Origin of the sequence: Limnohabitans sp. MMS-10A-192 (assembly GCF_003063335.1) — a bacterium.
GTDB lineage: Bacteria > Pseudomonadota > Gammaproteobacteria > Burkholderiales > Burkholderiaceae_C > Limnohabitans_A.
This window is the reverse complement of the sequence record NZ_NERX01000006.1, coordinates 1-56,366: the sequence shown is the minus strand read 5'-3', so window position 1 is coordinate 56,366 and position 56,366 is coordinate 1. Positions and strand designations below refer to the sequence as shown.

The following is a 56,366-nucleotide window of genomic DNA, read 5'->3' as shown; positions in this document are numbered from 1 at the left end:
GTGTGCTGGTCGCGTCGTAGCCTTGCAGCTTGAACAGCTGCGCCGCCGCCGAGATCAGCGCCTGACGGCGGTTGCCATCGTCGCGCTCATGCTCGGTTTTACGCGGCCGACCACGGGCACGCTTGGGCGCAACAAGGGTAGGGGCGCTGATCATTTTTGAGGTGTCATGCCGGACTTGATCCGGCATCCATGTGCGTTGGGGGATGGACCCCGGGTCAAGCCCGGGGTGACAGCTGAAGGGTGTGGCACGGGGTAGTGGCTCAGCGCCCCGCCAAACCCATGCTGCGTGAGATCACTTCTTTCATGATCTCGTTGGTGCCGCCGTAGATGCGTTGCACGCGGGCGTCCGCATAGGCGCGGGTGATGGGGTATTCCCACATGTAGCCGTAGCCGCCGTGCAGCTGCACGCATTCGTCCATCACCTTGCATTGCAAATCCGAGCACCAGTACTTGGCCATGCTGGCTGTGGCCGTGTCGAGTTTGTCTTGCAGCAACAGTTCAGAGCACTTGTCCACAAACACACGGGCAACTTGTACCTCGGTTTGCAGCTCGGCCAAGGTGTAGCGGGTGTTTTGGTAGTTGCCCACGGCCTGGCCAAACACCTTGCGGTCTTTCACGTATTGCACCGTCCAGTCGATGGCCGCTTGCGCTGCGGCAATGCCGCCAATCGCGATCTGCAGGCGCTCCCAAGGCAGTTGCTCCATCAGGCAAATGAAGCCCTTGCCCTGCATGGCTGCGCCGCCCAGCAGCTGGTCGGCACTGACCTTGACGTTGTCAAAGAACAGCTCAGACGTGTCTTGCGCTTTCAGGCCCAGCTTCTTCAAGCGCTTGCCTTTTTCAAACCCTGGCGTGCCACGCTCGATGAGAAACAAGCTGGTGCCTTTGGCCCCGGCAGCCGGGTCAGTCTTGGCCACCAAAATCACCAAGTCGGCATGCCAGCCGTTGGTGATGAAAGTCTTGCTGCCGTTGATGAGGTAAGTGCCATCGGGCTGCAAGAGCGCGGTGGTTTTGACGCCTTGCAGGTCGGAGCCCGCAGCGGGCTCGCTCATGGCAATCGCGCCTACCATCTCGCCAGTGGCCAGCTTGGGCAGGTACTTTTGCTTTTGTGCTTCGGTGCCGTAATGCAGGATGTAGGGGGCCACGATCTCGCTGTGCAGGCCGTAGCCAATGCCACTGAAACCGGCGCGGGAGAGTTCCTCCATCTGCACCACCGAATACAGCTTATCGGCATCCGAGCCGCCATAGGCTTCGGGCAGCGTCATGCACAAAAAGCCGTTTTCTCCGGCCTTGTCCCACACGGCGCGGTCCACATAGCCTTGCTCTTCCCAGGCCTCGTGGTGGGGGGCGATTTCCTTGTCCATGAAGCGGCGAAAGCTGTCGCGAAAGGCTTCGTGGTCGGCGTTGAAAAGTGTGCGTTCAATCATGGTGTCACCTATAAGACTTCAGAGTTGGTATTTATACAAAGCGTTTGCTTGGTAAAAGTCTATACTGATTGACGCATCCCGCAAACACCGGGCAAACACCTTGATGACCCCCAGGAGACAGCATGAGCGAAGCATTTGTTTATGACGCCATACGCACACCGCGTGGCAAAGGCAAAAAAGACGGCAGCCTGCACGAAGTCAAGCCCATCAGCTTGCTGTCGGGCGTGTTGCGCGAGCTGCAAAGCCGCAACCAGTTCGACACTGCAGCGGTGGACGACGTGGTCATGGGCGTGGTCTCGCCGATTGGCGAACAGGGCTCGGTGATCCCCAAAGTGGCTGCGCTGGCGGCAGGCTGGGACTGGCGCTGCTCGGGCGTGCAGCTCAACCGCTTTTGCGCCTCGGGCTTGGAAGCGGTCAACATGGCCGCCATGAAAGTGCGCAGCGGTTGGGAAGACCTGGTCGTGGCTGGCGGCCTGGAAAGCATGAGCCGCGTGCCGATTGGCTCGGACGGTGGTGCCTGGGCGCAAGACCCCGAGACCAACAGCGCCACGCTGTTTGTGCCGCAAGGCATTGGCGCTGACCTGATCGCCACCATGAGCGGCTTCAGCCGCCACGATGTCGACGCCTTCGCGGTTGAGTCGCAAAAGCGCGCCACGGCTGCGCGTGCGGCGGGCTATTTCGATGGCTCGGTCGTTCCGGTCAAAGACAAGCTGGGTCAGGTCATCCTAGCGCAAGACGAATTCATCAAGCCGAGCACCACGGTGGAAACACTGGGCGGCCTCAAAGCCTCGTTTGAGCAACTGGGCGCGATGGGCTTTGACGCGGTGGCTTTGCAGCGCTACCCGCAGGTCGAGCGCATCCACCATGTGCACCACGCAGGCAACTCGTCGGGCATCGTGGACGGCGCAGCGGCTGTGCTGATCGGCTCAGAGGCCGCAGGTAAAACCCACGGCCTCACGCCGCGTGCGCGCATCGTGTCGGTGGCCTTGTCGGGCGCTGATCCGACCATCATGCTGACGGGCCCCATGCCCGCAGCGCGGAAGGCGCTGGCCAAGGCGGGCCTCACGATTGACCAGATCGATTTGTTCGAGATCAACGAGGCGTTTGCCGCCGTGCCCATGAAGTTCATGCAAGAGATGGGCGTGCCGCACGACAAGGTGAACGTGAATGGTGGCGCGATTGCCATGGGTCACCCCCTGGGGGCCACGGGCGCGATGATCATGGGCATCTTGATCGACGAGCTGCACCGCCGCAAGCTGCGTTACGGCATGGCCACTTTGTGTGTGGGCGGCGGCATGGGCATCGCCACCATCGTTGAACGCGTTTGATCGGGGAAAGAGCACCATGAGCAACATCATTTTGAAAACACTGCGCTACGAACTGGCGGACGGCATCGCCACCATCACCTTTGACGAGCAGGGCTCGCCGGTCAACACCATGTGCCTGCAATGGCAGGCCGACTTGACTCAGGCGGCTGAGCAGGTTGCCAAAGACAAGGCGTCTTTAAAAGGAATCATCTTGGCCTCGGCCAAGTCCACCTTCTTTGCAGGGGCCGACCTCAAAGGCGTGATGCGCTCGCAAGCCTCGGACGGCCCGCGTGTCTTTGCCGAGATCGAAGGCATCAAGAAAGCTTTTCGCACCATCGAGACGTTGGGCGTGCCCGTGGTCAGTTGCCTCAACGGCACGGCGCTGGGCGGTGGCTGGGAAGTGGCACTGATCGGCCACCACCGCATCGCCACGGCCAACCCCAAAACACAATTTGGTCTGCCCGAAGTCACGCTGGGCTTGATTCCCGGTGGTGGTGGCATCACCAAAATGACGCGCCAACTGGGCCTGATGGCCGCGCAGCCCTATGTGCTGGAGAGCAAACTCTTTGGCCCCGAAGAAGCCCAAAAGCTGGGCCTGGTGCACGAGATCGTGGCCACTGACGACCAACTGCGCCCCCGCGCTTTGGCGCACATCGCGGCAAGCCAGGGCCAGCCCGAAGCGGCCCAGCACCTGTGGGACCGCAAGGACTACAAAATGCCCGGTGGCACGCCGAGCAACCCCAAGATTGCGGGCATGCTGAGCGTGGCCCCGGCCGTACTCAAGCAAAAAACACGCGGCCTTTACCCTGCCCCAGAAGCGGCGCTGGCCGCCATGGTCGAAGGTGCGATGGTGGACTTTGACACCGCCATGCGCATCGAAAGCCGTTACCTCGCCGGTCTCATGACCAGCCAGGTGGCGCGCAACATGATCAACACCTTCTTCTTCAACATGAACAGCATCAAGGGTGGCCAAAGCCGCCCCAAGGCTGCGCCGCGCTACAAGCCGCAAAAGGTGGGCATTTTGGGCGCGGGCATGATGGGCTCGGGCATTGCGTATTCACAAGCCAGCCGGGGCATCGCCACCGTGCTCAAAGACGTGAGCGTTGAAGCCGCAGAAAAAGGCAAGGCCTACAGCCACAAGCTCACACAAAAGCGCGTGGACAAAGGCCGCATGACGGCGGACAAACAAGCGGCCTTGTTGTCATTGATCCAACCCACCGCCAGCGCCGCAGACCTGAAGGGCTGCGACCTGATCATCGAGGCTGTGTTTGAAAATCGCGAACTCAAAGCCAAGGTCACGCAAGAGGCCGAGCCCATGCTGGCCGAAGGCGGCTTCTTTGCCAGCAACACCTCCACCTTGCCCATCAGCGGCTTGGCCACGGCCAGCGCCAACGCCAACAAATTCGTCGGCATCCACTTCTTCAGCCCTGTGGACAAGATGCAGTTGGTGGAGATCATTCGCGGCGCACAGACCGACGACGAAACCATCGCCCGTGCGTACGACTATGTGCAGGCGCTGGGCAAGCTGCCCATCGTGGTGAACGACTCGCGCGGCTTTTACACCAGCCGCACCTTTGGCACCTTTGTGATGGAAGGCGCGGCCATGCTGGGCGAGGGCATTCCCGCCCCCGTGATCGAAAACCTGGCCATGCAAGTGGGCATGCCGGTCGGCCCCTTGGCCGTGCTGGACGAAACCGCGCTGTCGCTGTCGGTGCATGTGCTGGACCAAACCCGTGAAGACTTTGCCAAAGAAGGCAAAACCCACACCGCCACGCCCGGCGAGTTGTTCGTCGAGCGCATGGTCAAAGAACTCAATCGCCCCGGCCGCGCCGCAGGCGGTGGTTTTTACGACTACCCCGCTGGCCAAAAGAAAGTGCTGTGGCCCGAGCTGAAAACCCGCTTTGAAAAAGCCGACGTGGTCTACAGCCAGCAAGACATCAAAGACCGCCTGCTGTACCGCCAAGCCGTGGAGACGGCACGCTGCCTGCAAGAAGGCGTGCTGACCTCGGTGCACGACGGCAACATCGGCTCGATCTTCGGCATCGGCTTTCCGGCCTGGACGGGTGGTGCGCTGCAGTTCATCTATGGCCAAGGTGTGGATGCGTTCGCCAAGCGCTGTGCTGAATTGGCGGCGTTGTATGGCGCGGGGTTTGTGCTGACGGCGGAAGTCATCAACAGCTTGAAGCAGCATCAGCCGGTGTATTGAGTTGATCCCATGCAGAGGCGTTCATGCCTTTGCATGGGATTGGTCATGCGATACGCGTTGGTTTGTCCACAGCTTTTTGAAGGGCTTTGCCCAGCGCGCGGAAATATTCCTCAGCGATCGGGGTCAGCACCAGATACTTGGTTCGGTGGTCGTTGTCGCGGTTTTCAGTCGTCAACAATGCCATGCTCTTGAGACGGCTCAGTTTCTTGTGCAAGGTAGATGGCGAGGCCAAGTGTGACAGTTCAATGGCTTCACTGACGGTCATGGGTTGGTGCGCTTGTTGCTTCAGCACTATTTCCTCGAGCAAAAGCGCTTCAACCGGACTCAGCGCCACACCGGCTGGCAAGGTGTTCACCGATTGGCGCAATTTCAAGAATCGGTAATACAAGGTTTCAGTCGCTGCGGCGTTCATCGGGACGGCCCTGATCGTGATTGTGGGGGCGTCCAGCGTTTTCCCGATGGGCACAGGGTTGTCATGGTTTCTGTCCTCATGTTTCAGGGGCGCTCGGCCAGCAGGTCGGCCACGCTGACGTTCAGATAGTTGGCCAGCTTCAGAAGGGTTTCCAGGCTGGGGTTGGTTTTGGCTCTTTCGATCTTGCTCATCATGGTTCGGTCAATGCCCGCTTCCCAAGCGCCGCGCTCTTGAGACACCGGCTTGGCGGGTGGAATGGCTTTGAGGGCGCGGTAATGCCGCACATTGGCCGCGAGATCGTCGCGGAGACTTTGGGTGGTTTTGCTGCGAACAACTGGCATGGTGCAAGTGTTCTTTTTAGTAGGCTTGAAAGCTACAGTCCATCCACCCACGGATATAAAAGCCACGGCATTTGATCTGTATCTTGTGATTCACCGGTTCAAAAGCTTCAAGATTCATGAGGCACCTGATCGCATCTGGCGCAGGGTTCGGCTGCACCCCCCTCCGCGATGAAAGCTCAACGATCTGCGGCCTTGACGCGCACCCCAGCGATCACGCCCGCCACCAGCAGCGCAATCCCGGCCAGCGTGAGGGGCGCTGGCCACTGCCCGCGCAGCATGAAGGCGTAGGCCAATGCGGCCAGCGTTTCAAACACGATGAGTTGCCCCGCCAGTGCGGTGGGCAGGCGCTGGCTGGCGGCGTTCCAGCACAGGGTGCCCAGCCATGAGGCGAACAGGCCGATGGCCATCATGAGGCCGATGAATTCGAGCGGGCGCGGACCCAGGGGCATGGGGAACGACGCTTCGGTCAGCCCTTGCCACATCCAGAACAGCCCATAACCCATGAGCGCCAAGGGCAGGGTGGCCAAGCCCTGTGCGGTGGCCCACACGCGGGGGTTGCGCTCGGGGTGGCCGCGCAGCCAGTCGGCGTTTTTGAGCGGGTACCAAGTCCAGCAGGCCACGGCCCCGACCGCCAGCACAGCGCCTGTGATGTAGCGGCCCGTGTCGGCCTGCGGGTTTTGCAGCAGAGCGGTCCATTCGACATGGTTGACACAGGCAATGCCCAGCAAAATCAGCGCCAACGGCGGACCCAGTTTCAGCCACGGAAAGCGTCCGTCGCGTTGGTGGTTGAGCAGGTTGGCCGAGACCGCAATCACCACCGGCAGCGTGCCGATGACCATGGTGGTCAGCGCGCCGCCTGCGCGTTGGATGGCGCTGGACAGGAACAGGTAATACAGCACGTTGCCAATGGCCGCCAGGCGCAAAGCGGCCAGCCAGTCGGCGCGCGTCAGGCGTCGCAACTCGGTGCGGTCAAGAAAAGCCAGGGGCAGTGCGATCACGCCAAACGCGAGGTAACGGCCAAAGGTGTGCAAGGCCGCTGGGTAGTCGGGCAGCATCAGCGGGCCCACGAACACCAGGCCCCACATCATGCCGGCGGCCAGAGAAAAGAAGACGCCTGCCCACATGGGTGATATCAGGTGCGCCAGGCCGGCAGTCGCCAGTTGCGCCAGACGGCCAGCACGCGCAAGCCCACCGTCACGGTCAGGCAGGCCAGCAGGGCCAGCCAGCCCGGCGCGTCGAATTGCCAGAGCGCCACATAGACCCAGCCCCCGGCAAAAGCGCAGACCGCATAAGGGCGGTGGTCCTTGAAGGCGGTGGGGATTTCGTTGCACACCATGTCGCGCAGCACGCCGCCAAACACACCGGTGATCAAACCCATCAGCACCGCCACCACGCCCGGCATGAGCGCTTGCAGGGCGTGGTGCACGCCCGTGGCGGTGAACAGGCCCAGGCCCAAGGCATCGGGCCAGAGGATGGCTTTTTCGGTCACTTCAAAATGGCGTTGGCGCATGAACAGCATGGCCAGCACGCACAGCAGCATGACGCTCCACAGCACTTCGACGTGTTGCACCCAAAAGAAGGGGCGCTGGTCCAGCAGCAAGTCGCGCAAGGTGCCGCCACCAAAGGCGGCCAAAAAAGCCACCACGCACACGCCGACCGCATCGAGCCGTTTGCGCGCAGCCTCCATCAGGCCCGACAGCGCAAAGGCGGCGGTGGCCGACAGTTCGACCAGCAAGCGCAGGGTCTCGCCCCAGTGTTGAATGCCATTCATGTGGCCAATTATCGACCAGAGGCTGGGTGCAGACCTGACGGTAGAGGCGATTTGACCCTTGGGTCAATGGCGCGCGGTGGGGTCTGTTCCTAGCATGGAGGGGTGAAACACCTTGCCCTTGATACTGCCGCGCCCTTGCCCCATTGGCCCGGTCCGGGTCTGGACCGCTGGACGCATGCCCAGCTGTCGCCTTGGACGCTGGGGGTCTCGACCGCATCGCTGCGCATGGCCTTTGACGATTGGCTCACGCACTTGGCCTTCAACCCGGCCGAGCAACTCGATCTGGCGCAAAAAGCGCTGCAAGGCGCGCAGCAGATCGCCGATTACGCCACGCGGGCGCACCAAACGGATTGCGCGCCCTGCATCGAGCCCATGGTGCATGACACACGCTTTGTGCACCCGAGCTGGCAAACCTGGCCTTTCAACCTGATGAGCCAAAGCTTCTTGCTCACGCAGCAATGGTGGCAGTGCGCCAGCACCGGCGTGCGCGGGGTCGAGCCGCACCACGAGTCGGTGGTCACCTTCACCCTGCGGCAAATCTTGGACACGGTGTCGCCCGCCAACTTTGTGCTGAGCAACCCGGAGGTGCTGGAGCGCACCGCCAAAACCGCAGGCGCCAATTTGCGTCAGGGTTTTCAAAACTGGCTGGAAGACCTGCAGGCCCTGCGCACCAACAGCCCACCCAAGGGCGCTGAGGCCTACCGCGTCGGGCGCGATGTGGCGGTCACCCCCGGTCAGGTGATTTACCGTAACCATTTGATCGAGCTGATCCAGTACACCCCCACCACCGCGCAGGTGCGGCCCGAGCCGGTGCTGGTGGTGCCGTCCTGGATCATGAAGTACTACGTGCTGGACTTGTCGCCGCACAACTCGCTGATCAAACACCTGGTCGATCAGGGCCACATCGTGTTCGCCATGTCCTGGGCCAACCCGCAGTCCGAAGACCGTGACCTGGACATGGACGACTACCTGCACATGGGGGTGATGGACGCGCTGGAGGTGATCAGCACCGTGCTGCCGCAAGCCCGTGTGCACGCCTTGGGCTATTGCCTGGGTGGCACCTTGCTCACGATTGCCGCTGCCGCCATGGCGCGCGATGGCGATGACCGCCTGGCCACCGTGAGCTTGCTGGCGGCGCAAACCGATTTCACCGAACCGGGTGAGCTGCAGCTGTTCATCGACGACAGCCAGGTCGCGCACCTGGAAGACACCATGTGGGACAAGGGCTATCTGGACAGCCGTCAGATGGCCGGGGCCTTCCAGCTGATGAACTCCACCGACCTGATTTGGTCGCGTTTGCTCAAAGACTATTTGCTGGGCGAGCGGGCACCCATCAGCGATTTGATGGCTTGGAACGCCGACGGCACGCGCCTGCCTTACAGCATGCACACCGAGTATTTGCGCCGCATGTTTTTGCACAACGACTTGGCCAATGGGCGTTATCCGGTGCGCGGCAAGCCGGTGGCCTTGACCGCGATCCAGTGCCCCATCTATGCCGTGGGCACCGTGCGCGACCACGTGGCCCCTTGGCGCTCGGTGCACAAGCTGCATTTGCTGACCCATGTGGACACCACCTTTGTGCTGACATCCGGTGGGCACAACGTGGGCATCGTCAACCCGCCCGGTGTGGCCGGACGCAGCTTTCAGGCCCTGACGCGCCCGCACGATGGCCCTTACCTCGATCCGGAGGCTTGGTTGCAGACAGCCCCTCACCACGAAGGGTCTTGGTGGCCGCATTGGGTGCAGTGGCTGCAAGCCCATTCGGGCCCCAAGCGTGCGCCACCGCCCATGGGGGCGCCCGATGCGGGCTTGGTGCCTCTGTGCGATGCGCCCGGGACCTATGTCCTGCAAACATGAAGGACGTCAGATGGACCAGCCCAACCACCCCTTTCACGAGCTGTTTGCTCAGCTGGGCTTGCCTTGCGATGCAGCGGGCATTGCCGGGTTCTTGAAAACCCACCGGCCCTTGGCGGGGCACATTGCCTTGCCCGATGCGCCGTTTTGGACAGCTGCACAAGCGGCATTCCTGCGCGAGACCTTGTTGCAGGACACCGACTGGTCGCAGCGCGTGGACCAGCTCAGCCAGGCGCTGCGTGGCCAGTGACCGTGCGGACCGACACATTCGCAAATTAGAATGACACGGTGCACCAAAACGTTTTCATCGCCAGCATTCGCCAAGGGGTCGTGATCGTCCTCATGGCTTTGCTCGCCTTGGCGCCTTTTCTGCATGGGCACCTTGGGGCCTCGCATGTGAGTGGTTTTCATGTCGACGGCCTTGACTTGAGCCACAGCGCGCAAGGCGCCGAAGCACTGGCCGAAGCACCGGCGCTGGTGTCGGCCCATGCCGCATCGGAAGAAGAATCACCGGCGCTCGGGGTGTCGGTCTCTTTGCCGCAGACGGGCGATGACGTGCAGCTGGCCACGGCCATTGTCGGTTTTTTGCTGTGGGTTTGGCTGGCCGAAAAAGTGCTCGCCCACCGTGTGCGCCGCATGCCCCCATGGCCCGCATCTGCGCCAAGCACTTACCCGCCCGGCTGGCCACCGCCCGCTTTGGCGCCCCCGCTTTGATCCTTGTCTGAACCGTCGGCCTGTGCGCCGATGCGGCGCACCGCTGGGCGGTGATTTTCCTTCTTGCTTTTTCTCAGGAGAGTCGGTCATGACAGGACTGCTCAAAACCATTTTGTTCGTGGGTGCGGTGGGCTCGGCTGCGGCCTGGGCGCAAGTGCCTGCCGAGTTGTTGCTCGACGCGCAGCAAAAAGCGGCGCTGGGTGTGCGCGTGGCGCCCGTGCAGGCGGCGCAAGCGGGCGCCTTGCTGGCTTCGGCCACGGTGTCGGTGCCGCCAGGCCGCGAGGTGACGGTGGCCGCGCCCTATGCGGGCGTCATCACCCGCATCGATGTGGGGCTGGGCGATGCCGTCAAAGCCGGATCGGCCCTGGCCCAGTGGAGCAGTCCGCAACTGGCCGATACACGGCGTCAGATGCGCGAGGCGCAGCTGGATGTGCAAAACGCCCAGGCCGCGCTGACGCGTGACCAGTCCATGCTGGCCGACGGCATCATCCCGGCGGCGCGGCTGCAGATCAGCCAGAACAAATTCCATGCTGCGCAAGCCGCGCTGCAAGCCAAGCAAGCCGAGCTGCGCTCATCGGGCGCGGGCGTGGGCGGCGCCGATTACGCCGGGGCCAGTTTGACCGCGCCATTGGACGGCAGGCTGGTGCAGTCGCTGGTCACGGTGGGGCAGCGGGTGGACGCGGGCATGCCTTTGTTCAAAGTGGCTGACACGCGTCAACTGCAATTGGACTTGGTGCTCTCGCCCGAGAAGGCGGCCCAGCTCAAAGTGGGCGACGCGGTGAGCGTGCCTTCGCGCCAGGCCAAAGCGGTGCTGGTGGGCGTGAGCCGCGCGGTGGACGCCACGCAGCAAGCGCAGGCGCGTGCCCGGGTGACCGAGGCGGGCAGCCTGAACGCAGGCGAAGTGCTGCCCGTGCAATTGCACCCGGCCCGCACCAGCACACAAGCGGCCTGGCAATTGCCCGCGCGCGCCGTGATCAGTCACCAGGCGCAAAGCTGGGTGTTTGTGGCCAGCGCCAAGGGCTTTGTGCCCACGCCGGTCAAAGTCTTGTCGAGCAACGACGAGCAAACGGTGGTGAGCGGTGCCTTGAGCGAGAAGAACCAAGTGGCCGTGACGGGCCTGGCTTCCTTGCGCGCCTTGCTGCAAAAGGATGAATGAGCATGGACGCCATGATCCGCTGGGCGCTGCGTTACCGCCTACTCACCCTTTTGCTGGCTGTCATCCTGACTTTGGCGGGCCTGCAGGCCTGGCAACAACTGCCGATTGACGCTTTCCCCGACATCTCGCCGACCCAGGCCAAGATCATCCTGAAGATCCCGGGCATGACGCCCGAAGAGGTCGAGCAGCGTGTGGTCAAGCCGATCGAGCAAGAGCTGCTCAGCATCCCGAAAAAGCGCATGGTGCGCTCGGTCTCCAAATACGGCATCGCCGACATCACACTCGACTTTGACGAAGGCGTGGACATTTACTGGGCGCGCCAACAGGTGTCTGAACGGCTGAACGGCGTCATGGGCGACTTGCCTGCTGGCGTGAGCGGGGGCTTGGCACCCATCACCACGCCGCTGTCCGAGCTGTACATGTTCACGGTGGAGGGCGAGAACTTTTCGCTGGCCGACAAGCGCCGTGCGCTGGACTGGACCATACGCCCCGAACTGCGCACGATTGCGGGCGTGGCCGAAGTCAACGCCCTGGGCGGCGAGGTGCAGACCTTTGAAGTGCTGCCCAAAACCGAACGCATGGCCGCCTTGGGTGTGAGCATGGCCAGCCTGCGCGAGGCCCTGGCCGACAACAACAGCAACGACGGCGCAGGCCGCATGACGGCGGGCGAAGAGTCGCTGGTGGTGCGCGTCGAAGGCGCGGTCAAAACCCTGGACGATCTGCGCGCCATCCGCATTGAGCAGCCGCGCTCGGGCCAGAAAATTTTGCTCGACGATGTGGCCGTGGTGCGCCACGGTGCGCTCACCCGCTATGGCGCGGTGACGCAAGACGGGCGCGGCGAAGCGGTCGAGGGCCTGGTGCTGGGCTTGCGCGGCGTGAATGCCCGTGAGTTGGTCGATGCGATTGACCTGAAGATTCGCGATGTGCAAAAGCGCTTGCCCGAGGGCATGACGGTCAAGACCTTTTACAACCGGGGCGAGCTGGTCACGCGCGCGGCCAACACCGTGATCAAAGCCTTGGCCGAAGCGGCGGTGCTGGTCTGCGTGGTGCTCTACGTTTTCTTGGGCGGCCTGCGGCCCGCGCTGGTGGTGGCGGTGTCGCTGCCGCTGTCTTTGCTGGCCACTTTTTTGCTCATGCGCTACACCGGTATCACCGCCAACCTGATGAGCCTGGGCGGTCTGGCGATCGCGCTGGGCATGCTGGTCGATGCCTCGGTGGTGGTGGTGGAAAACGTGGAAACCCAGCTGGCCCATGCGCCGCCGGGCCACGATGTGAGCATGACCGATCGCGTGCTGCACGCGGTGCGCGAAGTGCTCAAGCCGGTGGGGGCGGGCGTGCTCATCATTTGCGTGGTGTTCCTGCCCCTGCTGACCTTGCAGGGGCTGGAGGGCAAGCTGTTCGCCCCCGTTGCCGTGACCATCATCATGGCCTTGTCGGCTTCGCTGGTGCTGGCGTTCACGGTGGTGCCTGCGCTGGCGTCGTTGGTGCTCAAGCCGCAAACCGCGCACGAGCCTTGGGTGATGGTCAAGCTGCTGCGCACCTATGTGAAATGGCGCGACGCCAGCTGGCGGCACCCACGCTGGTTGGTGGGTGTGGCGCTGGCTTCGCTGGTGCTGGCAGGCGGTCTGTACACGCAAATTGGCAAGACCTTCATGCCCACCTTGGACGAAGGCGACATCCTGGTGCAGCTGCAAAAAATCCCGTCCATCTCGCTCGAAGCCTCGCTCGAGATCGACACCCGTGTGCAGCAAGCCATCTTGGCCAAGGTGCCCGAGGTGCAGGCCGTGATCGCGCGCGCAGGTGCGGACGAGTTGGGCCTGGACCCGATGGGCCTGAACGAGACCGACAGCTTTTTGGTGCTCAAACCCAAGAGCGCCTGGCGCGGCAGCAAGGAGGACATCATCGCCTCCCTGCGCGAAGTGCTCGAAGGGTTTCCGGGCCTGGTGTATGGCTTCACGCAGCCGATTGAGATGCGCATCTCGGAAATGCTCACGGGCACGCGTGGCGATGTGGCGATCAAGCTGTTTGGTGTGGACTTGGCGCAGCTGGGCAAGTCCGCCCAGCAAGTGGCCGAGGCCGTGCGCAAGATCGACGGCGCTGCCGAAGTGATCGCGCCCAAGGCTGAAGGCATGCAGTACCTGAGCGTGGCCGTGAACCGCCACACGGTGGGCCAGTCGGGCATGAGCGTGGCCTCGGTGCAGCAGGCTTTGCGCCAACAGCTCGAAGGCGAAACCGTGGGCCATGTGCTGGACCGGGGCATCCGCACCGCGCTCACTTTGCGGGGCAACGACGTGGTGCGCAACAGCCCCGAGGCCTTTCGCAACCTGCCGATCACCGCGCCCGATGGCCGTGCTTGGCCAGCCAGCGCTTTGGCCGACATCCGCGTGGTGGACGGCCCGATCCGCATCGACCACGAACTGAGCCAGCGGCTGACCACGATCCAGGTCTCGGTCGAAGGGCGCGACTTGACCGGCTTTGTGGCCGATGCCCAGCAAGCGGTGGCTGCGCTGGGACTGCCCAAAGACATCCAGATCGTTTGGGGCGGCCAGTTTGAAAACCAGCAACGTGCCGCTGCGCGCCTGAGCGTGGTGATCCCGGCGGCGATGGGCCTGATCTTTTTGATCCTCACCTTCACTTTCGGCTCGGTGGTGCAGGCGGGCATCATCTTTTTGAACATCCCGTTTGCGCTGGTGGGGGGCGTGGTGGCGCTGGCCATCTCGGGGCAATACCTGTCGGTGCCGGCCTCGGTGGGCTTCATCGCCTTGCTGGGCATTGCGGTGCTCAACGGCGTGGTGATGGTCACGCATTTCAACGAGCGCCTGCAAACCGGCGAAGCGCTGGCACAAGTGGTGCGCTTGGGCGCGGAGCGTCGCTTGCGGCCAGTGCTGATGACGGCGCTCATCACGGCGTTGGGCATGATCCCGCTGCTGTTTGCCACGGGCCCGGGCTCCGAGATCCAAAAGCCCCTGGCCATTGTGGTCACGGGCGGGTTGGTCAGCGCGACCTTGTTGACCTTGCTGTTGTTGCCTTTGATTTTTGAACGTTGGGGCGCTTTGAACAGCCTGGCCGATGTGTGGGCGCAAATCCGTGGGCGTCAGCCTCAGTCCAAAGACAGGAGCACCTCATGAAAACCAAACGCTGGATCGCGTTGATCGCAGGCACGCTGTGCATCACTGCACAGGCGCAAGAAGCGCTGGCGGTGTGGCTGCCCCCGGCCGATCAGGTGCAGGCCATCGTCAAAGCCAGCTACGGCATTTTGGCGGCGCAGTCGCAGCAAGCCGCGCAGCTGCAAAGGGCGCGTGCCACCGAGGTGGGGCCGGGTGAGTTCAACCTGCGCATGAGCCAGCAAAGCCGCCGGGCGATCGACCCGGGTGGCCGCTTCAACGAGCAGCTGCTCAGCCTGGAGCGGCCGGTGCGCCTGTGGGGCAAGGCCGGGCTGGATGCCCAGCTGGCCGAGCAAAGCCGCAAAGCGGCCAGCATCGGTTATGCCGACGCGCTGCACGAAGCCAGCCGTGAGCTGATGCGCCAATGGTTTGAACTGCACAAGCTGGCGCTGGCACGCGAGGGCGCCGCAGCGCAGGCCGCTTTGTCGCAAGCGCTGAACCGACAGGCCCAGCTGCGCTTGAAGCAAGGCGACATCTCGCAACTGGACGCCAGCCTGGCGCAAGCCGAGCTGCAACGTGCGCAGTCGGCCGTGGCGGTCTCGCAAGCGCAGTGGGCAGCGGCTTGGGCCCAGGTGCAAAAGCGTTACCCCGGCTTGCCCGAACCGGCTTGGCCGACAGCGCAGGGCGATGTCCCCGAGTTGCCCGCCATGCAGCCGCTCATGCAGGAATTTTTGCAAAACCACCACGAGCTGAACCTGCGCCGCGCCGAAGTGCAAGGCCTGCGTTTGCAAGCCGAGCGCATGGACCGCGAGCGCTGGCCCGATCCGGTGTTGGGCGTGTATGCCGCGCGAGAGAGGGCCGGTGCCGAAAGCATCGTGGGCGTGTCGGTGGGCGTGGCCTTGAGCGGCTCAGCCCGGCAGGCGCACGCCGCCGCGGCCCTGGCCGAGGCGAACCGCTTGGAAGCGCAAACGCAGCAATTGGCGCTGGACTTGGGCGCCGCCTTTGAGGCCCGTTGGTTGGGTTTGAGCTTGCAAAGACAAGCCGTGACCGGCTTGCAGGCGGCCGCGCAAACGCAGGCCCAAGCGGTGCAGCAATCGCTCAAGGCCTTTGCCATGGGCGAGCACAGCATGACCGAGCTGATCCAGAACCGCCGCCTGGCGCAAGAGAGCCTGCGCGAGAGCCAAAAGCTGCAATTGGAGCTGGCCGAGAGCTGGGCCCTGATGAACCTGGACCTGCACCGGATCTGGGACTTCGACGAGTGAAGCGCCAAGGCCGGTGCGCGTGCACCGGCCGCAGGCTTTCAGACCGACACAGACCCTCTCAGCCCTTTTCGTACCAGCCCTTGCTCTGGTTGACCACGCGCACCACCAGCAGCATCACCGGCACCTCGATGAGCACGCCCACCACCGTGGCCAGCGCCGCACCCGAGTGGAAGCCAAACAGGCTGATGGCCGCAGCCACCGCCAGCTCGAAAAAGTTGGATGCACCGATCAGTGCCGAGGGACAGGCGATCTCGTGCTTTTCGCCCAAGGCACGGTTCAGGCCATAGGCCAGCGCTGAGTTGAACAAGACCTGGATCAAGATGGGCACCGCCAGCAGCGCGATCACCAGGGGTTGCTGCAAGATGGCCTCGCCCTGGAAGGCAAAAAGCAAAACCAGCGTGGCCAGCAAGGCCGCGATGGACCAAGGGCCCATGCGCTGCATGGCCGCCTCAAATGCGGCCTGACCCCGGCGCAGCAGTTGGCGGCGCCACCCTTGCGCCAGCAGCACCGGGATCACGATGTACAGCACGACCGATGTGAGCAAGGTGTCCCACGGCACGGTGATGGCCGACATGCCCAGCAGCAGACCCACCAGCGGTGCAAAAGCGAACACCATGATGCTGTCGTTGAGCGCCACTTGCGACAGGGTGAACAGCGGGTTGCCATTCGTCAGGCGGCTCCACACAAACACCATGGCGGTGCAGGGCGCAGCGGCCAGCAAGATGAGGCCAGCGATGTAGCTGTCCAGCTGGTCAGCGGGCAAGTAGGGCGCGAACAGGTGGCGGATGAAAATCCAGCCCAGCAGCGCCATCGAGAACGGCTTGACCAGCCAGTTGACGAACAAGGTCACGCCAATGCCGCGCACATGCTGGCGCACCTGGCCCAGCGCGGCAAAGTCCACCTTGACCAGCATGGGGATGACCATCACCCAGATCAGCAAGCCCACGGGCAGGTTGACCTTGGCGAACTCCATGCCGCCGACCGCCTGAAAGATCGCTGGGAAAAGTTGGCCGAGCGCGATGCCGACCACGATGCACAGAAAAACCCAGAGGGTGAGAAAGCGTTCAAAGACGTTCATGGCACTTCTTTCAGTTGGCGCAGATGCGCTCGAGTTCAGCCTGCAGTTGGGCCGCGTTCAACGTGTCCATTGGCAATTGCAGCAGCTGCAGCATGCGGTAGCCAATTGCTTGGCGCGTCAGCTCAAAGGCTTGGCGCTTGCCCTCGTCACCGCCCAAGGCGTTGGACGGATCGGGGTAGCCCCAGTGCACTTTGACCGGGCTGCCAGGCCAGTAAGGGCAGGTCTCGGCAGCGGCGCTGTCGCAAACGGTGATGACGATGTGCATCTCGGGTGCGTCAGGCGCGGTGAATTCATCCCAGCTTTTGCTGCGGTAGCCGCTGGTGTCTATGCCCGCATGGCTCAAGGCTTCGAGTGCAAAGGGGTTGAGCCGACCGCTGGGCGCACTGCCTGCGCTGAAAGCGCGGACGTCTTGGCCCAGTTGCCGGGCCCAGTGGTTGAGCATGCCTTCAGACAAGACGCTGCGGGCGGAGTTGTGGGTGCACAAAATGAGGACGTTGGTGGTCATGGTGGTGCTCCTTATTGTTGGCCAATGCGCTGGGCGTGGGTTTGCAAAGAGAGTCGGTCCAGGCTGTCAAATGGCAAGGCCATGAACAACTCGATCCTTCGTTTGAGTGTGTAGGCCGCGTCGCGGAAGTTCTTTTCGACCTCTGCTGTGGACTGTGCGGGCATGTCGCCTGGATCGGCAACACCCCAGTGCGCACTGACGGGCTGTCCGGGCCAGACGGGGCAGACTTCGCCAGCAGCGCGGTCACACACGGTGAATATGAAGTCCAGCACTGGTGCATTGGCTTGGCTGAATTCGGCCCAGCTTTTGCTGCGCACCCCCAGTGTGGGGACTTCCAGGCTGGCGAGAGTGGCCAAGGCTTTTGGGTTGACTGCGCCGTTGGGCATGCTGCCTGCTGAAAAAGCGTGGAAACGGCCTGCGCCCAGATGATTCATCAGACATTCGGCCATCACGGAGCGTACCGAGTTGCCGGTGCAAACGAAAAGAACGTTGTAAACAGGGTGTGTCATGGCGCTTCAGCAGCAAGAGGAAGAAGAGGCGGGGCCGCAGCAGGCCGAGGTGGCTGAGGCGGGTTTGGCCGTTGGTGATGCGCAGCAGGCAGAGCCGGACGCATTGACGGCTTGGTTTTCGTTGAAGACCGGGATATTGCCCAAGGTGTGGAAGTGTTCCCAGGCGATGCCTTGTGGATCGGTGATCCAGTGCTTGTCGCTTTGGGCGTAGCAGCAGGAGGTTTCGCCTTCATCGATCATGCGCATGTCAGCGTTGTTGGCTTGGACTTTCAGCTGCACAAGCTCTTCGGAAGTGTCAGTCTGGAAACCCAGGTGATCCAAGCCAGGTTTCCCGCCGCGCGTCGAGATGGCAAAGTTCACTCGTGGATCGTCAAGCATCCATTTGGCGTAATCGGTTTCTAAGCGAGTGGGTGGGGCCGAGAACAGGCGTTCGTAAAACGCAACGCTTGCGCTCAGGTCCTCGACCCGAATATGGACATGGAATCTTTTCATGGTGGTTCTTTTCAGCAGGGACAAGCGGTGGCTGGCTCGGCAAGGCAAGCCTCACCTTGGCAGCAGTTTTGGGTCAGGTAGGCGAGCAGGCCGTTCATGTGCGCGTATTGCGCGCGGTAAATCAGATGGCGGCCGCTGCGCTCTTGCGAGATCAGATCGGCGTTGAGCAGCTCTTTCAGATGGAAAGACAGGGTGGCCGCAGGCACACCCAGGCCTTCGGCCATGACGGCAGGGGTCAAGCCCTGTGCGCCCGTGACCACCAGCGCGCGAAACAGTTGCAAGCGGTGCGGTTGGGCCAGTGCGGCCAAGGCTTTGATGACTTGTTTTTCTTCCATACTTCGACTTTATTGGAAATGTGTGTCAATTGTATGACTCAAACCCGACGCAGCGGCTGAGATGCCGCATCTCTGTAAATTTGCAGTGAACCTGCCTTTCAACACCGAGCACTTCTTCTATCTGGTCTCTGTGCCAGCGGTGCTGTTGCTGGGCATCAGCAAGAGCGGTCTTGGCGCGGGGCTGGGCTGGGCTCATTGGCTGTGCCAATGATGGCCTTGGCGGTGTCGGTGCCTCGGGCAGCGGCGATCTTGATGCCGGTGCTTTTTGTCATGGATGCGTTGGGCATAGCCGACTTCAGAAAAGACCTAGACAAGCGCTTGCTGCGTTTCATGCTGCCCATTGTCCTGTGCTGCATCTTGATTGGCACCATGCTTTTCAAATACTTGGATGCGCAACTTTGCAAGCTCTTTGGTGCTCTTGCCCTTGGCTCCCTTGCGGGTGTGGATGGGCATGCGTATTGAGCCTGCCTTGTTTTATCGGTTGGTGTTTGTCGGCATGTTCTTCACGGGCTGCAAGCTTTTGTTGGCTGGGTTTCATTGATCTGTTGATGTTGTCCCGCAATACAAACCCAAACCGTGCGGGCCTGTTCGTTTATGAATGTTGATGAAAATTTGATGAATTCATATTTTTTAATCCTATAAACAATAGCCGAGAAATTTCACGCATTGGTCATTTTCGTTGTTTCAATCAAGCCACTTCCAATCAGCAAGTTGGAATGAATGCACAGGAATTTGCATGACAAATTTATTTTGACATTCAGCATTTGAAACAACTGGAAATATTCATCATGAAAAAACTCTATTGGCCATGGTTGTTATGGCCGCCACTGCTGCCCTGACCAAAGTTCCGTGCCCCTGTACGGTATCGCTGAAGTGGCTTGCAACAACTCCGTCGTCACCAACAGTGTTGGCGTCAAAACCGAAACCCACGACTTCATCACCAACGGTTTGTCTGCCAGCTGTGTGGGTTTCAAAGGTGAGCGCGAGATTGCAAGCGGTTTGAAAGCCAATTTCGTGATGGAATTTGAAGTCGATCCTTGCACGGAAACTCAAGCCATCAAGATACGTACGGGCATTGTGGGCCTGAGTGGTGGCTGGGGCGACGCGATATTTGGTCGTCGCAATGCCCTGATCAAAGATAGCGAATACACCTTCGACGTCAATATGGCTCCCACAGCTGCAGGTTACTTGGGTAACTATGCCCGTGATTCGCAGGCTTTTTTTTGAATTACGTCAACGGGTCGTTGGCTGTGAAATTTGGTGCAGAAACAGTCAAAAACACCCTCAAAGACATCAAGTTCGGAGGTGTGAGTACCCCAACTCTTTACTCCGTAGCCAAAGCCACCGCTGTTGACGTTTTCAAGAATGATGCACTGGGCGCTTCTTGCGATTTGGGCATGGCAGCGGTGACCTGGCGGTGCAGTACCCCGACGGCCACATCAAGATCAAGGACCGCAGTAAGGACATCATCATTTCGGGCAGCGAGAACTTCTCGTCCATCGAAGTGGAAGACGTGCTGTACCGTCAGCCAGCCGTGCTGGCTGCGGCCGTGATGGCCAAGCCCGATGCGGGCTGGGGCGTGACGCCTTGTGCCTTTGTGGAGCTAAGGCCGATGCCCAGGCCACAGCCGAGCAGATCGTGGCGTACTGTAAGCAACACTTGGCGGGCTTCAAGGTACCGCGTGCGGTGGTGTTTGGTGAGTTGCCTAAGACGAGAACCGACAAAATTCAGAAGTTTGAATTGCGCAAGCAGGCGGGGTCGGCAGAGGCCATCAGCGTTTGAACGAAAAAAAGGAGGCACCTTGCAAGGGCCTCCTTCACCTTGGAGAGCACCGGCCGCCCTGTTGGGCGGTGGTGCGTCAGACCGATCAGAAGTCGTAGCGCATGCCGATGGACACGCCAGAGGTGGTTTTGCCGTTGGTACCAGCGCTAGGTGCGGCCGTACGACCTTCTTTCCAAGGCACCAGCTTCACAGCAGTGCCGTTGTCCAAGCTGGCATAGCTGGCGTAAAAACGCAGGGCCTTGTCATAGCGGTATTCGGCACCCAGGGTGTACATGCTGGCGTCCGAGTTGGCCGCGTTGGCCTTGCGGTCCATGTAGTGACCCTTGAGGGCCACGGTGGGGGTGATCATGTATTCCAAGCCGAGACCGGTCACGTCGGCGCCCACGTCCTTTCCGCCGCTGGTCGTGTCATCTGTTTGGTAGAAGCCCATCACACGCAGCTCAGGTGTCAGCTTGTAGCTGATGGCGGCGCGTGTGGCTTCGCGCTTGCCGGTGGTGGCGGTGCCAGCACCGTAGTTCTCGAAAGCCAGAGTGGCCTCCAGACCGCCGGCTTTGTAGCCCAAAGAGGCGCTTGTCGCGTCTTCTTTGTTTTCCACAGCGCCGGTATTGGTCGCGCTGGTGCCGGAGTGGAAGGAATACGCCACCTTGGCTTGGAAGCCGTTCATCACGGGCGACTGGTACTCGAGCATGTTGTTCAGGCGCTCGTCGAACTTGGCATCACCCACGCGTGTCAGGTTACGCATATCACCCAGCTGCTCACCAAACAGGTTGAAGGGTTCGCGTGCTGTCTTGAAAGGGGTGTCGAACTTGCCTGCGCGCACAGTACCGAAATCGCCCTGCAAGCCAGCAAAGGTGTCGCGTGAGGCCAAGCGGTTGTTCGTGTCATCTTTGCTGTTGCTCAGATTGATTTGAATTTCCTGTTCGATTTGCCAGATACCGGTCAGGTTGCCGATTTTCTTGCTGCCTTTGAAGCCCAGACGCGAAGCGTTGCTGGACAGGTTGTTGCGCTTGTAGTTGGCGCCGTCGTCCAACTGGTCGACCGAGAAGCTGGCGCGACCGTAGATTTCAAGCAGGCCGTCGGCTTTGACTTCGGCTTGTGCCAAGGGGGCCATGGCCAAAAGGGTGGCTGTGGCGATGAAGGTTTTTGAGAATTTCATTGTTCAGACTCCATGTAAAGAACAAACGGAGTTTGGGGTGTCAAGGTGACAAAAAGATGAAATTCAAATGAAGATTTGATGACGCGCTTGGTCGCAGGTCATGTCATGGCCACATCAATCGATGTCGAAAGCACAGGTGGAAAATTGGCCTGTTTTATGGTCGGAAAAATAGCGTTGAAGTGTTTCCTTGACGGTGCGAAAGGCCAACTCGTTCCACGGGATCTCGGCTTCGGAGAACAAACGCGCTTTCATCGTTTCGTGGCTCGGGTCAAATTGGTCGCTGGTCAGGTGAGCCAGGTCGTACAGGCGGACTTGCCCGACGCTGGGCACGCTCATGACGGTGAAAAAGTCTTTCATGATGAACTGTGATCCGGCTTCTTCAATGGTCTTGTGGGCAGCGCCTTGTGAGGCGGACTCGCCCAACTCCATGAAGCCAGTTGGCAAGGTCCATTTGCCTTTACGCGGCTCGATGTTGCGCTTGCACAGCAAGACTTTGTCGCCCAGTTGCGGTACGGTACCGACCACGTTGAGCGGGTTTTCGTAGTGAACCGTGTGGAAGACTGTGCAGATGGCGCGGTCACGGGTGTCGCCGTCATCGGGCTAGCGCCGAGCAACGGGGCGCCGCATTGCCGACTGTGTCCAATGGTGCAGTCAAACATCGTGGGTGCTTTGTGGGTAGGAAGCGATTCGAGTCTAACCATTTCCCTGCAGAAAAAAGCCTCCAGGGTCTTGAACCGTGGAGGCTTTGTTTTTGGTGCGCCCAGCATGGGCGCACACCTGCGGGCGCAAGTCTCGCTGCGAGCTGGTCACAGTGAGCTTGAGTGTTGCGCAACTGCGTGAGGATGACCGAGCGTGGGAAGGAAGAGCAGAGCATAAATTGCGAGTCGATGAATAAGATCCGCATTGAAGGCGCTGTCAAGCAGGGCGAAAGGGCCGATGACCACGAATCTATTGTGACCAAGGCGAAGTGGCGTAGATGCGGCGGAAAGTGCGATGAAGGTGTGCGACCCTTACCTGGGGAGATCTCGCTTTGTTTCTGAAAGGAAGACGGCTTTGCCGGAGCTAGAAGTCAGCAGAGGTCGTAGTAGCTGCAAGCCGGGGCCGCTGAGGCCAAAAGGGCAAAGGCGAAGGACCGAACGTTGTTGTTGTCATTCAGACAATGTGGACGCGCGATGCAATGCCTGATCCGTGAGCCGAACAGCATGGAGTGCTTATGCAGCGAGGAGTTGTTCTTCAGCCGCAAATCTGCGAAGAAGACTTCTGTAAAGAGGGACTTGCCGCAATAAGCCGGTCATCACATTGGTTAGCACATCCATGCGAACTACCAGATTGAATTGCTGAAAAATGATGCCAATGTCAGTACGCAAATTCCGGATGCGCGGGCCCAGATGGCCAGATTTCTGGAGAGTATTGCCGAAGACTTCAAATTCGCTGGTGAGGCCGTCGAGTCGTTCCAGACCACAAGGACTGCCCAAAAGTGTCGATTTTCCAGATCCTGATGCGCCGAGCAGCCTTACGCATTCGCCAGCTTCAATGTTCAGATTGAGGCCATCCAGTGCTTTGCTGGATCTTTTGAATAACTTCGTCGCATTGAAGGCTCGAATACCTGATGGTGTGACATGCATATCCATGATATTGCAGATGCAGTGTGAATCTGGTTTGAAAAATTTATGACACTTCATCCGCTCACCATCATTTGACTGTCACAAAGATTTCGTGCTGGTTGTGCAACATGCACTCATGCATGAAATTCAAGGGACGATTTTGGACTTCTACCCTCAGGGCGTTGATCGACTTTATGTTGGTGAGCCTGTCACGCAGTTGGAACACGCACGGCAATGTGGTCGTCTGGCAGAAAAATCTGGCGCAAGTGCCGCACTGCAGTTGGCCAGTTGGTTGCATGATTTGGGACATTTTTGGGTGAATAGCCCTGAAACTCCAAGCTTGCGTGGAGAGGATGATCGCCATGAAGTAGTGGCAGCGGACATTTTGGCGCCGCTATTTGGACAGGCTGTTGCGGAGCCTGTCCGCTGGCATGTTCAGGCCAAACGGTATTTGGTGACAACGACCCCTTCTAATCCGAATAAGCTTTCAGCGGATTCGATCAGAAGCTTGAATTTGCAAGGGGTTGCTATGTCGGTTCAAGAGTTGGCGGATTTTGAGCGTTTGCCCTATTTCAAGGATGCTTTGAAGTTGCGTGTATGTGACGATCTGGGTAAGAAGAAATCTTGGTTTGAAGACAGTAGCGAGGATGCTTTGATGTGACGACAAAACTTGATGTTTTTGCATCGTCATGAAAATTTCATGAGTCCGACTTTCGGGTGTCACATGCCTATTTGATCATTAGAAAAATGATTAAAAGGAGTGTTCTCATGAAAGAGTTGCCCAGCCCCACCTTCGCGCTGTCCCCCTTGAATTTGCCCAGGGGGTCACTTCATCCGGCGCAGTCCAACTCCGCTGTTGATTTCCTGCCTCGCCGCGCCCAAAGCGGTATTGAGGTCAGTTGGGCAAAGCATCAAGACGAGGTCCGTGAAGCGCAGCGACTGAGGTTTGACATCTTTGGCACCGAAATGGGGGCGCGTCTGTCCACCAAGGTGCCCGGTCATGACATCGACTTGTTCGATGATTACTGCGAACACCTGCTGGTGCGCGAATCAGCCACTGGCCAGGTGATTGGCACCTACCGCGTGCTGACGCCCGAGCAGGCCAAACGCGCCGGCAGCACCTACAGCGACACCGAGTTTGACCTGACCCGTTTGCGCAACCTGCGCAGCCGCATGGTCGAGCTGGGCCGCAGCTGTGTGCATGCCGATCACCGACAAGGCGGCGTGATCATGGCCCTGTGGGGTGCCTTGTTTGAATTCATGGAGCGCAACCGCCTGGATGTGATGATCGGTTGCGCGAGCATTCCGATGCTGCACAACGGCATCGTCACCGGCAACGCAGCAGCCAGTATCTGGCACCAACTGCGCGAAACGCATCTGGCGCCCATTCAATTCCACGTGCGTCCCCGATTGCCATTGCCCGTGGAAGAGTTGGAGCACGACCTGTCGATCGAGCCGCCTGCGCTGATCAAAGGTTATTTGCGCTTGGGTGCGAAAATTTTGGGCGCTCCTGCATGGGACCCAGATTTCAACACGGCCGACTTGCCCATGATGATGCAAACTGCCGATATCCCCGCACGGTATCGCCGCCATTTTTCCGGGAGCGTTTGATGCGCATGCCCGTCGCAGACCTGCAAACAGCCTTGTTGTTTGAGGCGCCGCCGATGGCCACCAGTCCGCTGACTGGCGCTGTGGCCGGTGTACCTGCCCACCTTGTGGCCCTACCAGAAGATGACGAATCGCCCGCAGACCGCCCCCGGTTGCGGGCGATTTTTATTTCTGACCTGCACATCGGAACCCCTGGATTTCAGGCCTATGCTTTGTTGGATTTTTTGAAGCACCACCGGTGTGAAACGCTGTACTTGGTGGGTGACATCGTTGATGGTTGGCAATTGCGTCGCCGTTGGTTTTGGCCTCAAAGTCACAACGATGTGGTGCAGAAGTTACTCCGCCGTGCCCGCAAGGGCTGCCGTGTCATTTATGTGCCAGGCAACCACGACGAGTTTGCGCGGCACTTTGTGGGGCATGCCTTTGGCGGCGTCGAGGTGGTTCATGACACGGTGCACACCACGGCGACAGGCCTCAAATTGTGGGTCATTCACGGTGACCATTTCGATGGTGTGATCCAGTGCGCCAAGTGGCTGGCTTACGTCGGGGACTGGCTGTATGAATTGACCCTGAAGCTCAATCGCTACCTCAACAGTTGGCGTGCCCGCATGGGATTGGGCTATTGGTCTTTGTCGGCCTATTTGAAACTCAAAGTCAAGAAAGCCGTCAACTTCATCAGCGACTTTGAAGTCGCTGTGGCACAAGAAGCCAAGCGCCGTGGCTATGACGGTGCCGTGTGCGGTCACATTCACCACGCCGAGATCCGTGACGTCAATGGGATCTTGTATTGCAACGATGGCGATTGGGTCGAAAGCCGCACAGCGCTGGTCGAGCACATGGATGGCCGTTTGGAGATCATCCATTGGGGCGCAGGCGAGGCTGTGACGGTGCGCGAGATGAACGCTGTGGAGGCTTTGGCATGAAGTTGGCGTTGATCACCGATGCATGGCATCCGCAAGTCAATGGCGTGGTCACCACGCTGCACGAGCTGGTGGCTGCCTTGGCCCCACTGGGTGTGCAAGTCGAGGTGATCCACCCTGGGCTGTTTGAAAACAAACCCTGTCCGGGCTACAAAGGCATCGATTTGGCCGTGCGCCCTGCCAAGCACTTGGCCGAAATGCTTGACCAGATGCAACCCGAAGCGATCCACCTCGCCACCGAAGGGCCGCTGGGCTGGGCCGGACGTCGTTATTGCCTCAAACGCCGCCTGGCATTCACCACGGCGTTTCACACCAAGTTCCCTGAAATCCTGAATGCCGCCTTGCGTGTGCCCTTGTCTTGGGGCTATGCCTTGTTCCGTCACTTTCACCGTCCCTCTTCGGGCGTGATGGTGCCTACCCAAGGCGTGCTGGACATGCTCAAAGCACGAGGCTTTGAACATCTCAAACCCTGGACGCATGGCGTGGACTTGGCTTTGTTTCAATACCACGACAAGCCGCTGGACTTGCCTGCATTGGCGCATTTGCCCAGGCCCCTGTCTTTGTTTGTGGGCCGCGTGTCCTATGAAAAAAACATCGAGGCCTTCTTGTCTATGAAGCTGCCTGGCACCCGCATCGTGTGCGGGGTGGGCCCTTTGGAGGACAGTTTGCGACAACGCTTTCCCGATGTGGTGTGGATGGGCGTTTTGCCCCGCACCGAGTTGGCCCAGATATATGCCGCCAGCGATGTGTTCGTGTTCCCGTCCAAAAACGAGACCTTCGGTTTGGTCATGCTTGAAGCCATGGCTTGCGGCACGCCCGTGGCCGCCTACCCGGTGGATGGCCCCTTGCAGGTCTTGGGGGCAGACGCAGGCGGCGTGATGGGCGGTGTCTTGCACGAAGACCTGAACCAGGCCGTGGCCCAAGCCCTGCGCATCCCGCGTGCCGAGGCCCGTGGCCGGTCCACGCACTTTGACTGGCCTCAGACGGCCAAAAGCTTTGCTGCTCACTTGGTCAATGTGCATCAACGCACCGAGGTCGGACGCGAGGCGTTCACATAATTGTCATCAAAATGACTTGAATGGTTCTTAGGATCAGACTGCATTGAGATGACAAAAAAAATCATGAGTTCTGAATCCTTCAAAAGTCAAAGCAACAAAGCGCCATCGTCCTTGCTGGACCGTGACCTGAGCATTCTGGCTTTCAACGAGCGGGTTCTCGATTGGGCGCACCGCCCCGATGTGCCCTTGTTGGAGCGTTTGCGCTATTTGTGCATCGTCTCGTCCAACTTGGACGAATTTTTCGAGGTCCGGGCTGAACCCCATGTGATGGGCGCCTTGCAAGGCCTGCGCACCGGGCCTTACACACAAAACAGTTTGTCGGCCATCACCGAGCATGCCAATGCCATGGTGGCGCGCCAGTACGCCCTGTACAACGACGATTTGCTGCCCGCTTTGGAACGGCAGGGTTTTCGCATCCTGTCTCATGGTGATCGAAACGCCGAGCAGCGCCGCTGGGTGCGCAGTTATTTCCAGCGCGAAGTCCAGCCCTTGCTGGTCCCGGTGGGGCTCGATCCCGCACACCCCTTCCCGCAGGTGGCCAACAAGTCTTTGAACTTCATCGTTCAGCTCTCGGGCAAAGATGCCTTTGGCCGTTCCAATGAAATTGCCATTGTCAAAGTACCGCGCGTTTTGCCGCGCTTGATACCGCTGCCGGCCAAATTGTGTGGCGGTGCGACGTCGTTTGTGCTCTTGTCCAGCGTGATCCGTGCGCATTTGGCCGAGTTGTTTCCGGGCCGTGGGGTGGGGCAGTTCTCGCAATTCCGTGTGACGCGCCATTCCGATCTGGCGGTGGACGAAGACGATGTCGGCAATCTGCGCACCGCTTTGCGTCAGGGCCTGCAACACCGCAACTACGGCCAAGCCGTTCGCCTGGAGGTGTCGTCGGATTGCTCCTTGCGCTTGGCCGAGTTTTTGCGCAAAGAATTCCAGTTGCCCGAGTTGTCGGTATTCCGTGTCAACGGGCCTGTGAACTTGGTGCGTTTGATGCAACTGATCGATCTGGCGCAGGCGCCCCAATTGCTGTTTCCGCCTTACAAAGCGAGCTTTCCGCAGCAACTGCCTGCGCACGGCTCGATCCTGTCGCGCTTGCGCGAGGGCGATGTGCTCATTCACCAACCCTTTGAGAGCTTTGACGGTGTACTGGCTTTTTTGCGCGAAGCGGTGTCAGACCCGAACGTGCTGGCCATCAAGCAAACCATTTACCGAACGGGCAGCGATCCGGCCATGATCGATCTGCTGCGTGAGGCTGTGCGTCAGGGCAAGGAAGTCACGGCGGTGGTGGAGCTCAAGGCCCGCTTTGACGAAGAGGCCAACATCAACTGGGCCGAACAACTCGAATCGATTGGTGCGCAGGTGGTCTATGGTGTGGTGGGCCTCAAGACCCACGCCAAGATGCTCTTGGTCACCCGTCGCGAAGGTCGCAGCTTGCGCCGTTATGGCCATTTGTCCACAGGCAACTACAACCCGCGCACGGCCAGGCTGTACACCGACATCAGCTACCTGACGGCCGACCCTGCCATCACCCTGGACATGGACCAGCTGTTCGGTCATCTGGCCAGCCAGAGCAGCTTGCCCAAGATGAAGCGCTTGCTGGTGGCACCGTTCACGCTGCATGCCGACATGCTCTCGCGCATCCGCGCCGCAGGCACGGCAGCGGCTGCAGGTCGGGGTGGTCGCATTGTTTTGAAGATGAATTCACTGACCGATGTGCCTTTGGTTGAGGCCCTGATGGCTGCAGGCCAGCAAGGCGCCCAGATCGACTTGATCATTCGCGGGGCCTGCATGTTGCCCGCCGGTGTGCCCGGTGTGAGCGAAAACATCCGGGTGCGATCGGTCATTGGCCGCTTCCTCGAACATTCGCGCGTGTTTTATTTCCGCGCGGGCGAGACGGAGTCTTTGTACCTGTCGAGTGCCGACTGGATGAGCCGCAACATGATGCGCCGCGTCGAGTTGGCCTGGCCTGTGGATGACCCGGTTTTGCTCCAGCGCATCATTGATGAGTGTCTGCTGGCTTATTTGCACGACAGCAAAGACGCTTGGGACCTGGCACCCGATGGTCGTTACCACCGTGTGGGTCTGAATGCCACGGGGCATGGCGCACAAAACGCCTTGATGGCGCGTTACAGCGCCGCCCCCTCGCAGGAGTGAGCATGGACTTGATCTTGTGGCGACATGCGGAAGCCCACGATGCCGAGCCGGGGCAAGACGATATGCAAAGGGCTTTGACCACACGGGGCGAAAAGCATGCTGCTCGGATGGCGGTATGGCTCGATCGTCAGCTGCCCGATGGTGTGAGGATTTTCAGCAGCCCTGCTGTGCGGACCGAACAAACGGTGCGTGCTTTGGGGCGTCGGTACAAAGTGCGCGATGCCCTGTCGCCAGGGGCATCGGTAGAGGATTTGTTGGAAACCGCAGGCTGGCCCCACGCCAAATACCCGGTGGTGTTGGTGGGGCACCAGCCATCGCTGGGTGCGGTGGCTTCCCGACTGCTGCAGATGGTGGACACACCATGCCCTGTTCGCAAGGGGGCCGTCTGGTGGCTGCGCAGCCGCCAGCGCGAGGGCGTCAACCAGACGGTGATCATGTCGGTCACCGTGCCCGATCGGCTCTGAACCTTCAAGCTTTGCTGGGGCGGCCTGTTTTTACCGTAGGGATGGCGGCCAGCGCTTTCTTGAAGCTGGCGTCTGGCAAGCCCGAAATGATTTGCAGCCCGGCGCGGATCAATTCGCTTTTCTTGATCTCGACGCCCAAGGTCATTGCGCGTTTTTTCATGTCGGCGATTTGCGTGAATTCGGTTTTAGGGATGGTGAAGCTGTCGCGCACGACTTTCACTTTTTTCTCTTTGACCGGTTTGGTTTTGGCTGCTTGAGGCTTGGTCACAGCGGGCTTGGCTGGGCTTGGTTTGACTGCAGCTTTGCGTGGTGCTTTGGCAGGTGCTGCCTTGGATGCCGCTTGGGGCGCGCGTGGCGTCGTTGCCAGCTTGGCTTTAGGTGCTGTACGCTGCGCTTTTTTGGCGGGTGCTTTGGCCACAGGTTTGGCGACTGGGTTTGCGGCCTTGCTGGGTGCAGCTGGCTGGTTTGTTGCGGGCGAAGTAGTCATGTGGTTTCCTTTAAAAAAACGGTGCATACAGTTTATACCGTTGGTGAAAGAAAATCAATGACTGCGCAGTCTAAGTCTGTTCGGTCGCGCTTCTTAGAGGACTTGTACCTTGAGTTCCCAGCCAGTTTTGAACCAGGCGACGCTTTCTTCGCTCAGCAAATGAGCCGATTGTGGCCATTGTTCTGCCCATGGCGCGCCGAGCTTGAGCCTGGCGGTTCGCCTTGTCGCGTCCACACTCAGCTCGATCGACGAGGTGTCTGGCTCGCGGCGGGCATGGCACAGGATCACGCTCATGCGCAAGGCCATGAGCTGCTGGACAAACAGGGGGTCTTGCAAGGGCGCATCGAGCTTGCGAAGCTTGCCGCGGTGGCCGAGCACCAGCTGACTCAGGCGGTGCAATTCGTCGATCGTGAAGCCCGGCATGTCGGTGTTGTCCAGAATGTAGGCGCCGTGCTTGTGGTAATCGCTGTGAGCGATGCGCATGCCCACTTCGTGCAACTGCGCTGCCCAATGCACTTTGCGCAAATGGCGCGCTGTTTCCGTGTCATCGCCGTCTTGGCCCAGCATGTTGGTCAACAGGGTTTGTGCCGTGCGCGAGACGCGTTCGGCCTGCATGAGGTCAGAACCAAAACGTTGTGTGAGCCAGTCCACCATGTGCGAGCGCACATCGTCATGTGGGCTTTCGCGGTCAAGCAGGTCGTACAAGGCGCCGTGGCGCAGGGCGCCTTGAGCGGCGACCATCTCGTCAATCTGCAGCAGATCAAAAACGGCACGCAGCACGGCCAGGCCACCACCGATGACCGGTCGACGGTCTTCTTTGATGCCTTCAATTTTGAGGTACTCAGGTTTTTGCGCCTTGAGCAGTTTGTCTTTGAGCCAGTCGAGCCCATCGCGCGTGATCAAGCCTTCAGGCCAGCCCGCCAGGGCCAGCACGTCGGCCACCGCGCCCACGGTGCCGGAGGAGCCGTAACAGGTGTCCCAACTTGAGCGGGAGTAGTGGATCTGCGCCTCGTCCAGAATGGCTTTGGCCGCGATCTCGGCAGCCCTGAAGGCTGAATGGGTCCATTGCCCATCCGGGAAGTACTTCATCGACCAAGCCACGCTGCCCACCCGGTAGGACTCTAGCGTTTTCGCTTGGGCGTTTTGGCCCAGGATCAATTCGGTCGAGCGCCCACCTATGTCCACCACTAGGCGGCGTTCAGCCGACTGGGGCAAGAGGTGTGACACGCCCAGGTAAATCAGGCGCGCTTCTTCGCGTCCAGCGATGACTTCGATCGGGAAACCCAGAATGTCTTTGGCTTTGGCCAGGAAGACCTCACGGTTGCGCGCCTCACGCATGGTCTGGGTGGCCACCGCACGCACTTGGCTGGCTTGAAAGCCTGCGATGCGTTCGGCAAAGCGGGCCAGGCAGTCCCAACCGCGCTGCATGGCGGCTTCGCTCAAGTTGCGCTCGGCATCCAGGCCATTGCCTTGGCGCACGGTTTCCTTGATGTATTCCACGCGCCTGAGGTGTCCCGCCTCCAGTTGACCGATTTCCAGACGGAAACTGTTGGAGCCAAGGTCAATGGCGGCGAAAAGGGACTTGGTTTGCATGGTGCGAATCGGTGACAGCAGTGGCACGGATTATGTGACGGATATTTGAATTTTTGATGACAAGCAGTTTTCACCGTGAAGATTCCAAGAGGCCCATCGATGCGCGCCAAGCGTGAGTCAAGTCGGGACAGTGCCCAGTTCCTTCGATCAGGTTCAACACCATTTGCATGTCCTGCGCACGGCCCCAGGCGATTTGTTTTTTTCTGACGCGCTTGAGCTGTGCTTGCCATTTTTTGTTGGGTTGGCTCGCCAGCAGACTCTCCAGCGCATGCCGCTCTTGTTTGAGCAGAATGCGGCATCGGTGCTGTCGCTCAGGCGTGAAGGGATGCCTTTGGGACTTGATCTTGCGATGCAAACGCCGCAGCCTGTGTTGGGCCCATTTTTCGAAGGATTTGCGCCGAACCTTCAAGGTGACACTGTCCAGGCGTTTCATCCAGGTGCGCAGTTGCTGGAACCTGGCCGTGGTGCGCGGTCTTGCTATTTCCTTGGCCAAATCATGCCGCGCCAGTTGACGATCCTGGTGCAGTTGCTGCACCAGGCCTGCCCACTCGTGGGTGCCCGCATCCGGGTGGGCTTGGCGCCAGGCGGGCAGGGTGCATTCCAGTGCCACATCCAGATTGCGCAGCTGCCCCGTCAGGTGCCACAAAGTTTGAAGCGCATCGTTGTGGCGGTGAGGCGGTTCAGGTAGCAGGGGCCTGTAAAACTTCAAAAGGGATTTTTGACGCCGCCACGCCACCCGTGCCTGGTGCAAGGTTTCTGTTTGCCGGGTCTGCGTCCAGGTCAGGAGCAAAGACCGGGTGTCTTGCAGCGAGGTCCGCAGCAGGTGCTTCACAAACCACCAGGCTTGTTGCTCGGGGTTGGGCAGCAGGTTTTGAACGGCCCGGCTTCTGGCCCTTGTGGTGCGCGGCATGGGTCACCTCATTTTGAAATCGGCCAGGTCCAGCTTCGGTCTGGGCATCACCAAGGACATGCCCTGCAGGGTGTGCACCAGCAGTTCGGCCACCAACAGATCGCGGTAAGGCTTCGAATCGGCGGGCACCACATACCAAGGCGCTTCGTCGCTGCAGGTCGCTTGCATGGCGTTTTCGTACGCGTGCATGTAGGCACGCCAGTGCCGGCGGTCTTCAAAGTCAGAAGCCTGGACTTTCCAGTGTTTCAAAGGGTCGTCCAGCCGGGCTTGCAGGCGCTTTTTCTGTTCGTGTTTGGAGATGTGCAAATAGCATTTGACGACCGCAACGCCACTGTCGTGTAGCAAGGCTTCAAAGTGCCGGATGTGGTGGTGTCTTTTTTCGCACAGGGACCGCTGCAGGGTGCCCTGCACAACGGGCACCAGCACATCTTCGTAATGGCTGCGGTTGAAAATCACCATCTCCCCCAGTGCCGGGGTTTTGGCATGGATGCGCCAAAGGAAATCGTGCTGTTGTTCCAGCGCCAGGGGCACGCCAAAAGCCTCGGCCCGCACGCCCAAGGGGCTGATGTGTGCAAAGACACTGCGGATACAGCCGTCTTTGCCTGCGGTGTCCATGCCTTGCAGCACCAAGAGCAATGCCCGTGTTTTGCAGGCATGAAGCGTGGCTTGCAGCCGGTTGAGCTGGTCTGCCAGTTCGGCCATGCGAACGGGCCACAGTGGCTTTTCGGCCTCCGTGTGCGCGGCGGGCAAAGTGGGTCTGTCGGACAAATTCACAGGGTGTCCGGCGGACACGCGCCAGTCGGACCAGTCGATTTGGCTCATGCGTTTTCTCCTTGTCAAAGTGGTCCGATGGTGCTGGCGAGCCACAGCCTGGCCCATGCGCCCAGCCACACTGCTGCGATCACCAGCAGCAGACCGGGCAGGATCAAGACTGCAAAGGCTTTGCCACCAGCACCGATGGCGACGGCGGACTTGCTCAGGCTGTTGGTGCTGACGGCCAACAAAATGGCCAGCTGTGCTTGGGGCAGTGAGGCGTGACCTTGGTGGACCAAGCTGCTCATGGAGGCCACGCTGGAGTGCGCGTCCACCAGGCCTGCGAGCATGCTGGCGATGAGCACACCGGGTTCGCCCAGCCAGTGGTTCAAGGCGGCGGTCATGACGGTGATGCTGAGCACCGCCAGGCTGAGGATCAGGGTGGTCTTGTGCTCAAAGGCATGCCCCCTCAGGTCCAGATTCGGTGGCATGCATTCCGGTTCATGGGCTTTGTACAGCCACAGCGCATAAAGACCCGCCGTGCAGCAGCCCAGGCCGATGGGCAAAAGCATGTATGGCAACAGGCTGGGCAAAAAGAGGGCCAGCAACAAGCCCAGCTGCACCATGGTCGAGACCGTGGACAGCACCGCGCCCATGGCGGCGGCATGCAGCACGTGTGGCTCGCGTTGGGCGGCCTGGCCCATGGTCAAGATGGTGGCCGTGCTGGAGATGAAACCACCGGCAAAACCGGTCAGGGCCATGCCAGCCCGCATGCCCAATATGCGTTTGGCCATGTAGCCCAAGGCGCTGATGCTCATGACCGCGACCACAAAGCGCGCCAGGTCATGCGGGTTGATGGCTTGAAAAGGGCCCGTGTCATGGTCTGGGCTCAGCGGCAGCAAGATCATGGCCGCTGCCAGGAAAATGATCACGTCTTTGAGTTCTTGTTCGGTGATGACCTGGTGCACAAAGCGGTGCATTTCTTCACGCGCGGCCAAGATGGCCGCCAGGGCGATGCCCATGATGGCAGCCAATTCAGGGGATGCGCCCGACAGTGCGCCCAGCAGACAGGTCAGCAAAATGGCGACTTCCGAGGTCAGGCCCGGATCGTGTTGCCTCGATTGCTGGTAAGCGCTCATGGTCAGGGCGCCCAGGGTCAGCAAAGCCGCGCTCACCAACCACGGCGCGTCCAGACTTTGCGCTGCAAAGCCCAGCATCGCCGCCCCCGTGAAGGTCCGGATGCCAGCGGAACGGCGGTGGGGACCGCTGCCTTTGTGGCGCTCTCTTTCCGTGCCAACCAGCAGACCGATGCCCAATGCCACAGAAAGCGGGATGAGTGCTGCAGGGTCGGCGAGCGTCAGCATGACATGTTTTGAATCCAAAAATACGCAAAGGCTTGGGCCGTGGACCGGGGTGCTCGGCAGATAAGGCCATCATGGCGATGATCGCCCTTGGCTTCCGTGCGCTGAAACACAGCCGTTTTTTGTTTGACACATTCTTGTCACAATCGACCGTTAAATTCGATTCCATGAATGAAAGGGCGGTCAAATTCCTGACCCCCTGACTTTTGATGACCCTGAACCAGGAGTTGATATGTTGAAAATGAAATCCGTGATTGCCGCCGTGGGCTTGAGCGTTTTGGCCGCCACCAGCTGGGCTGCCGACATCACCGGCGCTGGCGCCACCTTCCCCTACCCCATGTACGCCAAATGGGCGGAGGCTTACAAGGCCGCCACGGGCACAGGCTTGAACTACCAATCGATTGGTTCTTCGGGCGGTCTGAAACAAATCCGTGCCAAAACGGTGACATTTGGTGCTTCTGACGCCCCTGTGTCAGGTGCTGATCTGGACAAAGACGGCATGGTGCAGTTCCCAGCCATCATTGGCGGCACGGTGCCTGTGGTCAATCTGGAAGGTTTCAAGCCAGGCGAGCTGCGCATCAGCGGCCCCGTGTTGGCTGAGATTTACTTGGGTGCGATCACCAAATGGAACGATGCCAAGCTGGCAGCTCTGAACCCCGGCAAGAAGTTGCCTGATCAGGCCATCACTGTTGTGCACCGCGCAGACGGCTCCGGCACCACGTTCAACTTCACCGACTACCTGACGTCCATCAGCAAAGACTGGGCCGACAAAGTGGGCAAGGGCGCTGCGGTCAAGTGGCCAGCGGACTCTTCTGTGGGCGGCAAGGGCAACGAAGGTGTGGCCGCCAACGTGAACCGCGTCAAAGGCGCTGTGGGTTACGTGGAATACGCCTACGTCAAGAAAAACAACATGAATTTCTTGCAACTGCTCAATGCCTCCGGCAAATACGTCAGCCCCGATGATGTGACCTTTGCGGCTGCCGCTGCAGGCGCTGACTGGTTCAGCGTGCCTGGCATGGGTGTGTCGATGGTCAACGCCAAGGGCAATGACAGCTGGCCCATCAGCACCGCATCGTTCATCTTGATGTACAAGAAACCCACCGACAAAGCCTCTTCGGATGAAGTTCTGAAGTTCTTTGACTGGGCTTTCAAGAATGGCAAGAAGATGGCCGCTGACCTGGACTATGTGCCACTGCCTGACAGCTTGACTGCTCAGATCCGCAGCAAGGTCTGGACCGAGATCAAGTGATTTTTTGGGGGAGTCGGGCTTCCGACTTCCGGGCCCCTCACCTTCCAGGGTGAGGGGTTTTTGTTCAAATGGGTGTCTACCATGCAGTTGTCACAAGGAATACAAATGGACCCGATCGAAAAGGCCAGCCACGCGCCCGATCACAACATGCTGTCCGTCGTGAAGCGTCAACGCATTCAGGATTTCTTTTTTCACAAGATCACACTGAGCTTTTCGCTGCTGGTCTTGTTTGCCCTGATGGGCATCATCATTTCCTTGCTGATCAATGCCTGGCCGGCATTGGCCAAATTCGGTTTCCAGTTCATCTGGCGTGTCGAGTGGGACATCGTCAATGAAGAGTTTGGCGCCGCGATTGCCATCTTCGGTACTTTGGTCAGCGCATTGATCGCCTTGCTGATTGCCGTGCCCTTGTCATTTGGCATTGCCTTGTTTCTGACCGAGACCTGCCCGACTTATTTGCGCCGCCCCTTGGGCACGGCCATTGAATTGTTGGCGGCTGTGCCTTCCATCATTTACGGCATGTTTGGTTTGTTCATCTTTGCGCCCTTGTTTGCCGAATATGGCCAACCCGCTTTGCAGTCCACCTTGGGCAAGATGCCCATCATCGGCAGCCTGTTTGGCGGGGCCATGAACGGCGTGGGCATTTTGGCTGCGGGCATTGTGCTGGCGTTCATGATCGTGCCCTTCATTGCGGCGGTGATGCGCGACGTGTTTGAGATCGTGCCGCCCATCTTGCGCGAGTCGGCTTATGGCCTGGGTTGCACTACCTGGGAGGTCGTGCGCAGCATCGTCTTGCCTTACACCCAAAAGGGTGTGATCGGCGGTGTCATGTTGGGCTTGGGCCGTGCGTTGGGCGAGACCATGGCAGTGACTTTCGTGATTGGCAATTCGCAGCGCCTGAGCGCTTCCTTGTTTTCGCCCGGTACCACCATCGCGTCGACCTTGGCCAACGAGTTTGGCGAAGCGGCGGACTTTCACTTGTCCACCTTGTTCGCATTGGGCTTCTTGCTGTTCGTGATCACCTTCATCGTCTTGAGCATTGCCAAGATCATGTTGATCCGCGCAGAAAAAGCCAAGGGCACCAAGACTTGATGCCTCGCACTGGAGAAATACGATGGATCTGAAAATTTACAAACGCAGACAAGTGGCCAACCGGATCGGTTTGACTTTGTCTTTGACGGCGATGGGCTTGGGCCTGTTCGTCTTGCTGTGGATCTTGTTTGTGCTGCTGTCCAATGGCTTGGCTGCGCTCGATTGGGCCATGTTCACGCAATCCACGCCGGCCCCCGGTTCCGAAGGCGGTGGCTTGGCCAATGCCATCGTGGGCAGCTTGATGATGGTGCTGGTGACGGCTTTTGTGAGCACACCCATTGGCATCTTCGCCGGAGTGTACCTGGCCGAATATGGTGATCAGAGCAAAACCGCAGAGCTCACCCGCTTTGTGACCGACATCATGTTGTCGGCGCCTTCGATCGTTTTGGGCTTGTTTGTCTATGCGGTTTTGGTGGCGCAGGTGCAGCACTTTTCGGGCTGGGCCGGGTCCTTGGCCTTGTCACTGATCGCTGTGCCTGTGGTGGTGCGCACCACCGAAAACATGCTGCGCCTGGTGCCCGGCAGCTTGCGTGAAGCGGCCTTTGCCTTGGGTGCGCCGCGCTGGAAAGTGGCCACCTTCATCACCTTGCGCGCAGCCAAGTCGGGTGTCATGACGGGTTTGTTGCTGGCGCTGGCCCGCATCAGCGGCGAGACGGCACCGTTGCTGTTCACCGCGCTGAACAACCAATTCTTCTCCACCAACATGAATGCGCCCATGGCCAACTTGCCTGTGGTGATTTTCCAGTTCGCCATGAGCCCTTACGACAACTGGGTGCGCCTGGCCTGGGGTGGTGCCTTGCTGATCACCTTGACAGTTTTGATCCTGAACATCTTGGCCCGCGTGTTTTTCCGCGAAAAAGCCCAAGGCTAATCTTTTTGAATGGATGGAATTTCCAATGCCTACAACGCAAAACCTGCCATTGAAAAATGCGATTGAAATTCGCAACTTGAACTTTTTTTATGGCGCCTTCAAGGGCTTGAAGAACGTCAACCTGGACATCGCCGAAAACAAGGTCACCGCTTTCATCGGCCCTTCGGGTTGCGGCAAGTCCACCTTGCTGCGCACGCTCAACCGCATGTACAGCCTCTACCCCGGTCAGCGCGCCGAGGGCGAGATCAATTTTTATGGTCAGAACATTCTGGAAGCCAAGCAAGACCTGAACTTGCTGCGCGCCCGAGTGGGCATGGTGTTCCAAAAACCCACGCCGTTCCCGATGTCGATCTACGACAACATCGCATTTGGCATCCGCTTGTATGAAAAGCTCAGCCGCTCCGAGATGGACGAGCGCGTGGAATGGGCGCTGACCAAGGCGGCGATCTGGACAGAGGTCAAAGACAAACTCGGCCAAAGCGGCCTGTCCTTGTCGGGTGGTCAGCAGCAGCGCTTGTGCATTGCGCGCACCGTGGCGGTCAAGCCCTCGGTCATCTTGCTGGACGAGCCCACCTCGGCGCTGGACCCCATTTCGACCGCCAAGGTGGAAGAGTTGGTGAGCGAGCTGAAGAAAGACCACACCGTGGCGATCGTGACCCACAACATGCAGCAAGCAGCGCGTGTGTCGGATTTCACGGCCTACATGTACTTGGGTGAGTTGATGGAGTTTGGTCAGACCGAACAGATCTTCATGAAGCCCGCCCGCCAGGAAACCGAAGACTACATCACCGGCCGTTTCGGCTGATCAGGAGCAAAACATGGATAAGCACATTTCAAGTCAATTCGATGCCGACCTGACCAACGTGTCCTCACGCGTTTTGGAGTTGGGTGGTTTGGTGGAGTCGCAAACCCGCCACGCGGTCTATGCGCTGGCCCAGTTCAGTGCAGAAGTCGCCAATCAGGTGATCGCCACAGAGAAACAAGTCAACACCATGGAGGTGGAGATCGATGCCGAGCTGGCCTCCATCATTGCCCGCCGTCAACCCACAGCGCGTGATTTGCGCTTGTTGATGGCGATCTCCAAGATCACCGGCAACCTGGAGCGCGCGGGTGATGAGGCCGAGCGCATTGCGCGCATGGTCAAGCAAATTCTCGATCAGGGCAGCCCACGCAATTTGCCATCGTCCGAGTTGCGCATCGCCTCCGATCTGGCATCCGGTTTGCTGCGCAAGTCGCTCGATGCCTTTGCACGTTTGGATGTCAACACCGCGCTGGTGATCCTCAAAGAAGACGATTTGATCGACGCCGAGTTCAACGGTTTTGTGCGCAAACTGGTCACCTACATGATGGAAGACCCACGCACGATCTCGGCCAGTCTGGACTTGCTGTTTGTCGCCAAAGCCATCGAGCGCATCGGTGACCACGCCAAGAACATCGCCGAGTTTGTGATTTATGTGGTCAAGGGTGCCGATGTGCGCCACACCGCTTTGTCGGACATTGAACAAGCCGTCAAATGAGAAGCCTGCCCAGAATTCTGATTGTCGAAGACGAGTCGGCGATTGCGGAACTCATCTCGGTGAACTTGCGCCACAACGGCTTTCAGCCGGTGTGGGCCATGGATGCAGAGTCCGCGCAGCGTGAACTCGACGAGATCTTGCCCGATGTGATTTTGCTGGACTGGATGTTGCCCGGTGAAAGTGGCTTGGCGTTGGCGCGCAAATGGCGCTCGGCAGTCCGCACAAAGGGCGTTCCTATTTTGATGATCACAGCCCGAGGTGACGAGGCCGACCGCGTGGCGGGGCTCGATGCGGGGGCTGACGACTACATCGTCAAACCATTCTCACCGCGTGAATTGTTGGCTCGCATCCGCGCTGTCTTGCGCCGCAGGGTGCCTGAATCGGTTGGTGGGCTGCTCAAAGTGGCCGATTTACAGCTGGATTCTGAAACCTACCGTGTGAGCTGGCAAGACAAGCCCCTGAAGGTTGGTCCGACCGAATTCAAACTCCTGCAATATCTGATGCGCTTTCCAGAACGTGTGCACACACGTGGCATGTTGCTCGACAAAATCTGGGGTGACCACGTTTTCATTGAAGAGCGCACGGTGGATGTCCATGTCAAACGCTTGCGAGAATCACTGGGAGATGCAGGAAGCTTGGTGGAAACAGTGCGAGGAGCTGGTTATCGGTTGACATCTAACCCCACTGCTTGATGTCTAATATCTTTCATGCTAGTCATCGTATTTGAATTTTTCTCGTGGGCTGTGGTGGCTGCCATCTTGGGTGGTTGGTTGGCGGGTTTGGTCGGTGCTTTGGTTTTTGCCTTTGGCGCTGCAACGGCTCACATCTGTCTGTTGGCTTGGCGCAGCAACCGATTGTTGAACTGGCTGTGTAGAACTGGGTTAAACAATCCCTTGAAATGGTCGGGTGTTTGGCTGGAGATCGGCCAACGCATCCAAAGGCTTTTGCTGCAGCGTGAGAAAGCCACTGAGGACCTTGAGCAAAGGCTCAAGGACTTTTTGCAAGCCATTCAGGCATCACCCAATGGTGTGATCCTGCTCGATTCTGAAGCGCGCATCGAATGGTGCAACGACACAGGTGCTGTTCACCTGGGTTTGGACATTCAACGAGACTATCTGCAGCACATTGTGCATTTGGTACGTGATCCCGTTTTTTCCAAATACTATGCGCAGGACACACACACAGCGGAAGCGGTCATTGATGGTCGTGCTGCCACGTTGTCCAAAAACATCAAGTTGTCGGTGCAGTTGCATGCCTATGGTGAGGGCCGCCAATTACTGCTCACGCGCGACATCACCACCATGGCACAAGCCGATGCCATGCGCCGAGATTTTGTTGCCAATGTGTCACATGAAATTCGAACGCCACTGACCGTGATGAGCGGGTTCGTCGAAACCATGCAAGCCATCCCTTTGGAAGAGGATGAGCGACAGCGCTATTTACAGATGATGGCGGTGCAAGCGGAGCGCATGCAATCGCTGGTGGCCGATTTGTTGACTTTGTCGCAACTCGAAGGCGGCATGCCCCCCCGCGTGCAAGACAAGATTTCTTTGCCTGAATTGATGGGGCAAGTTCAATCTGATGCCATGGCTTTGTCGGCTGTCTTGTCTGGTCAAGACAGTGAACAACTGTCACCCGTCCATGTTTTTAAATTTGATCCGATTGAAAACTGGTCGATGATGGGCGCGAGATCAGAGATCTTGAGCGCTGTGTCCAACCTGGTCAGCAATGCAGTGCGTTACACACCAGCGGGTGGTCGTATCTGTGCGCGGTGGTACTGTGAAGCTGACGATCTTTGCTTTTCAGTGTCCGACAGTGGACCCGGCATTGCCGCAGAGCACTTGCCCCGTTTGTCCGAGCGCTTCTACCGTGTGGACCGCAGTCGCTCTCGCGAAACCGGGGGTACCGGATTGGGCTTGGCCATTACCAAACATGTGGCGCAACGCCATGGCGGTGAGCTGCGCATTGAAAGCCAAGTTGGCAACGGTTCTACTTTTTCGTTGGTCTTTCCAATCTCGCGCCTTTTGCTGACGCAGTGAGTCAAATTGCGAGGTCTTTTTTCATGCAATTGACTTTCTTCTGACTTCAGGATTTCACGAAGCGCCTTCAACATCAAGCTCAATATGGAGGTTGAGCGATGCGTGTCACAGTCATAGGTTCTGGTTATGTGGGTTTGGTGACAGGCGCCTGCCTGTCCGACTTGGGTTTCAAGGTGGTGTGCCTTGACAAAGACGAAGAAAAAATCAGGGCTTTGCAAGAAGGCGGCGTACCCATCTATGAGCCAGGCCTCAAAGAATTGTTGGCCCGTAACCGTGCCGATGGCCGAATCCGTTTCACCACCGATGCCAACGATGCCATCGAACATGGCGACATTCTGTTCATTGCTGTAGGCACCCCCGCCACGGAGGATGGTTCGGCCGATTTGGGTCACGTCTTGTCGGTTGCCTCCATGATTGGGCGCAACCTAAAAGGTTTCAAACTGGTGGTCAACAAATCCACCGTGCCCGTCGGCACCGCAGACCGCGTGCGAGCTGCCATCACGCACGAGCTGGCGCACCGTGGCATGCCCACGCATGTGTTCGACGTGATCTCCAACCCCGAGTTCCTCAAAGAAGGCGCGGCCATTGATGACTTCATGCGCCCAGACCGCATCGTGGTGGGCATCGACGAAGGCATTCACCATGCCAAGAGCCAGCGCATGATGGGTGACTTGTACGCCAGCTTCAACCGCCACCATTCACGCACGGTCTGGATGGATGTGCGCAGCGCAGAGCTCACCAAATATGCAGCCAACGCCATGTTGGCCACGCGCATCTCTTTCATGAACGAAATTGCCAATTTGGCCGACAAACTGGGCGCTGATGTTGACCACATCCGCCGTGGCATCGGCGCCGACAACCGCATTGGCTATAGCTTCTTGTATGCAGGTTGTGGTTATGGTGGCAGCTGCTTCCCGAAAGACACCCAAGCCCTGGTCAGCACGGCGCAGGCACATGGCATGGGCATGGATGTGGTCCGCGCGACCGAGGTGGTCAATGAGCGCCAAAAGACATTGCTGGTGGATCGCCTGGTTCAGCGCCTGGGCGCCGATCTGACAGGCCGCAAAATCGCAGTCTGGGGTCTGGCCTTCAAACCCAACACCGATGACATGCGCGAAGCGCCCAGTCGCATCGTGATTGCGCAGCTGCTTGAGCGTGGTGCGCAGGTTTCGGCGTATGACCCTGTGGCTGAACATGAAGCCATGAAAGCATTGCAGTCCGATTTGCTTGGCCGTGAAGAATGGCTGTCTCGCCTGGAAATGGTCAAACACGACATGGATGCACTCGAGGGTGCCGACGCCTTGCTGATCCTCACCGAGTGGAAGAACTTCCACAACCCGGACTTCGAGGCCATGAAAGCCAGCATGCGCCACGCCAACATCTTCGACGGACGCAACTTGTACAACCCCGACGCCTTGCAAGAATTGGGCATCGCCTACCAAGGCGTGGGCCGACGCAACGCCCTAGCCATCGCATCGGTGACTGAGCCAGCGTGACACCTGGCGGCAACACCCGCGTGGGCCAAGGGGCGCGTGAGGCTATGCCCAAAGGCTTTTATTTTCTGATCGGTGCTCAATTTGCTTCAGGACTGGCCGACAACGCGCTGCTGATCCTGGGCATCTTCATCTTGACAGAGCAAGGCTATGCCCCCTGGTGGGCACCCTTTTTGAAGTTCTCGCTCAACCTGTCTTATGTCTTGCTGGCCTCTGTGGTGGGCTCTTTGTCAGACGCCTTGCCCAAGGGCCGTGTTATGGCCCGGATGAACGCCCTCAAAGTGGCCGGATTGGTCTTGATGCTGACAGGTCTGCATCCCGTGTTGGCGTTTGCTGTGATTGGCCTGGCAGCATCGGTCTATGCCCCTGCCAAATACGGCTTGGTCACCGAAACGGTACCGCCATCTTTGCTGGTGCGAGCCAACGCCTGGCTCGAAGTGTCTGTGGTGATGTCTGTGGTGTTGGGCATTGCGCTGGGCGGAGCCTTGGTGGGCTGGTCGCAAGCGGTGGGGGGCCGCACACCCGTGCACCAAATTTTGTCCGGCGTGTTCATGCGCACCGACACCTGGAATGCGTGCGCCGTGGTCGGGGCCATTTACCTTGCAGCCAGCATCCTCAATGCCCGGCTCAAGCACCTGAGTGTGGGGCAGGTGATGGTGCCGTTGCGCTGGCAAGCGCTGCACTGGCGGCACTTTTGGAAAGACAATCTCATCTTGTGGGAAGACCGCTTGGGCGGCATCTCTTTGTATGTGACTACCTTGTATTGGGGAGTGGGCGCGGTCATGCAGTTTGCCGTGCTGGCTTGGGCGCAAGAATCATTGGGCCTGCCTCTGCAGCAAGGGGCTTATTTGCAAGCCCTCGTGGCGGTGGGTGTAGTCTTGGGGGCCTGGCTGGCGGGGCGGATTTTCAAACTCCATTCAGCCAAACAAGCGTTGCCCTGGGGACTGAGCCTGGTCATCTTGTTGCCCACCCTGGCCATGACCACGCACATCGCGCTGGCCATCCCTTTGTTGCTGTGCGCAGGGGCGGCCGGTGGCATGCTGCTGGTGCCCATGAACGCCTTGCTGCAACACCGTGGCCGTCAAGTCTTGAGTTCAGGGCGTTCCATTGCTGTGCAAGGCTTCAATGAAAATCTGAGCGTGTTGGTGCTGTTGGGTGCCTACTCTGCCATGCTGGCCCTGCAAGTGTCCTTGCTCAGCATCATGTTCTTGCTGGCGCTCATGCTCTTGCTGGGCATGTGGCCCATGTGCCGCATCCTCTGGCGCAAACGCTCAATTAATGCGTAGGAGCCGCGCCCAGCGCGCGATGGGTTGTGGTGCGCCAGTAATCGCGCACGGGGTGCTGCTGCTACAAAGCCAGGTGCTCCTCTCAGAATAGATGTCCCGTAGGAGCCGGGCCCTGCGCGCGCTGGGTTGTGGTGCGCCAGTAATCACGCACGGGGTGCTGCTCCTACAAAGCCAGGTGCTGCTCTCAGAATAGATGTCCCGTAGGAGCCGCGCCCTGCGCGCGCTGGGTTGTGGTGCGCCAGCAATCGCGCACAGGGTGCTGCTCACACACTCAGCTGTCCCCAAGCTCAGCTCGTCCAGGCATCTAGCGTATTGGTGAATTCATCAATTTGTCACCATGAGTGATCAAAATTCCACCTATTGTCAAATTTTCATAATTTGAAGCGCTGTTTTTTGGCGCGACTGAATCCATTTCAAACAGCGTTCAAGTATGTCCATCCACAAGCTCGTTGGTTTTCTCGCATTGATCGGTGCTTGCCTGCTGACCGGTTGCGGCGGTGGTGGCGGTGCATCAGACACACCGACTGCATCCACCAGAGACGGTTATGTGTACATGGCCGGCGGCTTCGTCGAGGGCTTGACCTACAAAACTGAAACCCAATCAGGCATCACAGGCCCGCGCGGTCAGTTCAAATACCAAACGGGTGAGACGGTGATTTTCAAAGTGGGTAATCAAACATTGACGCCCTACAAAATAAAGTTGAATGCGCCGTGGCCCTTGAAACACTTTGAAATCCTGAACACGCGAAACCCCAATGCCACCGTGATCCAAAACCTCAGTGCCCTGTTGCACATGCTTGACGAGGATGGTGATATTTCCAATGGCATCAAGCTCAGCGCAGGTAAATTGGCTGTGGCCAATCGCGTCAGTGATGACCTGCAGGCTGAAACCTATCTCGGTGCCTTGGGGGCAGAAGCCGCGCAAGCACAAATTGCTTTTCCAAATTTGGGCACGGTGCTGGCGCTGTCAACCGCAAAGATGAAAGTGGACAACGTGTCCGTTGCACCCTATGCATTTGGTTCGGCCAGCTTCAATGAATTCAATTCTGTTGTCACGCTTTCCGCCGCGGGCAGTGCCGATGCCAACTCCGACACCCTGACGTACAGCTGGACCATAGACTCACGCCCAAAAACCAGCAACGCCGTCATTGTTAACCCCGCTAGCAGTTCACCCACCTTGGTCGTGGATGCATTTGACGAGCCTTTCATCTTTCGTTTAACCGTCAGTGACTCTGTTGATCCAACGAAAGCGCTGACTTCCGTCACCCAAGTCACAGCCACAGTCGCACGCAACCCGATTGCCGGCATTTACACCCAGACGGTGGATGCCAATACCCGGCAATTGGTGGTGATCACAGACACCAGCGAAATTTGGGGCTATGCGTTGTCCAACTCGGCCAATCGCGCCCGCAGGTTCTCAGGCCCCATCGCGCGTTCAAGCGACAGCTTGCCTCTCTTCACGGCAGCACCAGTGACCTACCAAACTACACAGCTGTGTACAAACGCTTGTGCTGACCGCATCGATCTAACGGCCAATTTCTCATCGCCACGAAGCATTGCCATTACCAATGATTGGGCGAACAGCTTCTTGTTTGACACAGTGGGATCAATTCAACTGGCTGCTGCAAATATCTCAGACAAAGCCATGCTTATCTCCAACTTTGCAGGCACCTACCGTGAAAAAGATTCAGCGCCTGACAGCAAGGACTGGAAGATCACGGCCAAAGGCGAATTCAACTTATATAAGAACCTGAACAACAAAGCCACCTTGTGTGCCATCGGGCAAATCGGTATGGACAAAGATGGGCAAGTGCTCAACCGTCAAGGATTTGTCACGCGACATGCCATACCTGTCAGTATCGAGTTCAAAGACGAGTGCGATGAAAATTTCGATGCGGGTACGACCTCTTCGGGTTACTTCTTCCCTGACCCGACTTTGGGCAATGCCGGATTCAGCTTCTTGGGTAAAAACGCATCAGGCTCGCGCATGTTCCTGCGCCACTTCATCAAGCAATAAGCGCTGTTCATACTGAATGGGCCATGCCCCATCGCGCACGGGGTGCTGCTCCCACGAAGTCAGGTGCTGCGCCCATAAGAGATGACCCGTAGGAGCCGCGCCCTGCGCGCGATGGTGTTTGTGATGCGCCGGTAATCGCGCACGGGGTGCTGCTCCCACAAAGCCAGGTGCTGCTCCTAAAGAGTGAGTGCGATTGGACTGTCATGCATGTGTCATGGGAAAGTCGTACCTGCGTCACGTGACGTATTTAGCATTTCTATCAATTGTGTGCGCTCGCACATCACTTTTGACACCCACATTGATTGAATGCCGAAATGACCACCTTTGATAAATCCTCAAACGCAGACAAGTCTTTCAAACAGGTGGCCAATGGCCTGCACGCTGTGCCTGAAAAATCGCCGCCCGCACCGGCTGCGCGCACAGCAATAACCGATGTGGAAATCCCTGCTCTCAAAGCCAGAAGCCTGCGGGAAAAGACGCAAGACGAAGAGCAAGAACAATTCGAAGCCGATGCTGCGGCTGTTCTGGACAGCACCGCCATGGCTTGGGCGCCAACAGCGCAATCGTCCGATGTAATCTTGGCACAAGCTGGTGCAGCCGACGGCGCACGCACAGCCAGCGACGCAGCGGGCGCCAACAGCGGCATGAAAAACATCGACTGGGGCGTTGCTTCCAACCCTTCGCCCGCCGCATCAGGCCTTGCCAGCATGTGGTCCGGCGCAGCGTTGTTGGGGGGGCTTTTGGTCGCTGGTTTGGGCGGCGGGGGGGGGAGCAAAAGCGATACCAAAGCGCCAGCTGAGACTGCCTTGAAATTAACCGTCCAAGACGGACTGATTGCCGGCGCCAAGGTCTATCGCGATGTGAAAGACGATCAGCACTTGGTGGGCACGACTGACGCCAATGGTCAATTGGTCTTGAGCAAAGCCTTGACCGGATCTGGCGTTCTGATTGCCGTGGGCGGCACCAACATCGACACGGGTCTGGCCAACACACTGGATCTGAAAATTTCATTCAGTGCAGGCGTCAGCGCATCCACTGTCATGACCCCCGTCACCACGTTGGTCACAGCACTGCTGGACAGCGGGGTTGCCAGCATTGCCGCAGCCGAAACGGCCGTCAAGCAATTGCTGGGTTTATCCATGCAACTGAACCTGAGCACTTACGATCCGATGGATGCCGCCAATGCAGGCAGCGCCGACGCGCTGGCCCTGCGCAAAGCCGGTGCCCAAATCGTGCAGTTGGCCACCCAATTGCCCAACGCGGATCAGTTTTTTACCGCGCTGGCCAAAGAAGTCAAAACTGCTGACAGCTGGGGCGCCATGGTGCAGGACGAAGGATTTGTGAGCACCCTCTTGGCCGACCAATTGTCTCAACTGTCTGATGAGCAACGTGCCGAGTTGACCGCCAGCATCGTGCAAGATTTGACGGCGCTGGGTGCTGTCAAAACAGCAGGCAGCTTGAGCGCTGTGCAGCTGAACGCAGCGCAACTCACCGTGGATCTGTACCAAGACACTGGTACGGACCGCGCGACCCAAACTGACCACATCACCACCAATGCCCAGTTGGCCATTCGCGGCTACAACACGGGCGCAGGCTACGACAGCATCGAAATTTCCTTGGATCTGGGCAAGACCTGGAAGACTTTTGAACAAGCCCAATTCACCCCAAATGGCAGTGTGCAAGACATCACTGTCATGGTCCGTCAGGCGGGTTTGACAGCCACTCAGAGCGATCCATTGACCTTTACCTGGGTCAGCCAAGCTGCGCAAGCACCACAGCTGAGTTTGATCGATGACACCGGCACATCGGGCAGCGATGGCATCACCAGCAACTCGCAAATCACACTGGGGCAGGTGAGCAATCCGGCCATTGTGGTGGGCAACCAAACATTCCAGGCTCAGCTCGAGTACAGCCTCAATGGCGATGACTTCCTGCCCATCCCGGAGGGTGGCCTTTTCAACGGCTTGCAAGGCGTCCTGCCCGACGGTCACTACGACCTACAAGTTCGCGCTTATTACCCCGGCCTGGCGCTGGAGTCCAATCCAGCCCGACTGAGCTTCACGCTCGACACCGAAGCCATGGTGCCCCAAGGCTATGCCATCACTGCGGTTGAGGGTTCATTCCAAGATCCTGACAGCACAGACCGCGTTTTCAGCGCACAGGGTGCCAGCAGCGTGCTGTTCACACTGAACCAAGCGCCCGAGGCGGGCGCTACCGTGACATTGACCATCGGACAGCATAGCTTCGATGTCCTCCCGGACGCCAATGGCATCTGGCAAGCCAGCATCCCTGTCGAAGACCTGCAGCCAGGTACACAGACTCTGAGCATTCACATCGTTGATGCTGCGGGTAACACGGCCAGCGCAGACATGCCTGCGTTCATTTTTGACAACGAGGCCTACGCTTATGTGGTGGGCCAAGATGCAGACGGCTTCGAGATCGTGGCGGCACCCGACCAAATTGCCACCTTGGCACTTGAGAGCGATAGCTTCCTGCAGGACAACGTGACCAACGTCACTTTGCCTGTATTTGAAGGCACGGCAGAGGCGGATGCCGTGATCACCCTGAGCATCGACGGCAACACCATCGGCACAGGCCGGGCCAACGAAGCAGGCGCCTGGCGCATAGCGGCCACAGCAGTGCTTGAAGAAGGTGAATACATCCCTGTGGTGACGGTCACTGACGTGGCAGGTAATGTGAGCGATGAATTTGAAGGCGCAGCTTTCACCATCGTCACCACCAAGCCGGAAAGCAGCGACGTCATGCTGACAGATGTGGACCCCAGTTCTGATGAAGAGCTTTTGGCCCTGATCGAAGAAGTGGGTTTGGATATTTCTGCTTTGACGGCCCCATACACCGATTCGGCTGCTGTCTCGGCTGCAGGCATCACATTCGAGCTCACCAGTTTGGACACGGGTTCAGACAACGCCGATGGCATCACCATGTTCCCTCTGCCGCGCATCAACGGCACGGTCAGTGGTTCTGGTGACCTCCTTGTGTTTGTCTCACTGCGCGATATCAGCACGGATGTCGAACCCACAGAGCTTGTGAAATTTGCCCCCATCACTGCGGTGGACGGTGAATGGTCGGTGCAGGTGACGCAGCCTTTGGGCGCTGAGGGTGAAAGCCACACCTATGTCCCTTACATCACCGTCATGGACGGCGCGGGCAACATCACCCGCACCACCGGCGCACCCATCGTCATCGACCGCCAGGCGCCCGAAGAGGCCACGGCCGAACTGGTGCACGACGAAGACAACGACACCGGCATTGACGCAACCGACGGCCTCACGGCCAATTTTCAGCCCATGCTGCAAGGCACTGCAGAAGCCGGTGCCACCGTGGTGATCGATGTGATGGCCGATGGGACTTTGGTTTACACAGCCACGGTTGAGAGTGATGGCACTTGGACGGTTCAAGTCGAAGACGATTTGCCGGAAGGCGAGTGGACACCGCAGATCACTGTGATTGACCTGGCGGGTAATGTCAGCGCGCCGATCGATGCTGAAGTGTCATTCACGGTCGATGCAACCCCTCCTGATGCACCGGCATTCAACGCGTTTGGCGACACCGAGGGCAACGGCGCAGTCACCTTGGATGATGCAATAGTGACGAAGAACAACGCGCCGACGCTGTCGGGCACGGCCGAAGAGGGCTCATTTGTGACGGTGACGGTGGGTGACTGGGTGAGCGAGCCGATCGAGGCGGTGGGAGGCGAGTGGTCGATCACGGTGGACGAGTTGGCCGATGGGGAATACACGCCCGAGGTGGTGGCGGTGGACGCGGCTGGCAACGAAAGCGAAGCGGTGCTGGGCGAGACGTTCAAGGTCTTGACCTTGCCACCTGATGTGGGCAACTTGAGCGTAGGCCTCAAGCACGACAGCGCCAGCGACACGGGCTTGGATGCCGAAGACAACATCACCAACAGCGCTGAGCTGCAGATCGAGGGCACTGCGCCTGAAGGCATGCGCGTGGTGGTGGAGCTGGACGGTACGGTGTACGGTCTGGACGAAGAAATCATTGCAGACGCTGATGGCAACTGGTCGGTGACGATCACCGATTTGCCCGAGGGTGAGTACACCCCGGTGGCGCGTTTGGTGGACGTGGTGGGCAACGAGAGCGAGAACGTGGAGGGCACGCCCTTCACGGTGGACTTGACGCCGCCAGAGGACGTGACGGCCAATCTGACGCACGACGAAGCCAACGACACGGGCACGGATGCCGAGGACAACATCACCAACAACGTGGCGCCCATGATCAGCGGCACGGCCGAGGCTGGTGCGTTGGTGACGGTGACGGTGGGTGACTGGATGACCGACGAGCCGGTGCAAGTGGGCGAAGACGGCACATGGTCTGTGACGGTGGGCGTGGACCTGGAAGACGGTGAATATGCGCCTGTAGTGACGGTGGCAGATGTGGCGGGCAACTTGCTGGAAGAATTTGAAGGTGAGACCTTCACCGTTAAAACGACGATCGAAGCGCCAGCGATGAACGCGTTTGGCGACACCGAGGGCAACGATACGGGCGCCTTGACGGACGACTTTGTGACGTCGAACAACGCGCCGACGCTGTCGGGCACGGCCGAAGAGGGCTCATTTGTGACGGTGACGGTGGGTGACTGGGTGAGCGAGCCGATCGAGGCGGTGGGAGGCGAGTGGTCGATCACGGTGGACGAGTTGGCCGATGGGGAATACACGCCCGAGGTGGTGGCGGTGGACGCGGCTGGCAACGAAAGCGAAGCGGTGACAGGTGAGACCTTCACGGTGGACACCGAAATGAGCGAAGAGCCCACTTTGGCTGAGTTTTCGGACATTGATGGCAACGAAACGGGCGTCAGCTTGACCGACCGCATCACCAACAACGTGGCCCCCGTGTTCGAAGGCCAAGCCGAAGCATTGGCATGGGTCACACTGGTCATCCAGCAACAAGATGACAACAGTGACTGGACTGTGGTGCAAGAGATGGACCCGATCCAAGCCGACGACACAGGGTATTGGACCGCATCGCTCAACGAAGATTTGCTGGACGGAACCTACAGGGCCGTCGTCAAAGCGGCCGATATGGCAGGCAACGAAAGTGCGGAAGTTCAAGGTCCAAGCTTCACGGTGGACACCCTTGCGCCTGTTTTGCCCCAGCAATTGACGCCGCACATTGTGTCCATCAACACATCCATGAACTACCAGCCAACTGCTGGTGCGGGTGTGCATGTCGTTTCGATGGAAGACGCCACAGGCACCTTGCCTGAGGGCTTGACCATTGACGATGCCAGCTACCAACTGACAGGCTTGACTGAGGTTGCCGGATTCACTTGGCTCAGCGCCATCATGGCGGATGAGGCGGGCAACGAATCTGCCTTGCCGGTGTATCAGCCCTTGATTTTTGTGAGCGACATTCGACCCACTACGCAAACCATCAACCACACCAGCGCGGCTGCTGCCAAGCTTTACCAAGGCACAAACGGTGACGATGTGGGCTTCTCCTTGTTCAAGGCGCCAGGCGATGTCTTGCTGACCAAAGAAGGCGATGACCTGGTGACGGTGTCCAGTGCCGATGGCCTGGGCTTTGCCTATGTGGACGGTGGTGCTGGTGTTGACACCATGAAATTCACGGTGGCTGACATCGCCATGGACTTTTCGCAGTTCAACAACTCTGGCACAGGCCAGTTGTTGAAAGATTTCGAAATTTTCCAGTTCACAGGCAGGGATGCCAGCGTGAGCATCAGTGCCCAAGACATATTTGGTTTGTCCAGTCAGGTTTTTGGAGCCAACTTTGTTTACAACCTGCGCATCGACGGTGCCAGTGGCAACCAATCGGCCAGCCTCACGGACCTGGAGGCGCGGACCAAAATTGTGACCGACCGTGACGGCTACGAAGAAGAAGTGAACGAAACCTTTGATGCGACCGGCAGTCAAAGCAACTCTGGCAAGTACCACAAGTACTCCGGTTTCTTCACGGATGAACTGGAGGTTGACCGCTTGGTCACACTGCTCATCGACAAGAGCTTTGTGGTCTAAGCGCTGCAGCAATGTTGGGACAACTTGCCCGTCGTTGCCTGCTGATGCTGGTCTTGGTCCCCATGGGGGCCCAGGCCCAAGTCAGCAGCGACCCCTTGATGGAGTACGGCGGCATCGTCAGCCGCCAGGTCATCACCAGCATGGGCCAGTTGTTTCACTCTAAATTTGTCGAACTTTGGAATACCAAAGAAGGATTCGACAAATTTAATATTCTTGTCAAAGAACGACCGTACGCTCGTGGGGGATCAGAGATCTTGGTGATCTCTGACGATGCGGTTTTGTTTCGCCGAGGCTTGCCCCGCGATTGGCGCACGCTCTTGGGCATGAGTGCCGAAGCTGTGGACATTGCTTTCGCCCGCGCCTCTGAAATTGAAGTGGACCGATTGCTTTTCAAAGACCCTGATCTGGCCCAATCGGGCTGGTGATCGCCAAGACCTGCACAAAAAGTTCAATATGAAAAAAATACTTTCTTGCCACTGGCGCCTGACATGGCTCACCTTGACGCTGTTGTCCTTGAGTGCCACAGCGTCTGAGCTTCGCTACTACCCGGTCAACCCGACTTTCGGTGGCAATCCGCTCAACTCGACGGGCTTGCAAGCCAACGCCAGTGCACAAAATGATTACAAAGCGCCTGTGGTTGCACCCCAAACGGCCTTGCAAAAATTCACGACAAACATTGAAAACGCCATCATCAGCAAGCTGCAAACTGCTGCGATCAATGGCTTGTTTGACGCCAAGGGCAACTTCAACCCCGAGATGGGCACCAACATCAAGGCAGGCAATTTTCAGATCCAAATCACCACCGACCCGGCCACGGGTGGGCTGACCTTGGTGACCACCGATGTCACCAGCGGGCAATCCACCTCCATCAACATAAACGCCCTCGGGGGCCTGCAATGAAGCGCCAAACGAGTCCAAACACGTCGCGTGCATGGACGCGTCTGGCCACAGCCAGCCTGGTTTTGTTGACAGGGTGCAGTCAAATCCCTTTGACGCCGCCCAGCGTGGTGCCCCCTGCCGCAACCCGAGCCGATGCGGTCCTGACGCCTGGCAACCGCATCACGCGTGAACTGGTTCGCCTGCCTGACCCCAAATACCGCATCCCGGTTGGCGTGTATGCCTTTCGCGACATGTCCGGCCAGTTCAAACCGCAGCCTGACAGCAACTTGTCCAACGCTGTGACCCAGGGCGCAGGTGCCTTGCTGGTCAAAGCCTTGCTCGATTCCAACTGGTTTATTCCCATTGAACGCGAAGGTCTGCAAAACCTCTTGACCGAGCGTCGCATTGCCCGCGCCATCGAATCGCCGGGCGATCAAAACCGCAGTCAAATCAATTACCCGCAACTGGTACCAGCCTGGTTCATCATAGAAGGCGGCATCACTGGTTACGAGCAAAACGTGCGCACCGGTGGCGAAGGCGCCAACTTGCTGGGCGTTGGAGCCGACATCAAATACCAAATTGACCAGGTCACGGTCAACCTGCGAAGTGTGGACGTGCGATCAGGCCAAGTCATCAACAGTGTGTTGGTCACCAAAACCATTTACTCTCATTCGCTCAATGGCAGCATTTACCGCTATGTGGCTTATAAGCAGTTGTTGCAAGCCGAAGGCGGCTTCAGCTCCAACGAGCCCAGCCAATTGGCCGTCAAAGAGGCCATCGAGAGTGCGGTGATCCACCTGATTGTGCAAGGCGCACGCGACAAAGCCTGGTACTTGCGCAACGAATTTGACTGGTCGCACCCCACGGTACAGGCTTATTTGCGCGAAGCCGATGGTGTTTTGATCGGCAATGAAGGTTCGCCCATCCAGTCTTCGCGTCCAGGCAATGTGATGATCTTGCCGACACCACAGCCCCAATCGGCGCGCCCTGCACCTGCACCTGCGGCCAGCACACGGCCAGCAGCTTCTGCCGGTGCACCCGCTGTTGCAACGCCACGCACATCAGCTGCTCCAGCTCCAACGGTGGAGCCCATCAAAGAAGTCAGCGAAGTCAAGAAAGCGCCAGAGACTAAAAAGCCAGCGTCGCCAGCCAAAGCCGAATCACCCAAGCGCCCTGAAAGCGCAGACAAACCTTTGGCCCCCGCCAGCTTGCCGCCCCTGCTGCCTAATAACTTAGAGCCCGTGGAGACACCGTCTTTGCCGCCCATGCCGCCTGCCAGCGAAGAGGGTGACAAGCTCATGTCCAACCCCATGCCTCTGAACGTGAGCCAGGCAGCAGGTTCAGCCACCAAAAGCAAAACCTCTTTGCGCTGAGTTTTGTGGCAATCGACGCTTGATCCATAGTCCAAGCGGACTGTTTGTTTTTGGTGGTTTTGTCAAAACCGACTTTCACAATCCAACTTGACCTCGCCAATGGAAGTTCCATTGTCAACCGGTGGGGGCAATAACCCAATTTTTCATTCTCTTCAAGGATTTAACATGAACTTCAAGAAAATCGCCCTCGTTGTGGCCATGGCTTCTTCTTTTGCCGCTCACGCTGAGCTGGTAATGACGGATTTCCAAGATACCGCTTTCTTTGCAGATGGTGCTCAAGCCGCCGTTTACGAAGACTTCTTGGCTGCCGCACCAGAAGGCAACATTGCCTATGTTTTTCAAACCAACGGCGAAGCCGAAGCAGGCAGCGTGGCATTTGTCTCGCAAACTGACGGTGGCAACTACGCCGCTGTGGTTCAGTCGGGCATGGGTGCATTGGCATTCGTGAAGCAAGTCGGTGGTGCCGCCGTCAACCGTGCGATGGTTTTCCAAAATGAAACTGGCGATGTGGCACGTACAACCACCTTGTCGGATGCATCCTCGGTGGATACTTTGGCTGCCACAGAATTGGCTACCAAAACCCTTTCCGTTGATGGTAATGCTGCATTGATCTCTCAAGTTGCAGGCGAAGAAGAAAACAGCGCCTTCATCTACCAGAGCGGCACAGCCAACTTCGCTGCCATTTCACAAACCAACAACGGCGTTGCCAACCAGGCCTACATCACCCAAGTGGGTGCTGGTAGCCTTGCTTTCATCTCTCAAAAGTAATTTGGGTTGATCCCAGGCCAGCTTTGATTCACATGGCTGGCTTGGGTGATTTGCTTGAAAATTCCTTAGGGCACCTATGAAGAAGCTAATTTTTGGATTGCTCACCCTTCTTGCGGTGGGGAGCAGCATGGCTTTAGATTTGGACTTGAGCGATAACCCAGACATTGCGTCTGGTGCTTTTGATCTGGATACGCAATACAACGGTGTCAGCTCATTTGGCAATGGCAATGTCGCTGGAATTTATCAGGTCAACAACGACGATGCTGATTTGGTCAACAAAGCTGAGATCCAGCAAGTTGATGGCTTGAACAACTTGGCCATGATCTGGCAAAGTGGTTTCAGCAACGAGGCACACATTTTCCAGACAGAAGGTGAAAACAACGTTGCCAGACTTTTGCAAATCGGCTCTGGTCACTATGCTCACCTCACTCAAAGTGGTGGTATCGACAACATCATGACGGTGACAATGCTGGGTGAGTCTGCGATTATCAATGCGACTCAATTAGATGCTGTTTCGAACGTGTTGAGTGTTGTGTTGAATTCTGGCTCGAATTTGAACATTACCCAAAGTGGTGAAGGCAACACCTTCTCTACCGTCATGGCGCCTAACACCAGCATGGTGGTGAGACAGACAGGACAGTGATGCTCAAACTAATCCAAGTTTGTATTTCAGCGACCCTTTGCGGGGTCGCTTTTTCTTTGGCGCAAGCCCAAACTGTTTCGTCACCTTCACCTGTCAGCTTTCAAGCTGGCTTGCAAGCTGCGCAGTCAGGCGATGCGCTGCAGGCGCTGCGGCATTTCCAGGTGCTGGCGGCGCAGGGTCATGACGCGGCCCAGTACAACCTGGGGCTGATGTATTTGAATGGTTTGGGTGTGCCTGTGAGTGCCGTGCAAGCGCGGTATTGGTTGGGGCAAGCGGCGGGGCAGGGATATGTTAAGGCTCAGGTGGTGTTGGAGAAGTTGCCATAAGGTCGGCGTCTTCGCGCGCTGGGCGCGGCTCCTACAAGCGAGATATCGTGCGCGGGGGGGGCGCCACCCACCTGATGCGGTTTTTAGTAGTTAATTGTTTTTTGTGGGTTTTGTCATTTAGTTTTCGCATCAAAGGTGCAAGATTGTCAAAAACCGGGCTGACAAAGTGTTGCGCAATAGCGCGTATGTCCTCCCTTTTTCAACCCCACCGCCCGCGTAGATGACCTCAACTCAATCAGCTCGTTATGCCCTTTTTACAGGTCAGTACAGAGTGGCCTTTGTCCTGCTGCTGCTCGCCCCATTCAGCGCCCTGTCGGCCGACTTCACCCTCAAACAACTGCTCGAAATCGGTGCCGATCGGCACCCCAGCGTCTTGCAAGCCCGCAGCCAAGCCCAAGCGGCGGGTTTTGATGTCGAATCGGCCCAGTGGGGGCGCTTTCCCACCGTCAGCACCCAACTGCGCTCGGACACCAACCTCAACCAAA

54 protein-coding genes and 3 pseudogenes (1 of these 57 running past the window's edge) are annotated in these 56,366 nt (G+C 58.7%); 37 read left to right on the top strand and 20 right to left on the bottom strand.

What is annotated here, in order from left to right:
- Positions 1–154, bottom strand: partial view of a TetR/AcrR family transcriptional regulator gene (locus tag B9Z43_RS12790; protein ID WP_233249970.1) — the start only. The gene continues 512 nt to the left of window position 1, outside the view; only the first 154 of its 666 coding nucleotides appear in the window; its start codon is at positions 152–154; its stop codon lies off the left edge, out of view.
- Positions 155–260: 106 nt separating this feature from the next.
- Positions 261–1,424 (bottom strand): acyl-CoA dehydrogenase family protein, encoded by a 1,164-nt coding sequence (locus B9Z43_RS12785; RefSeq protein ID WP_108326259.1) that lies wholly within the window; start codon positions 1,422–1,424, stop codon positions 261–263.
- A gap of 122 nt (positions 1,425–1,546) precedes the next feature.
- On the opposite strand from B9Z43_RS12785, the gene B9Z43_RS12780 reads away from it, so the two are divergent.
- A complete protein-coding gene (locus B9Z43_RS12780) occupies positions 1,547–2,752 on the top strand; it encodes an acetyl-CoA C-acetyltransferase (protein ID WP_108326256.1) in 1,206 nt (401 codons plus the stop codon).
- A gap of 31 nt (positions 2,753–2,783) precedes the next feature.
- A complete protein-coding gene (locus B9Z43_RS12775) occupies positions 2,784–4,937 on the top strand; it encodes a 3-hydroxyacyl-CoA dehydrogenase NAD-binding domain-containing protein (RefSeq protein ID WP_108326495.1) in 2,154 nt (717 codons plus the stop codon).
- A 43-nt stretch (positions 4,938–4,980) separates the two neighbouring features.
- On the opposite strand, the gene B9Z43_RS12770 is transcribed toward B9Z43_RS12775, so the two are convergent.
- From B9Z43_RS12770 to B9Z43_RS12755, 4 genes are all read right to left on the bottom strand, one after another.
- On the bottom strand, positions 4,981–5,349 hold the full coding sequence (locus tag B9Z43_RS12770; RefSeq protein WP_108326253.1) for a hypothetical protein: 369 nt from the start codon (positions 5,347–5,349) through the stop codon (positions 4,981–4,983).
- 83 nt (positions 5,350–5,432) lie between these two features.
- Positions 5,433–5,690: a helix-turn-helix domain-containing protein gene (locus tag B9Z43_RS12765; RefSeq protein WP_108326250.1), complete on the bottom strand. Its 258-nt coding sequence runs from the start codon at positions 5,688–5,690 to the stop codon at positions 5,433–5,435.
- Positions 5,691–5,866: 176 nt separating this feature from the next.
- Positions 5,867–6,814 (bottom strand): DMT family transporter, encoded by a 948-nt coding sequence (locus tag B9Z43_RS12760; protein WP_108326248.1) that lies wholly within the window; start codon positions 6,812–6,814, stop codon positions 5,867–5,869.
- 8 nt (positions 6,815–6,822) lie between these two features.
- Positions 6,823–7,461 (bottom strand): trimeric intracellular cation channel family protein, encoded by a 639-nt coding sequence (locus B9Z43_RS12755; protein ID WP_108326245.1) that lies wholly within the window; start codon positions 7,459–7,461, stop codon positions 6,823–6,825.
- A 102-nt stretch (positions 7,462–7,563) separates the two neighbouring features.
- On the opposite strand from B9Z43_RS12755, the gene B9Z43_RS12750 reads away from it, so the two are divergent.
- The 6 genes from B9Z43_RS12750 (at position 7,564) to B9Z43_RS12730 (ending at position 15,551) form a co-directional block, all read left to right on the top strand.
- Complete coding sequence (locus B9Z43_RS12750; RefSeq protein WP_233253965.1) at positions 7,564–9,318, top strand: alpha/beta hydrolase; 1,755 nt, start codon at positions 7,564–7,566, stop codon at positions 9,316–9,318.
- Positions 9,319–9,328: 10 nt separating this feature from the next.
- Positions 9,329–9,565, top strand: a complete 237-nt coding sequence (locus tag B9Z43_RS12745) for a DUF2789 domain-containing protein (RefSeq protein ID WP_108326242.1) — start codon at positions 9,329–9,331, stop codon at positions 9,563–9,565.
- Between the two features lie 38 nt (positions 9,566–9,603).
- Positions 9,604–10,029, top strand: a complete 426-nt coding sequence (locus tag B9Z43_RS17165) for a hypothetical protein (RefSeq protein WP_158270119.1) — start codon at positions 9,604–9,606, stop codon at positions 10,027–10,029.
- A gap of 88 nt (positions 10,030–10,117) precedes the next feature.
- Complete coding sequence (locus B9Z43_RS12740) at positions 10,118–11,185, top strand: efflux RND transporter periplasmic adaptor subunit (protein ID WP_158270118.1); 1,068 nt, start codon at positions 10,118–10,120, stop codon at positions 11,183–11,185.
- Positions 11,182–14,313, top strand: coding sequence for an efflux RND transporter permease subunit (locus B9Z43_RS12735; protein ID WP_108326237.1), 3,132 nt, complete (start codon positions 11,182–11,184; stop codon positions 14,311–14,313). Before B9Z43_RS12740 ends, B9Z43_RS12735 begins: the two co-directional genes overlap by 4 nt.
- Positions 14,310–15,551: a TolC family protein gene (locus B9Z43_RS12730; protein WP_108326234.1), complete on the top strand. Its 1,242-nt coding sequence runs from the start codon at positions 14,310–14,312 to the stop codon at positions 15,549–15,551. The genes B9Z43_RS12735 and B9Z43_RS12730 overlap by 4 nt, the downstream gene beginning before the upstream one ends.
- A 58-nt stretch (positions 15,552–15,609) precedes the next feature.
- Here B9Z43_RS12730 and arsB read toward each other — a convergent pair whose 3' ends face one another.
- From arsB to B9Z43_RS12705, 5 genes are read right to left on the bottom strand one after another with little or no spacing between them, the layout of a single operon-like run.
- Positions 15,610–16,629 (bottom strand): ACR3 family arsenite efflux transporter, encoded by a 1,020-nt coding sequence (gene arsB / locus B9Z43_RS12725; protein WP_108326232.1) that lies wholly within the window; start codon positions 16,627–16,629, stop codon positions 15,610–15,612.
- A gap of 10 nt (positions 16,630–16,639) precedes the next feature.
- The gene (locus tag B9Z43_RS12720) at positions 16,640–17,134 is read right to left on the bottom strand and encodes an arsenate reductase ArsC (RefSeq protein WP_108326230.1); all 495 of its coding nucleotides are present in this window, start codon (positions 17,132–17,134) and stop codon (positions 16,640–16,642) included.
- Between the two features lie 11 nt (positions 17,135–17,145).
- Positions 17,146–17,643 (bottom strand): arsenate reductase ArsC, encoded by a 498-nt coding sequence (locus B9Z43_RS12715; RefSeq protein WP_108326227.1) that lies wholly within the window; start codon positions 17,641–17,643, stop codon positions 17,146–17,148.
- Positions 17,644–17,649: 6 nt separating this feature from the next.
- Positions 17,650–18,135 carry an ArsI/CadI family heavy metal resistance metalloenzyme gene (locus B9Z43_RS12710; protein WP_108326224.1) on the bottom strand — a complete coding sequence of 162 codons (486 nt, stop codon included), beginning with the start codon at positions 18,133–18,135 and terminating at the stop codon, positions 17,650–17,652.
- 11 nt (positions 18,136–18,146) lie between these two features.
- Positions 18,147–18,470 carry a helix-turn-helix transcriptional regulator gene (locus tag B9Z43_RS12705; protein ID WP_108326222.1) on the bottom strand — a complete coding sequence of 108 codons (324 nt, stop codon included), beginning with the start codon at positions 18,468–18,470 and terminating at the stop codon, positions 18,147–18,149.
- Between the two features lie 85 nt (positions 18,471–18,555).
- On the opposite strand from B9Z43_RS12705, the gene B9Z43_RS17560 reads away from it, so the two are divergent.
- Entirely contained in the window at positions 18,556–18,681 is a 126-nt protein-coding gene (locus tag B9Z43_RS17560; RefSeq protein WP_369910266.1) for a hypothetical protein, read from the top strand.
- On the opposite strand, the gene B9Z43_RS17555 is transcribed toward B9Z43_RS17560, so the two are convergent.
- On the bottom strand, positions 18,626–18,757 hold the full coding sequence (locus B9Z43_RS17555) for a hypothetical protein (RefSeq protein ID WP_369910319.1): 132 nt from the start codon (positions 18,755–18,757) through the stop codon (positions 18,626–18,628). The two genes, B9Z43_RS17560 and B9Z43_RS17555, sit on opposite strands and share 56 nt — an antisense overlap.
- Here B9Z43_RS17555 and B9Z43_RS17550 point away from each other — a divergent pair.
- From B9Z43_RS17550 to B9Z43_RS12690, 3 genes and pseudogenes are all read left to right on the top strand, one after another.
- Complete coding sequence (locus tag B9Z43_RS17550; protein ID WP_369910317.1) at positions 18,699–18,932, top strand: hypothetical protein; 234 nt, start codon at positions 18,699–18,701, stop codon at positions 18,930–18,932. The two genes, B9Z43_RS17555 and B9Z43_RS17550, sit on opposite strands and share 59 nt — an antisense overlap.
- Positions 18,933–19,319: 387 nt before the next feature.
- On the top strand, positions 19,320–19,697 hold the full coding sequence (locus tag B9Z43_RS12695; RefSeq protein WP_158270117.1) for a porin: 378 nt from the start codon (positions 19,320–19,322) through the stop codon (positions 19,695–19,697).
- Between the two features lie 175 nt (positions 19,698–19,872).
- Positions 19,873–20,252, top strand: a pseudogene (locus tag B9Z43_RS12690) (acyl-CoA synthetase); the annotation flags it as partial.
- 85 nt (positions 20,253–20,337) lie between these two features.
- Here the strand turns inward: B9Z43_RS12690 and B9Z43_RS12685 are convergent.
- From B9Z43_RS12685 to B9Z43_RS12670, 3 genes and pseudogenes are all read right to left on the bottom strand, one after another.
- On the bottom strand, positions 20,338–21,408 hold the full coding sequence (locus B9Z43_RS12685; protein ID WP_108326217.1) for a porin: 1,071 nt from the start codon (positions 21,406–21,408) through the stop codon (positions 20,338–20,340).
- Between the two features lie 114 nt (positions 21,409–21,522).
- A pseudogene (locus tag B9Z43_RS12680) lies at positions 21,523–22,067 on the bottom strand (NUDIX domain-containing protein).
- Between the two features lie 552 nt (positions 22,068–22,619).
- Complete coding sequence (locus tag B9Z43_RS12670) at positions 22,620–23,039, bottom strand: ATP-binding cassette domain-containing protein (RefSeq protein ID WP_158270116.1); 420 nt, start codon at positions 23,037–23,039, stop codon at positions 22,620–22,622.
- 109 nt (positions 23,040–23,148) lie between these two features.
- On the opposite strand from B9Z43_RS12670, the gene B9Z43_RS17070 reads away from it, so the two are divergent.
- The 6 genes from B9Z43_RS17070 to B9Z43_RS12645 all read left to right on the top strand — a co-directional run bounded on the left by B9Z43_RS17070 (position 23,149) and on the right by B9Z43_RS12645 (position 29,210).
- On the top strand, positions 23,149–23,673 hold the full coding sequence (locus B9Z43_RS17070; RefSeq protein ID WP_146183890.1) for an HD domain-containing protein: 525 nt from the start codon (positions 23,149–23,151) through the stop codon (positions 23,671–23,673).
- 107 nt (positions 23,674–23,780) lie between these two features.
- Entirely contained in the window at positions 23,781–24,623 is an 843-nt protein-coding gene (locus B9Z43_RS12665; RefSeq protein WP_108326212.1) for a GNAT family N-acetyltransferase, read from the top strand.
- 5 nt (positions 24,624–24,628) lie between these two features.
- Entirely contained in the window at positions 24,629–25,543 is a 915-nt protein-coding gene (locus B9Z43_RS12660; protein ID WP_369910315.1) for a UDP-2,3-diacylglucosamine diphosphatase, read from the top strand.
- Positions 25,540–26,598, top strand: a complete 1,059-nt coding sequence (locus B9Z43_RS12655) for a glycosyltransferase family 1 protein (RefSeq protein ID WP_108326209.1) — start codon at positions 25,540–25,542, stop codon at positions 26,596–26,598. The genes B9Z43_RS12660 and B9Z43_RS12655 overlap by 4 nt, the downstream gene beginning before the upstream one ends.
- Before the next feature lie 63 nt (positions 26,599–26,661).
- On the top strand, positions 26,662–28,746 hold the full coding sequence (ppk1, locus tag B9Z43_RS12650; protein ID WP_199222313.1) for a polyphosphate kinase 1: 2,085 nt from the start codon (positions 26,662–26,664) through the stop codon (positions 28,744–28,746).
- Between the two features lie 2 nt (positions 28,747–28,748).
- Complete coding sequence (locus tag B9Z43_RS12645; RefSeq protein WP_108326492.1) at positions 28,749–29,210, top strand: histidine phosphatase family protein; 462 nt, start codon at positions 28,749–28,751, stop codon at positions 29,208–29,210.
- A 4-nt stretch (positions 29,211–29,214) separates the two neighbouring features.
- Here the strand turns inward: B9Z43_RS12645 and B9Z43_RS12640 are convergent, their stop codons facing one another.
- From B9Z43_RS12640 to B9Z43_RS12620, 5 genes are all read right to left on the bottom strand, one after another.
- Entirely contained in the window at positions 29,215–29,697 is a 483-nt protein-coding gene (locus B9Z43_RS12640) for a hypothetical protein (RefSeq protein WP_108326205.1), read from the bottom strand.
- A 93-nt stretch (positions 29,698–29,790) separates the two neighbouring features.
- On the bottom strand, positions 29,791–31,290 hold the full coding sequence (ppx, locus tag B9Z43_RS12635; protein ID WP_108326491.1) for an exopolyphosphatase: 1,500 nt from the start codon (positions 31,288–31,290) through the stop codon (positions 29,791–29,793).
- 70 nt (positions 31,291–31,360) lie between these two features.
- The gene (locus B9Z43_RS12630; RefSeq protein ID WP_108326203.1) at positions 31,361–32,200 is read right to left on the bottom strand and encodes a CHAD domain-containing protein; all 840 of its coding nucleotides are present in this window, start codon (positions 32,198–32,200) and stop codon (positions 31,361–31,363) included.
- 3 nt (positions 32,201–32,203) lie between these two features.
- Entirely contained in the window at positions 32,204–33,022 is an 819-nt protein-coding gene (locus B9Z43_RS12625; protein WP_108326200.1) for a PPK2 family polyphosphate kinase, read from the bottom strand.
- Positions 33,023–33,036: 14 nt separating this feature from the next.
- Entirely contained in the window at positions 33,037–34,317 is a 1,281-nt protein-coding gene (locus B9Z43_RS12620; RefSeq protein WP_108326198.1) for a DUF4010 domain-containing protein, read from the bottom strand.
- 71 nt (positions 34,318–34,388) lie between these two features.
- Here B9Z43_RS12620 and B9Z43_RS17510 point away from each other — a divergent pair, with 71 nt between their 5' ends.
- The 19 genes and pseudogenes from B9Z43_RS17510 to B9Z43_RS12530 all read left to right on the top strand — a co-directional run.
- Positions 34,389–34,517, top strand: a complete 129-nt coding sequence (locus B9Z43_RS17510; RefSeq protein ID WP_255417100.1) for a hypothetical protein — start codon at positions 34,389–34,391, stop codon at positions 34,515–34,517.
- A gap of 29 nt (positions 34,518–34,546) precedes the next feature.
- The gene (gene pstS / locus B9Z43_RS12615) at positions 34,547–35,563 is read left to right on the top strand and encodes a phosphate ABC transporter substrate-binding protein PstS (protein WP_108326195.1); all 1,017 of its coding nucleotides are present in this window, start codon (positions 34,547–34,549) and stop codon (positions 35,561–35,563) included.
- Between the two features lie 105 nt (positions 35,564–35,668).
- Positions 35,669–36,655 (top strand): phosphate ABC transporter permease subunit PstC, encoded by a 987-nt coding sequence (gene pstC, locus B9Z43_RS12610; RefSeq protein ID WP_199222312.1) that lies wholly within the window; start codon positions 35,669–35,671, stop codon positions 36,653–36,655.
- A 22-nt stretch (positions 36,656–36,677) separates the two neighbouring features.
- Entirely contained in the window at positions 36,678–37,526 is an 849-nt protein-coding gene (gene pstA / locus B9Z43_RS12605; RefSeq protein ID WP_108326190.1) for a phosphate ABC transporter permease PstA, read from the top strand.
- A 25-nt stretch (positions 37,527–37,551) separates the two neighbouring features.
- Positions 37,552–38,331 (top strand): phosphate ABC transporter ATP-binding protein PstB, encoded by a 780-nt coding sequence (gene pstB, locus B9Z43_RS12600; RefSeq protein ID WP_108326188.1) that lies wholly within the window; start codon positions 37,552–37,554, stop codon positions 38,329–38,331.
- A gap of 13 nt (positions 38,332–38,344) precedes the next feature.
- Positions 38,345–39,043, top strand: a complete 699-nt coding sequence (phoU, locus tag B9Z43_RS12595; protein ID WP_108326184.1) for a phosphate signaling complex protein PhoU — start codon at positions 38,345–38,347, stop codon at positions 39,041–39,043.
- Positions 39,040–39,735 carry a phosphate regulon transcriptional regulator PhoB gene (gene phoB, locus B9Z43_RS12590; protein ID WP_108326181.1) on the top strand — a complete coding sequence of 232 codons (696 nt, stop codon included), beginning with the start codon at positions 39,040–39,042 and terminating at the stop codon, positions 39,733–39,735. The genes phoU and phoB overlap by 4 nt, the downstream gene beginning before the upstream one ends.
- Positions 39,736–39,750: 15 nt before the next feature.
- On the top strand, positions 39,751–41,082 hold the full coding sequence (gene phoR / locus B9Z43_RS12585; protein WP_108326179.1) for a phosphate regulon sensor histidine kinase PhoR: 1,332 nt from the start codon (positions 39,751–39,753) through the stop codon (positions 41,080–41,082).
- Positions 41,083–41,180: 98 nt separating this feature from the next.
- Complete coding sequence (locus B9Z43_RS12580) at positions 41,181–42,578, top strand: UDP-glucose/GDP-mannose dehydrogenase family protein (RefSeq protein WP_108326177.1); 1,398 nt, start codon at positions 41,181–41,183, stop codon at positions 42,576–42,578.
- Positions 42,575–43,861 carry a lysophospholipid transporter LplT gene (gene lplT / locus B9Z43_RS12575; RefSeq protein ID WP_108326174.1) on the top strand — a complete coding sequence of 429 codons (1,287 nt, stop codon included), beginning with the start codon at positions 42,575–42,577 and terminating at the stop codon, positions 43,859–43,861. Before B9Z43_RS12580 ends, lplT begins: the two co-directional genes overlap by 4 nt.
- Before the next feature lie 652 nt (positions 43,862–44,513).
- Positions 44,514–45,878 (top strand): hypothetical protein, encoded by a 1,365-nt coding sequence (locus B9Z43_RS12570; RefSeq protein WP_146186076.1) that lies wholly within the window; start codon positions 44,514–44,516, stop codon positions 45,876–45,878.
- A 314-nt stretch (positions 45,879–46,192) separates the two neighbouring features.
- On the top strand, positions 46,193–51,892 hold the full coding sequence (locus B9Z43_RS12565; protein ID WP_146183888.1) for an Ig-like domain-containing protein: 5,700 nt from the start codon (positions 46,193–46,195) through the stop codon (positions 51,890–51,892).
- Positions 51,893–51,903: 11 nt separating this feature from the next.
- Complete coding sequence (locus B9Z43_RS12560; protein ID WP_108326165.1) at positions 51,904–52,317, top strand: CsgE family curli-type amyloid fiber assembly protein; 414 nt, start codon at positions 51,904–51,906, stop codon at positions 52,315–52,317.
- 28 nt (positions 52,318–52,345) lie between these two features.
- Positions 52,346–52,792, top strand: a complete 447-nt coding sequence (locus tag B9Z43_RS12555) for a curli assembly protein CsgF (RefSeq protein WP_108326162.1) — start codon at positions 52,346–52,348, stop codon at positions 52,790–52,792.
- Positions 52,789–54,144, top strand: coding sequence for a CsgG/HfaB family protein (locus B9Z43_RS12550; protein WP_108326160.1), 1,356 nt, complete (start codon positions 52,789–52,791; stop codon positions 54,142–54,144). Before B9Z43_RS12555 ends, B9Z43_RS12550 begins: the two co-directional genes overlap by 4 nt.
- Positions 54,145–54,309: 165 nt before the next feature.
- A complete protein-coding gene (locus B9Z43_RS12545) occupies positions 54,310–54,912 on the top strand; it encodes a hypothetical protein (RefSeq protein WP_158270115.1) in 603 nt (200 codons plus the stop codon).
- 127 nt (positions 54,913–55,039) lie between these two features.
- Positions 55,040–55,555: a hypothetical protein gene (locus tag B9Z43_RS12540; RefSeq protein ID WP_158270114.1), complete on the top strand. Its 516-nt coding sequence runs from the start codon at positions 55,040–55,042 to the stop codon at positions 55,553–55,555.
- Positions 55,556–55,665: 110 nt separating this feature from the next.
- Positions 55,666–55,881: a tetratricopeptide repeat protein gene (locus B9Z43_RS12535; RefSeq protein ID WP_158270113.1), complete on the top strand. Its 216-nt coding sequence runs from the start codon at positions 55,666–55,668 to the stop codon at positions 55,879–55,881.
- 271 nt (positions 55,882–56,152) lie between these two features.
- Positions 56,153–56,366, top strand: a pseudogene (locus tag B9Z43_RS12530) (hypothetical protein); the annotation flags it as partial.

What these genes read in the sequence shown, in the direction of transcription:
- B9Z43_RS12785 (WP_108326259.1), bottom strand. Translation starts at nt 1,424, where the DNA reads ATGATTGAACGCACACTTTTCAACGCCGACCACGAAGCCTTTCGCGAC.
- B9Z43_RS12780 (WP_108326256.1), top strand. Translation starts at nt 1,547, where the DNA reads ATGAGCGAAGCATTTGTTTATGACGCCATACGCACACCGCGTGGCAAA.
- B9Z43_RS12770 (WP_108326253.1), bottom strand. Translation starts at nt 5,349, where the DNA reads ATGAACGCCGCAGCGACTGAAACCTTGTATTACCGATTCTTGAAATTG.
- B9Z43_RS12765 (WP_108326250.1), bottom strand. Translation starts at nt 5,690, where the DNA reads ATGCCAGTTGTTCGCAGCAAAACCACCCAAAGTCTCCGCGACGATCTC.
- B9Z43_RS12760 (WP_108326248.1), bottom strand. Translation starts at nt 6,814, where the DNA reads ATGTGGGCAGGCGTCTTCTTTTCTCTGGCCGCCGGCATGATGTGGGGC.
- B9Z43_RS12755 (WP_108326245.1), bottom strand. Translation starts at nt 7,461, where the DNA reads ATGAATGGCATTCAACACTGGGGCGAGACCCTGCGCTTGCTGGTCGAA.
- B9Z43_RS12745 (WP_108326242.1), top strand. Translation starts at nt 9,329, where the DNA reads ATGGACCAGCCCAACCACCCCTTTCACGAGCTGTTTGCTCAGCTGGGC.
- B9Z43_RS12740 (WP_158270118.1), top strand. Translation starts at nt 10,118, where the DNA reads ATGACAGGACTGCTCAAAACCATTTTGTTCGTGGGTGCGGTGGGCTCG.
- B9Z43_RS12735 (WP_108326237.1), top strand. Translation starts at nt 11,182, where the DNA reads ATGAGCATGGACGCCATGATCCGCTGGGCGCTGCGTTACCGCCTACTC.
- B9Z43_RS12730 (WP_108326234.1), top strand. Translation starts at nt 14,310, where the DNA reads ATGAAAACCAAACGCTGGATCGCGTTGATCGCAGGCACGCTGTGCATC.
- arsB (WP_108326232.1), bottom strand. Translation starts at nt 16,629, where the DNA reads ATGAACGTCTTTGAACGCTTTCTCACCCTCTGGGTTTTTCTGTGCATC.
- B9Z43_RS12720 (WP_108326230.1), bottom strand. Translation starts at nt 17,134, where the DNA reads ATGACCACCAACGTCCTCATTTTGTGCACCCACAACTCCGCCCGCAGC.
- B9Z43_RS12715 (WP_108326227.1), bottom strand. Translation starts at nt 17,643, where the DNA reads ATGACACACCCTGTTTACAACGTTCTTTTCGTTTGCACCGGCAACTCG.
- B9Z43_RS12710 (WP_108326224.1), bottom strand. Translation starts at nt 18,135, where the DNA reads ATGAAAAGATTCCATGTCCATATTCGGGTCGAGGACCTGAGCGCAAGC.
- B9Z43_RS12705 (WP_108326222.1), bottom strand. Translation starts at nt 18,470, where the DNA reads ATGGAAGAAAAACAAGTCATCAAAGCCTTGGCCGCACTGGCCCAACCG.
- B9Z43_RS17555 (WP_369910319.1), bottom strand. Translation starts at nt 18,757, where the DNA reads ATGCCCAACGCATCCATGACAAAAAGCACCGGCATCAAGATCGCCGCT.
- B9Z43_RS12685 (WP_108326217.1), bottom strand. Translation starts at nt 21,408, where the DNA reads ATGAAATTCTCAAAAACCTTCATCGCCACAGCCACCCTTTTGGCCATG.
- B9Z43_RS12670 (WP_158270116.1), bottom strand. Translation starts at nt 23,039, where the DNA reads ATGGATATGCATGTCACACCATCAGGTATTCGAGCCTTCAATGCGACG.
- B9Z43_RS17070 (WP_146183890.1), top strand. Translation starts at nt 23,149, where the DNA reads ATGCATGAAATTCAAGGGACGATTTTGGACTTCTACCCTCAGGGCGTT.
- B9Z43_RS12665 (WP_108326212.1), top strand. Translation starts at nt 23,781, where the DNA reads ATGAAAGAGTTGCCCAGCCCCACCTTCGCGCTGTCCCCCTTGAATTTG.
- B9Z43_RS12660 (WP_369910315.1), top strand. Translation starts at nt 24,629, where the DNA reads ATGCCCGTCGCAGACCTGCAAACAGCCTTGTTGTTTGAGGCGCCGCCG.
- B9Z43_RS12655 (WP_108326209.1), top strand. Translation starts at nt 25,540, where the DNA reads ATGAAGTTGGCGTTGATCACCGATGCATGGCATCCGCAAGTCAATGGC.
- ppk1 (WP_199222313.1), top strand. Translation starts at nt 26,662, where the DNA reads ATGAGTTCTGAATCCTTCAAAAGTCAAAGCAACAAAGCGCCATCGTCC.
- B9Z43_RS12645 (WP_108326492.1), top strand. Translation starts at nt 28,749, where the DNA reads ATGGACTTGATCTTGTGGCGACATGCGGAAGCCCACGATGCCGAGCCG.
- B9Z43_RS12640 (WP_108326205.1), bottom strand. Translation starts at nt 29,697, where the DNA reads ATGACTACTTCGCCCGCAACAAACCAGCCAGCTGCACCCAGCAAGGCC.
- ppx (WP_108326491.1), bottom strand. Translation starts at nt 31,290, where the DNA reads ATGCAAACCAAGTCCCTTTTCGCCGCCATTGACCTTGGCTCCAACAGT.
- B9Z43_RS12630 (WP_108326203.1), bottom strand. Translation starts at nt 32,200, where the DNA reads ATGCCGCGCACCACAAGGGCCAGAAGCCGGGCCGTTCAAAACCTGCTG.
- B9Z43_RS12625 (WP_108326200.1), bottom strand. Translation starts at nt 33,022, where the DNA reads ATGAGCCAAATCGACTGGTCCGACTGGCGCGTGTCCGCCGGACACCCT.
- B9Z43_RS12620 (WP_108326198.1), bottom strand. Translation starts at nt 34,317, where the DNA reads ATGCTGACGCTCGCCGACCCTGCAGCACTCATCCCGCTTTCTGTGGCA.
- B9Z43_RS17510 (WP_255417100.1), top strand. Translation starts at nt 34,389, where the DNA reads ATGGCGATGATCGCCCTTGGCTTCCGTGCGCTGAAACACAGCCGTTTT.
- pstS (WP_108326195.1), top strand. Translation starts at nt 34,547, where the DNA reads ATGTTGAAAATGAAATCCGTGATTGCCGCCGTGGGCTTGAGCGTTTTG.
- pstC (WP_199222312.1), top strand. Translation starts at nt 35,669, where the DNA reads ATGGACCCGATCGAAAAGGCCAGCCACGCGCCCGATCACAACATGCTG.
- pstA (WP_108326190.1), top strand. Translation starts at nt 36,678, where the DNA reads ATGGATCTGAAAATTTACAAACGCAGACAAGTGGCCAACCGGATCGGT.
- pstB (WP_108326188.1), top strand. Translation starts at nt 37,552, where the DNA reads ATGCCTACAACGCAAAACCTGCCATTGAAAAATGCGATTGAAATTCGC.
- phoU (WP_108326184.1), top strand. Translation starts at nt 38,345, where the DNA reads ATGGATAAGCACATTTCAAGTCAATTCGATGCCGACCTGACCAACGTG.
- phoB (WP_108326181.1), top strand. Translation starts at nt 39,040, where the DNA reads ATGAGAAGCCTGCCCAGAATTCTGATTGTCGAAGACGAGTCGGCGATT.
- phoR (WP_108326179.1), top strand. Translation starts at nt 39,751, where the DNA reads ATGCTAGTCATCGTATTTGAATTTTTCTCGTGGGCTGTGGTGGCTGCC.
- B9Z43_RS12580 (WP_108326177.1), top strand. Translation starts at nt 41,181, where the DNA reads ATGCGTGTCACAGTCATAGGTTCTGGTTATGTGGGTTTGGTGACAGGC.
- B9Z43_RS12565 (WP_146183888.1), top strand. Translation starts at nt 46,193, where the DNA reads ATGACCACCTTTGATAAATCCTCAAACGCAGACAAGTCTTTCAAACAG.
- B9Z43_RS12560 (WP_108326165.1), top strand. Translation starts at nt 51,904, where the DNA reads ATGTTGGGACAACTTGCCCGTCGTTGCCTGCTGATGCTGGTCTTGGTC.
- B9Z43_RS12555 (WP_108326162.1), top strand. Translation starts at nt 52,346, where the DNA reads ATGAAAAAAATACTTTCTTGCCACTGGCGCCTGACATGGCTCACCTTG.
- B9Z43_RS12550 (WP_108326160.1), top strand. Translation starts at nt 52,789, where the DNA reads ATGAAGCGCCAAACGAGTCCAAACACGTCGCGTGCATGGACGCGTCTG.
- B9Z43_RS12545 (WP_158270115.1), top strand. Translation starts at nt 54,310, where the DNA reads ATGAACTTCAAGAAAATCGCCCTCGTTGTGGCCATGGCTTCTTCTTTT.
- B9Z43_RS12540 (WP_158270114.1), top strand. Translation starts at nt 55,040, where the DNA reads ATGGCTTTAGATTTGGACTTGAGCGATAACCCAGACATTGCGTCTGGT.